Origin of the sequence: Micromonospora sp. NPDC050200 (genome assembly GCF_040656135.1) — a bacterium.
Taxonomy (GTDB): Bacteria; Actinomycetota; Actinomycetes; order Mycobacteriales; family Micromonosporaceae; genus Micromonospora.
Map to the genome: position 1 here is coordinate 56,055 of NZ_JBFALG010000019.1, position 57,671 is coordinate 113,725.

Genomic DNA, 57,671 nt, shown 5'->3' on the forward strand with positions numbered 1-57,671 from the left:
TCGCGGTCCCAGCGGTTACCCGTCCTCACCGGGTTCACGCACGCGCCGCCCGGATCTGCCGGAGCAGCCGTGGGACAGCCCGCACGGTTACCCGCCGCGCTCCCGGGTAGGCATGGGCTCATGGCGGAACTGGCAGCCCTGCGGATCGTCCGGCACGGCGAGAGCACGGCGAACGTCGCGGCCTCGGCTGCGGAGGCGTCCGGCGCCGACCTGATCGACGTGACCCACCGGGACGCGGACGTACCGCTGTCGTCCACCGGCGAGGAGCAGGCCCGGGCGACCGCGCGCTGGCTCGCCGGCCTGCCGGCCGAATGCCGGCCCGACGTGGCGGTGGTCTCGCCCTACCTGCGGGCGGTACGGACGGCGGAGCTGGCGCTGGCCGGCACCGGCATCCCGGCCAGCCGGGACGAGCGGCTGCGCGACCGGGAGCTGGGCATTCTCGACGGCCTGACCGGGCACGGCGTGCAGCGCCGCTTCCCGGAGGAGGCGGACCGCCGCCGCCGGCTGGGCAGGTTCTACTACCGCCCGCCCGGCGGCGAGTCCTGGACGGACGTGGCGCTGCGGCTGCGGGCGCTCCTGGGCGACCTGCGCCGCGACCACGAGGGCCGGCGGGTGCTGCTCTTCGGCCACGACGCCCTGGTCTTCATGCTCCGCTACCTGGTGGACGGCCTGACCGAGGAGGAGCTGATGGCGCTCACCCGGGAGCACGTGATCGCCAACTGCTCGGTGACCGGCTGGTCGGCCGACCCCGACGGGCACCTCGTCCTGGACATCTTCAACGACGTGACCCATCTGCACCGGCAGGGCGCCCGACCGACCAGGGAGGACGAGGTCCATGCCGAACCGGTCTGAGACGCCTGTCATCACGCCGGCGCTGCTGCGCGGCTGGGCGCTGCCGGTGCCCGTTTCCTCGCCCGGGAGTTGCTGGACGAGATCCCGCACACCGTCGCCGTATGACGGATACTGATCAACCGAACGGATGTGTGTAACGCCACACAATCCCCCTACGCTGTTGGTTCGGAAGCGGGCACCCCGCCCTCTTCCCGCCGGCCGCTCCCCGCCAGGGGGCGACCCGGCTGGACAACCCCTGGGAGTCTGTGTGAAGAACCTCCGTCGCAAGACACTGGCTGCCGCGTCCGCCGTGACCCTCGGTGTCGGCCTCGCCGTCGCCGGCGGGCTGGCCCCGGCGGCGGCGGCCGCCGGGCCGGACACCACGTTCCTGGTCCTGGCCCCGCAGGGTGCCACGACCGGCAAGGCAGCGGCCCGCGTGGCCGCGGCCAAGGGCACCGTGGTGGCCACGTACAACCAGATCGGCGTGCTCGTCGTCCGCTCGACCAACCCCAACTTCGTCACCGACGTGGCGGGCGCGGGCGTCGAGTCGGTCGCCGCCACCACCGGTCTGGGCTCCGCCCTCGGGGATGACGAGACCGTCGAGGTCTCCACGGCCGACGTCGCCAACGCCACCGGCGACCCGACCAAGGAACCCATGTACGGCCAGCAGTGGGACATGGACATGATCCACCTCCCGCAGGCCCACGCGGTCACCGCCGGCAGCTCGAACGTGGTCGTCGGCGTGCTGGACAGCGGCATCTCCAGCAGCCACCCCGACCTGGCCACCCAGATCGCCAAGGACAAGAGCGTGTCCTGCATCGGCGGTGTCCCGGACACTACCGAGGCGGCCTGGAACCCGACCACCTCCGACCACGGCACCCACGTGGCCGGCACCATCGCCGCCGCCATCAACGGCATCGGCGTGACCGGCATCGCGCCGGGTGTCAAGGTGGCGGCGGTCAAGGTCGTGAACGACGCGCAGTACATCTACCCGGAGGCTGCGGTCTGCGGGTTCATGTGGGCCGCCGAGCACGGCATGCAGGTCACGAACAACAGCTACTACATCGACCCGTGGGAGCTGAACTGCCGCAACGACGCACGCCAGCGTCCGGTGTGGCAGGCGGTCCAGCGGGCCATCCGTTACTCGCAGTCCAAGGGCGTGCTCAACGTGGCGTCCGCGGGTAACTCGAACTACGACCTCGCGCACAAGAACACCGACACCGGCAGCCCGAACAACCTGCCCGAGGGGCAGGAGCCGGAGATCCGCGAGAACCTCACCAACGCCTGCCTCGACCTGCCGGCCGAGGTGCCGGGCGTGGTGACGGTCGGGGCGGTCGGCCCGACCGGGGAGAAGAGCTACTACTCCTCGTACGGCCAGGGTGTCATCGACGTGACGGCGCCGGGTGGCGACACCCGCTTCCGCACGCAGGGCGTCCGCTCCACCTCCACCGACGGGATTCTGTCGACCACCTTCAACACGGCGACGAAGACCAACGGGTACGGCTACAAGCAGGGCACCTCGATGTCCGGCCCGCACGCCACCGGCGTCCTGGCGCTGGCCGCCTCGGCGCATCCGGGCATGAGCGCGGGCCAGCTGGCGGCGTTCCTGGAGCGTACGTCGGTGGCGCAGTCCTGCCCGGAGGGCGTCTACAACCCGGTACCGCTGATCAGCGCAACCAACCCGCACCTGTACGACGCGACCTGCTCCGGCGGCGAGCGTAACGGCTTCTACGGCGCGGGCATGGTCAACGCGTACAACGTGGTGAAGTAGCAGCACGGCACGACCAGTGGTGGGGCCCGGCGGAACATCGCCGGGCCTCACCCGTTTTCGCAGCTCGTGACCGACTGAGCGGTCACCGCGCGACCCGGGGCCCGGCCGTCGGCGGGGCCACGCCGCGGGTCACCAGGCGGTCGCGGGCACGCCGTCCGGCGCCGGCAGGATCCGGCGCACCCGCCCCGGGGGTACGCCCCGCCGCCGCCACTCCCGCGGGTAGCCCACCGAGACCTCCTCGAAGCGGACCCCGTCGTGCCAGGTGGTGCGGGGGATGTGCAGGTGCCCGTAGACCACGGCGGCGGCGTCGAAGCGGCGGTGCCAGTCGGCGGTGGCTTCGGTGCCGCACCACTGGGCGAAGATCGGGTAGCGCAGCACCCGGGTCGGCTCCCGCACCAGCGGCCAGTGGTTGACCAGCACGGTCGGCAGGGCCGGATCCCGCTCGGCGAGACGCCGGGCGGTCTCGGCGACCCGCGCCGCGCACCAGTCCTGCCGGGTCGGGTACGGGTCGGGGTGCAGCAGGAACTCGTCGGTGCAGACGATCCCCGTCCGGTACGCCTCGGCCAGGGCCGCCTCGCGGGTGTCGAAGCCCTCCGGTCGCCAGCTGTGGTCGTAGAGCAGGAACAGCGGCGCCACCAGCACCGGGCCGCCCGGGCCGCGCCATACCGGGTACGGGTCCTCCGGGGTGAGCACGCCCAGCGCCCGGCACCGTCGCACCAGGTGCTGGTAGCGGGCCACGCCCCGCAGGGTGACCGGGTCGCCCTGCGGGGTCCACAGCTCGTGGTTGCCGGGCGCCCACACCACCGTGTCGAACCGCTCGGCCAGCAGGCCCAGCGCCCACTCGACGTCGGCGGCCGTGTCGCCCACGTCCCCGGCGACGATCAGCCAGTCCCGGGGCGAGGACGGGCGCAGCGCCTCGACCAGCGCGCGGTTCTCCGCGTACCCGACGTGCAGGTCGCTGATGGCGACCAGGCTGCCGTCGGCGTCCTCCCCCAGCATCCGCCGATCGTACGCAGACCGCGCCGCGCCGTGGTGTCCGGCGAGGTCGGGCGGGTCCCGGGACGACGACCCGGTAGGATCTCCCCGGGCCGTGACTGGCGCGTGGGGATGGAGCACCATCGGGAAGCGGTCCCGTCATGAGGACGCACGCCGAGCGCCTGGGCCTTCCGCACGTATCTGGAGGTCGCATGTCGCTGAACGCCGAATCCACCGCATTCCGTAGCGCGCTCGAGGTGATCCGCGCCGTCGAGCCCCGGGTGGCCGACGCCATCGGCGCCGAGCTGGCCGATCAGCGCGAGTCGCTCAAGCTCATCGCCAGCGAGAACTACGCCTCCCCGGCCACCCTGCTGGCCATGGGCAACTGGTTCAGCGACAAGTACGCCGAGGGCACCATCGGCCGCCGCTTCTACGCCGGCTGCCAGAATGTGGACACCGTCGAGGCGCTCGCCGCCGAGCACGCCCGGGAGCTGTTCGGCGCGACGCACGCGTACGTGCAGCCGCACTCCGGCATCGACGCCAACCTGGTCGCCTTCTGGGCGATCCTGGCCGACCGGGTGGAGTCGCCGGCCCTGAAGAAGGCCCAGGTACGCCAGGTCAACGACCTCACCGAGGCGGACTGGTTCGCGCTGCGCCGGGAGCTGGGCAACCAGCGGATGCTCGGCATGTCGCTGGACGCCGGCGGCCATCTCACCCACGGCTTCCGGCCGAACATCTCCGGCAAGATGTTCGACCAGCGCAGCTACGGCACCGACCCGGCCACTGGCCTGATCGACTACGACCAGGTCGCCGAGGCGGCCCGGGAGTTCAAGCCGCTGATCCTGGTCGCCGGCTACTCGGCGTACCCGCGGAAGGTCAACTTCCGGATCATGCGGGAGATCGCCGACTCGGTCGGCGCCACCTTCATGGTCGACATGGCGCACTTCGCCGGCCTGGTCGCGGGCAAGGTCTTCACCGGCGACTTCGACCCGGTGCCGCACGCGCACATCGTCACCACCACCACCCACAAGTCGCTGCGCGGGCCGCGCGGCGGCATGGTGCTCTGCGGCCCGGAGCTGGCCGACCAGGTGGACCGGGGCTGCCCGATGGTGCTCGGCGGTCCGCTGCCGCACGTGATGGCCGCCAAGGCCGTCGCCCTGGCCGAGGCCCGCCGCCCCGACTTCGCCGACTACGCCCAGCGGATCGTCGACAACGCCCAGGCGCTCGCCGAGGGCCTGCTGCGCCGGGGTACGAAGCTGGTCACCGGCGGCACCGACAACCACCTGGTGCTGCTCGACGTCTCCGGCTACGGGCTGACCGGCCGGCAGGCCGAGCAGGCGCTGCTCGACTCGGGCATCGTCACCAACCGCAACTCGGTCCCGCAGGACCCGAACGGCGCCTGGTACACCTCGGGCATCCGGATCGGCACCCCCGCGCTGACCACCCGGGGCCTCGGCACGGCGGAGATGGACCAGACCGCCGAGCTGATCCACACCGTGCTCGCCCAGACGAAGCCGGGCGCCAACGCCGACGGCACCCCGTCGAAGGCCAAGTACGTCCTCGACCCGGCGCTGGCCGACAAGATCGGCAAGCAGGCCAGCGAGCTGCTGACCGGCTTCCCCCTCTACCCCGCCGTCGACCTGGGCTGACCTGGCGTACGTGGGCCGGCGCGGCGCGCGCCGGCCCACCGCCGCTCCGCCCGGCACCCCCGCGTCCGCCGGTGATCGGGACCCTCTCGTCCGGAACTCTCGGCGAGCCGGTCGGATCGGGTGTCGTCCGAGGTCATCCGGCCTGCTGAGGCTCGTCTCGGCCCGGTATGGCTGGCACGGTTGCTGTACTTCGCCGCTGGACTGCTGGCATCGACCGGTCGGTCACCCTGGTCCAGCCGAGGAATCGGCGGTGCAGCACGCCGGCCGGCGTCCAGGGCATGTCTTCGGCGGCCTGGACGAGGTAGGAGCCGAGGTAGAGGGCCAGCGACACTGGTGCGTCGGCATACTCGGCCCGCAGCTCCCGCTTCCGCGTCGGGCAGGGCCAGGGCAGGTCGCAGCCTCCGCAGCTCCAGATCGGCATGACCGGGCCGTGGGTGGTCACCGCACACCGCCAAGGAACCGGGCGGTGATCGTCCGGGCCTGCCGGCTGGTCGCCCAATCCACCTGCCAGCACGGGTACGGAGTCAGCCGCGACCACCATGCGCGGCAGCCGGCGCACATGCCATCGAGCCCCCGGACATGAACCGCGATGATGGTGCGCTCCCGTCCGTCATTCACTGCTCTCCCTCGCTCGGCCAGTGGCCACGATTGATCGGAATCCGGTGCCGGGCACGGCAGGGCAGATCGCTTCCACAGCGGCAGATACGCCGCCAGTGCCGCCAAGACCAAACCGGCCGGTGCCGCCGGGCGAGGGTCAGTGCGGTAGCGGAGAGGTATTCGTCGTACGAAACGCGCCGCATGTGCCCTCCCTCGTCCATCACGAGGGCGGCCTCTGCGCCCCCGAAGCTGAGAGGGACGCGGCGACCAGGCGATACCCGCACCGCCCGCCGCATCCCCTGAGGGTGACGCTACGTACGGCCAGGGTGCGCAACGGGTAAGGTCCGTACCCCTAGATCACGAGACGAGGCCGACTTTCACCGCGAGGTCGCGGGCGTCGTCGCGGGTGGAACGCGGACCGTCGAGCAGGTCCAAAGTGATCTGGCGGGCGTAGCCGTTGAAGCGGATCGTCTCCGGAGCCGACTCGTACGCCCGCCGAAGGGTCACCATGGTCGCCTCCTTGTCGTCCTTGCCGTAGTGCGCCCGAGCGACCTCGATAAGGTGACGTGCCCGGCGCGGCCTCGATGGGATCGCGGCCGCGTCATGACGGCGTGCCTGTCGCACCGCCTCGCCGGACTTCTGCAACTCCACGGCCACGGTCACCGCGTGTGCGCCCATGATGACCTGGGAAAACGACGTCTGCGGCTGGTAGAAGCCGTGCGGTAGGCGCTGCGCCACCCGGTCCGCACGGTCCCAGTACCGCCAGGCACGTCCCTCCTCGCCCGCACGAGCGGCGGTGTAGGCGGCCTCGAAGTTCAGCGCACCCCACAGCGCGAGCAGGTTCGTGCTCCCGTCGGCCGTATGCGATTCCAGAGCCGACAGAACGTCGAGCGTCACCGCCATCGCGGTGTCCCAGTCCCCGGCGTCCCGATGCACCTGACACAGGAACCACCCCGCGCAGGCCACCGCCTCCGGATCTCCGGACTCCTGCGCCGCCACCATCGCGCGGTCGGCGACCCGCCACAGCAGTTCGGCAGCGGGTTGGTAGGCAACGAACATCTGCGCGAGCCCCAGCGCCTCGGCCAACAGGGCATGCGCCTGCCGACGCTCCACACCCTCGTACGCCAACGCGGCACGCTGCACGTCCCGCAGCAGATCCGGCAACAGACCGCCCAGCACCGTACGGTGGTCCGACGCCTGATGGCGCGCCCGCCACGCCGCCGCAAGTCGCTCCCTGAGGCTGGGCAACGACTCGGCGGGGATGTCGCTGGAGAGCGTGAAGCGGTTCACGGCGTCACGGACCGAGGCCAGTGCCGGATGCTCCGGCCCGTTGACCACGGCAGACCGATCGCTCAGCTCCCCGACCAGGGCGGACACGTCAACCTTGAGGGCACGCGCGATCCGATCCAGCATGTGCACGCGCGGCGGCAGGATCCGATCGGTCTCCACCGCCTTGACCCACTCGGCGCTCCGACCCACCAGCCCACCGAGCACCGCACGAGTCTTACCCGACCGCTCGCGGTAGACCTTCAAACGCTGCCCGAAAGTCAACTCCGGCAGGGAATCCATCCCGAACCTCCTCGTAGCGCGGGATGCAACACCGGCCCATCGGCCGCCGTCACGCCCAACGCTACCGACCAATCCGCCGCCTGATAACCCTCACACGCCACCCACCGAGTCCCGTGCCGGCCTCGGCGTCATTGGCCTTGGCTCCCACCGTCAGCCTGCCTCGTCCCGCCACCAACGCGAACGGCGCGCAACGCTGCTCGCACGGCGTCTCAGGCTGCCATCGTTCAGGGCTACTTGACGTCGTTTCACGCTGTCTTGTGCCCCACGTGTGCCCCAGAGCGTGGTCAGCCGGGCGGAGGGCTGGGAGCATCCTCGTCGTGAAATCTCTACCTCAGCCCGACGACCTCACGTCGCTGGTTCTCCGTACGGACTTCACCGACGACGCTGCGTGGGAAGCCCTGAAGACGGCCTTGCACACCTGGGAGGGCCACGACAGCGCAACCTTCGTCAGCGACCCGAACTACGCGGGCCTGAGCCTCCGAGAGCTGGTCGACGCGGACAGCGCCGCGAGCCACGAAAATAAGCTGATCTACCTCTTCCTCGCCGATGCAACCACGATGACCGACGTCGAACGCCCGCTGCTCGCCGTCGATCTGGCCCACGAGCCCGGCCGCACCTTCCGGGTACCGCCCCGCTGGTTCGCGGACGTCTCGGCCAACCTCACCATCGCGAATCTGGACTTTGACGAATTCGCTGACGCTGCCGACAGCCCCGGCACGTACCGGGGCCTCGACGGGGACTAACGCCCTGGTCCGGGCCTTCGCGTGAAGCTGGTAACCGGAATCGAACCTGCACTGCCAGCTTGGGAATCCCATCTCGGAGCCCGAGCGCCCCGCCGGAGGCGCAGTAACCGCAACCCCGCGACCGCCGCCAGCTCGCCGACGCGGCCGGCGTGGCCTCCCCTACGCCGCGCGGGTCCGGGCCGCGAGGCCCGGCCGGCTGCCGGCCCACCACCCCACCCGTCAACGGCCTGTCGTTCGGCGGCGGCCCACCGGGCTTCCGGCTCTCCGCGCCAGCTGCCGGGCATCAGGCGTGACGGCCGCAGAGCGACGGCGGCAGCGGCCGGCGCGCGCCCAGACGGCGGCGCGTGCGGCCCGTTGCGGGCCGCCTTGAAGACGCACAGGAACTTGTATCGACACCGCCGGGCAACTCCTCGTCACCGCCGGCGACAACCCCCACCGGCTGCACTCCGGAGCGGCCTTGCCCGCCTCTGCGGCGTCGCTCCCATCCCCGCCAGCTCAGGACGCACCGACCGCCACCGCCTGCACCGCGGTGGCGACCGCGACGCTAACAGCGCCCTCTGGCGCATCACCCAGATTTCCGGCGCCCCCGCCCCGCTGGCAATCTTCGCGTCGAACCTCGAATCAATGGCAGCTGACGAGCATGGCGGCCACCTACACATCGAGTACTACCCAGATCACCCCTACCTAGCGCCAGCATCAGCCGATTTGATCGTCAACAGCCCGCACGGCGGCATGCCAACGCGGTAGCCCAACAGCCTTGACGAAAACAGGAGCGTCCACATCGCCGGCGGCCGGCTGTCCGGTCTCGGGACCTGCGTGACAGATCGGTGTCAGGACCTGGGTGACAATCTGACAATGAAAGACATCAGGATCCGCGACCGAACGTCGGCTGACCTGCCACACTGCGTCGCGGTCCTCACAGAGGTCCATCGCCTCGACCGCTACCCGCTGAACTGGCCGGCCGATCCGGAACAATGGTTATCGCCATCCAACGCCCTACACGCATGGGTCGCCGAGACGGAACGGGGCCCGATCCTCGGCCATGTCGCCGTTCACCGCGTCTGCTCCGCAACTGACCCTGCCTCGGCACCCGCAGCCGAGGTCAGCCGCCTGTTCGTCGCACCCGCCGCCCGCGGGTACAACATCGGGACCCAACTCCTCACCCACGCCCGCCAATGGGCCATCAAGCACCGGCTCCAGCTCGTCCTGGAGATCGTCGAGGACCAGCGGTCAGGCCCCGCCATCAGCCTCTACGAGCACACCGGCTGGCAGCACACCCACACGACCACCGCCACCTGGACCAGCCCAGAAGGTCGGCCCGTCCGTCTGCGCCGATACACCGTCACCGAAGACCCGCCCGACATGTGATCATGCCCGGGTGCCGTCCTCGGCGAAGGCAGCGCCGAGGCCGGCACCGATCGCGACGCCGGTCATGATGGCGCAGCCGACCCCAGCGGTTCCCACACACCGTTCCCCTCAATGCGAAGCGGGGCGGGCGAGGTCGGGCGGGTCAGCCGCGCAGGGCGCGGTTACGGAGGGCGCGGAGGCGGTGCAGGACGTCGGTGCCGCCCCGGCCGAAGTGGTCGTGCAGGGCCCGGTACTCGGCGTACAACTCGTCGTAGGCGGCAGCGCGCGCCGGGTCCGGGTGGAACGTCTCGCGGTGCGGGGCCCCCATCGCCTCCGACGCGGTCGGCACGTCCGGGTACGCCCCGCCGGCCACCGCCGCGTGGATGGCCGCGCCGAGCGCCGCCGGGTGCGCCGCGTCCAGCACGTGCAGCGGCCGGCCGAGCACGCCGGCGTAGATCCGCAGCAGGAGCCGGTTGGCGGTGAGGCCGCCCGCGGCGGTCAGCTCGCGCACCGGCACGCCGGCGGCGGTGAACGTCTCGACCACGGTGCGCGCGCCGTACGCGGTCGCCTCCAGCAGCGCCCGCCAGATCTCCTCCGGCCGGGTGGCCAGGGTGAGCCCGACCAGTATCCCGCTCAGCTCGTGGTCCATCAGCACCGAGCGGTTGCCGCTGTGCCAGTCCAGGGCGAGCAGCCCGTGCCCGCCGACCGGCTGGTCGGCGGCGAGCGAGTCCAGCAGCTCGTACGGGGTGATCCCGCGCCGCCACGCCTCGTCGGCGTACCGGCCGGGCAGCGCCTGCTCGACGTACCAGGCGAAGATGTCGCCCACCCCGCTCTGCCCGGCCTCGTACCCCCAGCTGCCGGCGCTCACTCCGCCGTCGACCACCCCGCACACGCCGGGCACCTCGTGGCAGGCGTCCGCGTTCATGATCAGGCAGGTGGAGGTGCCGAGCACGGCGAGCATCCGCCCCGGCGCGACGCAGCGGGCCGCCGCCGCGGTGACGTGCGCGTCGATCGCGCCCACCGCCACCGGCGTCCCCGCCGGCAGGCCGGTCCACCCGGCCGCCTCGGCGGTGAGCGTCCCCGCCCGGGCGCCCAGCGGGGCGAGCGGCCCGTCGACCTTGGCCAGCAGCGCGGGCAGGGCCGGATGCAGCGCGGCGAGGAACTCCGGGGACGGGTCGCGGCCGTCCTGGCGCAGCCCCTTGAAGCCGGCGGCGGAGACGTTGCGGGTCTCCCGGCCGCAGAGCCGCCAGACGATCCAGTCCGCCGCCTCGATCCACCGTTGCGCGGTGTCGAAGACCTCCGGGTCGGCCTCCAGCAGCTCCAACGCCTTGGCGAGCTGCCACTCGGCGGAGACCCGGCCGCCGTAGCGGGCCAGCCAGGGCTCGCCGCGCTCCCGGGCGAGGGCGTTGATCCGGTCGGCCTGGGGCTGGGCGGCGTGGTGTTTCCACAGCTTGGGCCAGGCGTGCGGCAGGTCCCGCAGGGCGGGCAGCGCGCAGAGCGGGGTGCCGTCGGCGAGCGTCGGCAGCACGGTGCAGGAGGTGGCGTCCACGCCGATGCCGACCACGTCGCGCGGGTCGACCCCGGCGGCGGCCAGCGCGGCGGGCACCGCGACCCGCAGCACGTCCAGGTGGTCGACCGGGTCCTGCAGGGCCCAGTCCGGCGGCAGCGGCGGACCGTCCGGCAGCCGGTCGGTGAGCACCCCGTGCCGGTACGCGTGCACCGCGCTGCCGAGCTCGGCGCCGTCGTCGACGGCGACCACCACCGCCCGGCCGGACAGCGTGCCGAAGTCCGCGCCGACGGCGTACCGGCGTCGGTTCCGCTGCACGACCGCTCCCCCTCCCGTCGCCCCGGCGGGGACGACCGGGGCGGGAGGTCACGCTAACAACAACGGGGGATGGACCGCCGGTGGCGGGTCAGGGAAGCGGGCGCTTGAGGTGGTAGCGGTGCACCTCGGTGCTGCCCTGCACGTTGTTCACGTCCTCGGCGGCGGAGACCAGTTCCCAGCCATCCCGGCCGGCCCGGTTGAGGTGGGCGATCGCGGTGTCGCCGTACGCCGTGATGTCGGTGCGCGACCCGTCCGGGCCGTACCAGACGAACGAGACGTGGAAATTGCGTCCCTGTCCCTGGTAGCGGCGGACCAGCAGGGCGTACTCCCAAGCGATCATGGCGTCCATTATGGCTGTCCGATGGGGAGCCGGGCGGCACGGGGGGTGGCGGATCGACGACGGTGCGGCGTCATCCGGTGGGCAGCGGCGCGCGGTCGAGCTCGTCGGCGACCAGCGCGGCGAGCCGGTCCAGACCGAGGTCGATCTGGTCCGGGGTGATCGCGCTGACCGACAGGCGCAGCGCGTTGACGGGTGCGCCGTCGTCGTAGAAGTGCGCCATCGGGGTCCACAGCACGCCGTACCGCTCGGCCGAGCGGCGCAGCAGCGCGTCGTCGACCGGGAACGGCACGGTGACCACCACGAAGAATCCGCCGGCCGGTGCGTTCCAGCCGACCGGCGAGGGAGCCGGGAACCGCCGGGCCAGGCCGGCGAGCAGGTGGCGCAGGTTACGGCCGTACGCGGCGCGTTGGCGGACGGTGGCGGTGACCAGCGAGCAGTCGTGTTCCAGCAGCGCCCCGCCGATGATCGCCTGGGCCAGCGGCGAGGTGTTCACCGTGACCATGCTCTTGATCTTGGCAAGCTGGTCGGCGAGGAGCCCGACGGCGCCGTCCGGGCCGGCGACCCGCTGGTCGGCGACGACGTAGCCGACCCGCGCGCCGGGCAGCACCGTCTTGGCGAACGAGCCGAGGTAGACCACCCGACGCCGGGTGTCCAGCGCCTTGAGGGTCGGCAGCCGGCCCCGGTCGCCGGCCGGGAAGAGGCCGTACGGGTTGTCCTCGAGCAGCAGCAGTTCCTCCTCGGCCGCCAGGTCGAGCAGCCGCCGCCGGTCGTCGAGGGTGATGCCGGCCCCGGAGGGGTTGGCGAAGTCGGGCATCACGTAGCAGGCCCGGGGTCTCAGCCCCTCGGCGCGGGCCCGGCGCACCTGGTCGCGCAGGTCGGCCAGGTCGACGCCGGCCGGCCCGCCGGTCACCGGGCGGACCGGCAGGTCCAGCAGGCGGGCCGCACCGGTCAGCCCGACGTACGTCGGGGCCACCGCGAGCAGCACGTCCCCCGGCCCGGCGCGCAGCGCGCGCAGCACCAGGAACATCGCCTCCTGGCAGCCGGCGGTCACCACGACGGACTCCGGGTCGACGTGGACGCCCTCGTCGACCGCGAGGTTGCGGGCGACGAGGTGGTGGACGACGCCCTTGGTGCGGCCGTACTGGAACAGCGTGCGCCGCGCCTGCTCGGGACTCTGGCCCAGGTCCTCGGCGAGGTGCCGGCGGAACCGCGCCAGCCACCGGGACGGCGCGTCGTCGTCGAAGAACTCCTCGTAGGGCCGCCCGGCGGCCAGCGAGACCGCCTCGGGCCAGCGCTGGGCGACCTCGTTGAGGAAGTTCATCGAGTTCAGGGCCGGGTCGTCGACCGCCGGATGCAGCTCGGCCAGGTCCAGGTCCACCGGCTCGTCCACCGTTCAGCCTCCCGTCGTGGTTCGCAGCTGCCGGGCCTGCCCGGGGTCGGCGCAGCCGCTGAGGGTGAGCGCGTCGCGCAGCTCGGTGGCAAGCAGCGCCAGCGCCGCCTCCGCGCCGGCCCGGCCACCCGCCGCCAGGGCCCAGAGCATCGGCCGGCCCACCAGCACGCCGGTGGCGCCGAGGGCGAGCGCCCGCAGCACGTCCGTGCCGCTGCGCACGCCGCTGTCGAGCAGCACCTCGGCCCGGCCGTCGACCGCCGCGACCACCTCGGGGAGCACGGTGGCGGTGGCGGGCGCACCGTCGAGCTGCCGGCCGCCGTGGTTGGAGACCACCACGGCGTCGGCGCCGACCTCCGCCGCGCGCACCGCGTCGCGCGGGTCGAGGATCCCCTTGACCAGCAGGGGCAGCGGGGTACGCTGCCGCAGCCAGTCGAGGTCCGCCCAGTTCAGCGCGGGGGCGAAGACCGCGCCGGTGTGCGCGGCGATCGCCGACACCCCGGGCGTGCCGGTGTGGGCCAGGTCGTCCCGGCCGCCAGGCAGGTTGGCGGCGACGACGTGCGGGGGCAGCGCGAAGGCGTTGCGGACGTCGCGCAGCCGCCGGCCGAGCACCGGCACGTCGACGGTCACCATCAGCGCGGCGCAGCCCGCGGTGTGCGCCCGGTCCAGCAGGTCGGCGACCAGCGCCCGGTCGCGCAGCCAGTAGAGCTGGAACCAGATCGGCCCGCCCGAACCGGCGGTGACCTCCTCCACCGGCGTGCTGCTCAACGTGCTGAGCGCGTACGGCACGCCGGCCGCCGCGGCCGCCGCGGCCAGCGCCGGCTCGCCGTCGGGGTGCAGCAGCCGCTGGTACGCCATCGGCGCCACCGCCACCGGCATCGCGTGCTCCCGGCCGAGCAGGGCGCCCCTGGTGCGCGGGCTCTCCACACCGGTGAGCACCCGGGGCAGCACCGCCACCCGGTCCAGGGCGGCCCGGTTGGCGGCGAGGGTGGTCTCGGCGCCGCTGCCCCCGTCGACGAAATCCCACACCTCGGGCGGCAGGACCGCCCGGGCCAGCTCGGCGAAGTCGGCCAGGCCGGCCGGCGGCGGCGGACCGGCCTCCGCGAGCGGATCGGTCAGCGGCCCGTCGGGCAGCGCCGGGTCAGCCATCAGCGGCTCTGCCCGTCGGCACGGCGTCGGTTGCCGGTGGTGCGGCGGATGGCGGCCCGACGCCGGCGGATGGCGGCCCGACGTCGGCCGTCGGCGGCCCGGCGTAGGCCGGTGCCGGATAGACGCCACCGACCGCCGGGGTGCCGGGCGACCGCGCCTCCGCCGCGAAGCGTTCACGCAGGAAGGTGGCCGCCTGGTCGAGCGCCCGCCCGCCGGCGTCGAACACGCCGGGCATGGCGAAGAAGCCGTGGATCATGCCGGCGTAGCGGGTCGACTCCACCGGCACGCCCGCCTCGCGCAGCCGCTCGGCGTACCGCTCCCCCTCCGCGCGCAGCGGGTCGTACTCGGCGGTGATGACCAGCGCCGGCGGGAGGCCGGCAAGGTCGTCGGCGAGCAGCGGCGAGGCGAGCGGGTCCACCGCGTCGGCCGGGTCGGCCAGGTAGTGCCCGCGGTACCAGTCGACGGAGTGCCGGTTGAACAGCAGCGGGTCCTCGTCGCCGGCCGGGGCGCGGTCGGCCCGCTGGTCGGTGTTCGGATAGACCAGCAGCTGCCCGGCGAGCCGGGGGCCCACCGAGCGGGCCAGCAGGGTCACCGCCGCGGCCAAATTGCCGCCGGCGCTGTCGCCGCCGACGACGAGACGCTCCGGGTCCGCCCCGAACTCCTCGGCGTGCGCGGCGATCCACACGGCGGCGGCGTGGCAGTCGTGCACGGCGGCCGGGAACGGGTGTTCCGGGGCGAGCCGGTAGCCGACCGTAATCACCTGGCCTCCGGTGGCGTTGGCCAGCCGGCGGCAGATGCCGTCGGCGGTGTCCACGCTGCCCAGCGTCCAGCCGCCGCCGAAGAAATACAGCAGGGTGGGCAGCGGGGCGTCGCCGGCTGGCCGGTGGATCCGTACCGGAAGGTCGCCGGCGGGACCGGGGACGTGGCTGTCGCGTACCTCGTGGACCGGCTCGACGTCGCCGCCGCCGGCGCGGATCGCGGCGAGGTCGGCGGCGCGGGCCTCGGCGAGGGTCTGGGTGTAGAGCGGCGGGATGCCGGCCGCCGCTCGTGCGGCCCGGTACGCCACCACCTGGGGGTCGAGGGGCATGTCATCTCCCTATCCGCCGGTCGAGACGAAGAGTTTGTCGATGCCGCGCAGGAAGAGACTCCCGCTGTAGGCCGGTGTCCGGGTGACCGTCAGCCGGGGGAAGCGGGCGAAGAGCCGGGGCAGGGCGAGCCGGCCCTCCAGCCGGGACACCGCGGAGCCGAGACAGAAGTGCAGACCGACGCCGAAGGCGAGCGACGGCGGCCCGTTCCGCTGCGGGTCGAAGCGGTCCGGCTCGGGGAACCGGGCCGGGTCGCGGTTGGCCGCCGCGATGATCAGCAGGACGTTCTCGCCCTGCCGGACCGACACGCCACCGAGCACGGTGTCCCGGGGCGCGGACCGGGCCAGGAAGTGCACGGGGCTCTCCATCCGCAGCACCTCGTCGACGCAACCGCGGGCCAGGTCGTCCTCACCGGGCAGCGCCGCGACGACGTCCGGGTGCGCCAGCAGCAGCGGTAGGCCGTTGCTGAACATGTAGACGGTGGTCACGAAGCTGGCGTTGAACAGCACGATCAGATTGCTGATCAGCTCCTCCTCGGTCAACTGCACGTCGCCGGAGTCCAGTGCCTCGACCAGCCCGCTGATCAGGTCCTGACCCGGCTGCCGGCGCCGGTGTGCGATCAGCTCCCGGTAGTAGCCGCGCAGTTCCTCGGCCGCCTGGTTGGCCCGGGCGAGGCGGTCCGGGGTCTTGCCGGCCACGTCCATGTACTCGTCGATCCAGTCGACCCGCTGCCGGTACCAGGGCAGGTCGGCCTCCGGCAGACCGATGAACTCGGCCATCACCAGCGCCGGCACCGGGTAGGCGAAGTCGGCCACGAAGTCGACCTCGCTCCCGCCGGCGCCGGCCTCGGCGATCCGGTCGAGCATGGTGTCGACCACCCGGAGGATCACCGGTTCCAGTGCGCCGAGCCGGCGCGGGGTGAAGGTCTTCGCGAACACCGCCCGCATCCGGGTGTGATCCGGAGGGTCGGTGAACATCATCGAGGACAGGAACGTCCGCAGGATCTCCTGGTCCTGCCAGCCGGGCGGAGCGCCCTTGTACCACTCCGGGTCGCGCAGCACCTGGTCGACCAGGTCGTACCCGGCGGCGACCGCGGTGATCGTGCTGTGCTCGGCACGGGTCGGAACGGAGCTGATCGGTCCGTGCTCGTGCAGGGCCGCGTACCACGGATAGGGGTGCTGCCGGCCCTGCTCGCTGTAGAGGCCGGTCAGGATCTCGTCGACGTCCACGGTGGTGTCCTCCCCAGGATGGACGGTGGGGCGGCGGGTCACCCCGCCGCCCCACCGGTGTCACAGTCCGAGCAGTCGTAGTGGTACGGCGTCCGCCATCGCCTGGTTGCCGGCGTCGTTCGGGTGGATGTGGTCACCCGAGTCGTACGCCGGCAGCAGCCGGCTCGGCTGCGCCGGGTCGCGGAGCACCGCGTCGAAGTCGAGCACCCCGTCGAACTCGTGGGCGCCCGGGCCGCGCAGCCAGCTGTTGACCGCCTGCCGGGTGGCGTCCTTCTCCGGCGTCCACACCCCCGGGTTGCCGTGCCCCTCGTAGGGGGTCAGGGTGGCCGCCAGGCTGCCCAGGCCGCGCGCCTTGACCTGCTGGTTGACCTGCCGCAGCGCGGCGATGATCTGCTCGGCGGAGTCGTTGGACATCCAGATGTCGTTGATGCCCAGGTGGGTGACAACGGTCTTCACGCCGGTCTGCGGGAAGACGTCCTCGTTGAGCCGGGCGAGGGCGTTCGGGCCCAGCTCGTGGTAGCCGGGGAAGCCACCGGCGCCCGGCTCCGGGCCCTCGTGGTTGAGCCGGTTGCCGGCGAGGCTGAGGTTGAGCACGCCGGGGGTGCGCACCTCGGGCCGGGCGTCGACCAGCCGGTCGGCGAGCAGGTCCGGCCAGCGCTTGTTGGCGTTGACGGTGCTGCCGTTGCCGTCGCCGATCGAGTCGCCGAGGACCACGATCGAGCCGGGGGTCTGCCGCCGCTGGACGTCGAGGCCGGAGAGGAACATCCAGCAGCAGTTGGGCCGGATGGTGAAGCCGCCGCCGTCGGCCGCGGTGGTCAGGTCGGTGGCGCCGATGAAGTTGGTGACCTTGGACTGGCCGTGGAAGGTGACCGGCCCGGTGAGCACCGGGAAGTGCAGGGTGACGACGAGGTCCTCCTGCTCCTCGACGGCGAGGTCGAGCGGGTCGCTGAGCAGCTCGGCGCCCTTGTTGATGGTGGCCGAGGTCGCCCCGGCGAAGGTCAGCTCCCGCAGGGTGCCCGCGTCGATGTCGGACAGGTCGTCGGGGGTCGCGGTGTTCGGCCGGGCGACGGTCGCGTGGCCGACCTGGACGGCCTGGTCGCCGTAGAGGTTGGTCAGTCGTACGCGCAGCCGGTCGCCGCCGACGCTGGTGTGCACGATCATCCGGATGCTCTGGTTGTTGAGACCGGTGTTGGTCAGGCCGACGGTGTTGCCGCGGGTGACCGCCGCGGCCCAGCTGCCCGCCCACTCGGCCCGCTCGTGCCGGGCGGTGTCGGTGTCGGACGGGCCGGCGCTGGCCACCACCGCCGGGGTGGCCACGACCAGCAGGGTGGCCGCGGAAGCTATGACGTGCCATCTCTTCGGGGTCGACATGGAACCTCCATCGTTGGCAGCCCGGGGTCGGCGTCCATGATCGGCACCGCCCGGACGATGGTCCAGAAACCTAGCCGCCGGCGCTGACGGGCGTCAATCAACCCGATCGACATGATCAAATGTCCGAGGGGAGCGCCCGGACGCCGTTCGGCTCTGTCCCCTCAGGACGCGACGCGCCTAGGCTCGGAACCGGCGGCGGTGCGGTCGCCAGCTGCGCACCCCGTCGCGTCCCGGGCCCTGACCTGCCCGGATGTCATTGTCGGCCGGTCGCCGCGGCGCGTCCCACCGGGCCGTCGCGCCGGCCGCCACGCATCGACTGGGGGCTGTGCGATGACCGATCGACCGACGAGCTACGTGCACCAGGCGCTGGAGTTGTTCGCCCGGTTCGGCGACCGCGAGGCGCTGGTCGGCGACGGCCGCCGGCTCAGCTACACGGAGGTGGCCGACGAGGTACGCGGGCTGGCCGGGGCGCTCGCCGGACACGGCGTACGGCCCGGTGCCGCGGTGCTGGTGATGCTCGGCAACGCGGTCGAGGGGCCGCTGCTCCAGCTCGCCCTGCACCTGCTGGGCTGCCGGACGATGTGGATCGCCCCGGTGACCTCGCGCCGGGAGATCGACGAGTTCGTCCGGCTGGCCCGCCCCGACGTCTTCGTGCACGACGCCCGGGCCACCGACGGCCTCGGCGCGGAGATCGCCGCCGCGCTGCCCGGGGTGCCGGTGCTGCGCCTCGGCGCGGAGCTCACCCCCGGCGCCCCGGTCGACCTGCCCGCCGGCGTGCCCGCGCCGGAGTCGTTCCTGCAGACCAGCGGCACCACCGGCACCCCGAAGCTGGTGCATCACCGGGAGAGCTTCTACCGGCAGATCCTCGCCCTGGCCGCCGACTTCCGGGCCGCCGGGTTCCCCCTGCTGCGGCACCTGTCGCACTCGCCGATGTGGCTCGCCAGCGGGCAGATCACCACGTTGTTCAACCTCTTCACCGGCGGCGTGCTCTTCCTGCGCCAGCAGTGGGACCCGGCGGCCTTCATCGGCACCGTGGAGCAGGAGGGGATCAACTCCACCTTCGTCACCCCGCCGATGCTCTACGAGGTGCTCGACCACCCCGCCCTGGACGGCGCGGACTTCTCCGCCATGTTCATGTTCAACGTGGGCGCCGGGCCCGCCGCGCCGGCCCGGCTGCGGCAGGCGATCGCGCGCTTCGGCCCGGTCCTGCGCATCGTGTACGGCCTCAGCGAGGCCGTCGTGATCACCGCCCTGCCCGGCCTGACGGACGACCCGGCCCACCCGGAGCGGCTGCGCTCCTGCGGGAAGCCGTACGGGGACGTCGCGATCGAGATCCGCGACGCCGACGGACGGGCGCTGCCCGCAGGCGCGGACGGCGAGGTGTGGGTGCGCACCGACCTCAGCTTCGCGGGCTACCACGGCCAGCCCGAACTGACCGCCGAGACCCTGGTCGACGGCTGGGTCCGCACCCGCGACGTCGGCCACCTCGACACCGACGGCTTCCTCCACCTGGTCGACCGGCTCTCCGACCGGATCCTCACCCGGCAGCGCAGCTGGCCGATCTACTCCCGGCCGATCGAGGACGTCCTCGCCGGCCACCCCGAGGTACGCGCCGCCGCGGTAATCGGCGTGCCCGACCCGGTCGCCGGTGAGCTGCCGTACGCGTACGTGGTGCGCGCGCCGGAGGCCACGGTGACCGGCGACGAGCTGGTCGCCCTGGTGACCGCCGAGCTGAGCGGGACCTGGGCGCCCGGCGGGGTGGAGTTCCTCGATCGGCTTCCGCTCAACCGCTCGGCCAAGGTGGACAAGATCGCCCTGCGGGCCCGCCACGCCGCCGCGCACCCACCGGCGGAGGATGTCAGCGGGGCGGGGATCGGCAGCCGGGCGTGAAGCCGCGCCGGGAGCTGGGGGTCCTGGTCGCCGCCGACCTGATCTCCAACCTGGGCAGCCGGATCTCGGTGGTGGCGATCCCCTGGCTGGTACTGGAGACCACCGGCAGCCCGACCAGGATGGGGCTGGTGGCGGCGGCGGAGACCCTGCCGTACATGCTCTCCAGCGCACTGGCCACGCCCTGGGCCGACCGGTTCGGGGTCCGCCGTACCTCCATCGTGGCGGACGCGGCGAGCGCAGTGGCTATGGCGGTGGTGGCGCTCGCGCCGTGGCTGGGGTTCGGGGCGCTGGTCGCGCTGGTCGCGGTCGCCGGCGGGCTGCGCGGCATCGGCGACCGGGTCAAGCACGTCATGTTCCGCCCGGCCGCGCAGCGCGCCGGGGTGCCGTTGATCCGCCTCACCTCCGCCTACGACGGGATGGTGCGCGGGGTGACCCTGTTCGGGGCGGTGCTCGGCGGGCTGCTGATCGACTGGGTCGGGGTGACCCGGGCGATCTGGATCGACGCGGCGACCTTCGGCGTCTGCGCGCTGCTGATCGGCGTCCTCGTGCGCCCGCCGGCGCCGGCGGAGCCGGCGCCCCGGGAGAGCTACCTGCGCGCGCTGCGCGGCGGCTTCGGCTACCTGCGCACCGACCGGGTGCTGCTGACCATGCTGGTGGTGGTCTCCGCGCTGAACATGTTCGCCAACGCCAGCGTGGCGGTCTACATCCCGCTGTGGGTGGCCGAGGTGTTCGGCGACCCGGCCGGATTCGGCCTGGTGCTGGGCGTCTTCTCCGGCGGCGCGCTGCTGGGCAACGTGCTCTTCACCGTCGCCGGGCCACGGCTGCCACGGCAGCTGACCTTCGCGCTGGGCGCGGCGGCCAGCGGCACGCCCCGGCTGCTGGCGCTCGCGCTCAGCGACGAGCTGGTGGTGGTGCTCACCGTGACGTTCCTGTCCGGGGTGGCGATCGCGGTGGTGAACCCGCTGCTCGGCGCGGCGCTGTACGAGCGGGTGCCGGAGGCGTTGCAGACCCGGGTGATCGGCATCTCCGGCTCGCTGGCCTTCATCGGGCTGCCGGTCGGCGCGCTGCTGGGCGGTTGGTCGGCGGCGGCGTTCGGGTTGGCCCCGGCGCTGTGGATCATGTCGGCGGCCTGTCTGGTGCTGACCGTGGCGCCGTTGCTCGTCGGTGGGCTGCGCTCGGGTGCCCGGGAACCCGGGCCGGCGGTGCCGGCGCGGGGCTGATCCCCGGGACAACCGGGCGGGTGGGCAGCCGCAGCGCCTTACGCAGAGTAATTGCCATATCTACTATCCGACAATTTAAATATTGGCATGGCTGATGCCGCCCGGCGTCCGGAGCTACCGATACTGCTTGAGCCCTCGTCCCACGTGTGCCGCCGTAAGGGGTCTCGACCATGTGGCATCCTCCCCTCCCCGGGTTCCGCCTCCACGCTTTGACGAGCCGATGGACCAGGCTGCTGGCCGTCCTCGGGGTGCTCGTCCTCGTCTCCTCCGGACTGTCCGCCTCGGTGGCGCGACCCCGGCCGGACCGGACCAGCACCCAGTCGACGACCACGCCCGGGCCCGCCTGCGGCGAGACCGCCGGCACCGCGGCGATGACCAACATGGCGGCGACCCTGCCGGACTACCAGCAGGTGGTCGCGCCCGGAATCGCCGCCACCGTCTCGTACGGCGGGGCGAAGGTCGCCATCGGGCCGAAGGCGGTCCGGCTGCCCACCGGGATCGGCGTCAGCGTGCTGCCACCGGGGCTGACCCCGAAGCTGGACAGCGGCATGACCAACGTGACCGGCAAGACGAAGGGCGGCGGGTACCGCTTCACCCCACACCCCCAGCAGTTCGCCGCCGCGATCCAGGTCACGCTGCCGTACGACCCCGCGTTGCTCACCGACGAGTTCACCGCCCAGGACATCTACACGTACTTCTTCGACGACGTGCAGACCTGCTGGCAGGTCCTGGAGCGGGTGTCGGTGGACGAGGTCAACCACACCGTCACCTCGCTGACCGACCACTTCACCGACATGATCAACGCCACGGTGACCGTGCCGGAGCACCCGGAGGGCGTGCAGTTCAACCCCAACCAGATCAAGGGCATCCAGGCCGCCGACCCAGGCTCCGGGATCAACCTGATCGCCCCGCCGTCGGCGAACAACCAGGGTGAGAACCACCTGGCGTACCCGATCCAGGTGCCGCCCGGCCGGCAGGGCCTGACTCCGCAGCTCGGACTGTCGTACAGCTCCTCCTCCGGCAACGGCTGGACCGGCGTCGGCTGGGACCTCTCCGTGCCCAGCATCTCGGTGGAGACCCGGTGGGGCGTGCCCCGGTACGCCGGCGCGACCGAGACCGAGACGTACCTGCTCAACGGCGAGCAGCTCACCCCCGTGGCACACCGGGGCGCGCCGGTGGCCCGCAGCGCCGAGAAGGTCTTCCACACCCGGGTCGAGGGCAGCTTCGCGCGGATCGTGCGGCACGGCACGAACCCGAAGAACTACACCTGGGAGGTCACCGACAAGAACGGCATCCACTGGCACTACGGCGCGCTGGCCGGGGCCACCGGTCCGGCCGACGACGCCAGCCTGGCCGACGACGCCGGCAACGTCTTCCTCTGGTCGGTCCGGGAGGTCCGCGACCCGCGCGGCAACTTCATGCGCTACCACTACGCGAAGGTCGACGACACCGGTCTGGCCGGCGGCAGCGTGCCCGGCCGCAACCTCTACGTCGAGAAGATCACCTACACCGGCCAGGGCAGCGCCGAGGGCCGGTACGCGGTCAGCTTCGACCGGGACCGCGAGCGGGGCGAGGCGCTGCGCGCCGACACGTCCATCGACGCCCGGGGCGGCTTCAAGCGGGTCACCGCGGACCTGCTCCGCGAGGTGCGGGTCACCCTCGACGACAGCCTGATCCGCCGCTACGAGTTCACCTACAAGCGGGGCGCGTTCGTCAAGACGCTGCTCGACGCGGTCATCCAGTACGACGCCGACGGCCACGAGTTCAACCGGCACCGGTTCAGCTACCACGACGACATCCGGGACTCCTCCGGGCAGTACCAGGCCTTCCGGTCGCTGCCGTGGACCTCGCCGGGCGACGGGCTGAGCAGCGCGGCGTTGAACCTCACCCCGGAGCAGGCCGGCAACGCCAGCGCGCTGAACGCCAACACCAACACCAGCGGCGGCGGCCACCTGTACGTCGGCGTGGGCAGCTCGCCGAGCAAGTCCGGCTCGGTCGGTGTGAAGGTCGGCTTCAGCCACGGCAGCGACAAGGGCCTGCTGGCGCTGGTGGACGTCGACGGCGACTCGCTGCCCGACAAGGTCTTCCGCGACGGCGGGTCGGTGAAGTACCGCAAGAACCTCTCCGGCCCGACCGGCGAGGCGACGTTCGCCGCCCAGGCGCAGCCGCTGAACCTGCCGGGGATCATGGGCGAGTCCAGCAACACCCTCACCCTGGGCGTCGAGGGCTACCTGGGCGCGGTCGCCGCCCAGCTCGACTACGTCAACTCGTTCGCCACCACGGAACAGTACTTCAGCGACGTCAACGGCGACGGCATCCAGGATCTGGTGAACGGCGCCAGCGTGCTGTTCGGCCGGGTGGGCGCCAACGGTGTCCCGGTCTACGGGGTCAGCGGCGACACCCCCGCCCCGATCGGCCAGGGCGAGGTCGACACGAGCGGCCTGTTCGACGCGTTCACCGCCGACCGGGACCGGATGACCGACTCGTTCCCGCTGCTGGACAGCGTCCGCCGGTGGGTGGCGCCGTACGACGGCACGGTGAAGGTCGAGGGCGCGGTGCAGCTCTCTCCCGGCACCGCCGCCGCGCGTGCCGAGTCGCGTACCGCCGACGGGGTCCGGGCGGCGATCCAGAAGGAGGGCACCGAACTCTGGTCGGCGCGGATCGAGGCGGACGACGACGACGCGCACCCGCCGACCGGCGTGGACGCGGTCACCGTGTCGCGCGGCGACCGGCTCTATTTCCGGGTCGGCTCGGCCGTCGACGGCGGGCTGGACGAGGTCACCTGGGACCCGAAGGTGAGCTACGTCGGCGTGGGCGACCCGCTGGACGTCAACGGCCTGCCGTCGTACCGCTTCCAGGCCTCCCGCGACTTCACCCTGGGCGGCCGGGCCGCCACGGTGAAGGTGCCGCTGACCGGCACCATGCACCTCTCCGGTGACCTGGTGAAGGCCGGCGCCACCTCCGACGACGTGACCGTGCTGATCACCCGCAACGGCACGCCGGTGCTGGAGGAGACGCTGCCCGCGGCCACCACCGGCAGCGTGCCGGTGGACCTGGACGTGGACGTCCAGCAGGGGCAGACGCTGCAGTGGCGGATCCGGGTCGACTCCCCGGTCGACGTGGACCAGCTGACCTGGACCCCGCGCGCCTACTACACCGCCGCGCCGGGCGTCGACCGGCTCACCGACGCCGACGGCAAGCCCTTCATCGACGTGCACCCGCCGTACGCCCTCGACCTGTACCCGGTCGACGGGCTGACCGCGCCGCAGGCGGCGTACACCGTCACCGGCGGCGGGACGCTGAGCGTCGAGCCGGCGCTGAGCTTCGCCTTCGGCGCCGAGCACCCCACCGCCCGGGTGGCGTTCACCGTCAAGCGCCGCGGCGAGCTGGTCGCCAAGCGGTACTTCCAGGTCAACAACGGGGTGCTGACCTCGCCGGGGGCCTTCGACGTCAGCGCCGACACCGGCGACGAGCTGTGGTTCGACTTCAGCACCACCGACCCGAAGCTGCGCGCGTTCCTCACCGGCCAGTCCGTCACCGTGGGCGGGTCGAGCGCGCCGAGCGCCTTCCACAGCGCCGCCGAGGAGGGCGCCTTCCCGCAGCCGTACCGGGGCTGGGGCGCGGTCGGCTACAACGGCAACAAGGACCGGGCCACCCAGCCCATCGCCCAGGACGACCTGGTGGTCGACGAGCACTACGGCGACCAGTTGCCGGACAGCGTCGACCCGCAGGCGCAGCAGGACGACTTCGCCGCCGACCCCCGGGTCGACCCGCCGAAGGTCACCCCGTTCACCCCGTCCCCGCAGGACGGGCGCTGGGGTGCCGGCGAGCACTCGTGGATCGCCCCGAGCAGCGTCAGCAGCTCCCGGCTGGGCGTGGACTCGATCAACCTGCCCCGGCCGCAGGACTTCGCCGGGGCGACCGCGGTGCCCCGGCTGTCCCGGTCGCAGCAGGTGTCGCTGACCGGCAGCGTCGGCGGCGGCATCGGGTCGATCGGTGGCAGCCTGGCCACCGGCGACAGCACCGGGCAGGTCGACTTCCTCGACCTCAACGGCGATCAGTTCCCCGACGTCGTCGGGGCCGGCGCGGTGCAGTACACCGACCCGGACGGCGCGCTGGGCGACACCCGGGGCACGCTGCCCGACGGGGCGGTACGGCGCAGCACCAACGTCTCCGGCAACGCCAGCGCCGGCAGCGCGGCCCGGACCATCTCCACCGGCCGCGGCTACGACAGCCCGCCCGGCACCTCCGCCGCCACCAGCGCCCAGTCCGGCAACGACATGCCGCCGCTGGGCGTGGGCGGCAGCTTCGGCGGCACCCGCTCGGACGGCGCGTTCGACCTGCTCGACGTCAACGGCGACAGCCTGCCCGACCGGGTGTACGAGAACGGCAGGGTCGCGCTCAACCTCGGGTACGCGTTCGCCGCCGCCGAGCAGTGGCGCAACCCGGTCGGCCTGAACAAGGGCACCGGCACCAACGCCGGGCTGAACATCGGCTTCAACACCGACTTCTACGGCTTCGCCGGCGGCGCCTCGTTCAGCCAGGGCCGGTCCTCCTCGGCCGGCACCCTCGCCGACATGAACGGCGACGGCCTGCTGGACCAGGTCCTCTCCGGCAATCCGATCCGGGTCGGCTTCAACACCGGCAACGGGTTCGAGCCGCCGGTGCTGTTCCACGGCAGCCTCACCGACGTCAACGGCGACCGCAACGCCAAGCTGGGCGGCGGTGTCTACTTCACCTTCGGCATCTGCTTCACCGTGGTCTGCGTCGTGATCAACCCGGGGGCGGACATCGCCACCGGCGCCAGCCGTACCGAGCAGGCGCTGCGGGACATCAACGGCGACGGCTACGCCGACCACCTCTCCTCCACCCGTGACAACCAGCTCGTGGTGGCCGAGAACCGGACCGGCCGGACCAACCTGCTCGCCGCCGTGGACCGGCCGTTGGGCGGCCGGATGGAGTTCGACTACACCCGCGACGGCAACACGTACGGCCAGCCGCAGTCGCGCTGGGTGCTGTCGAAGGTCTCCGTGGACGACGGCCGGCCCGGCGACGGCCAGGACGTGCAGCTGGTCACCTACGACTACGACGGCGGCGTCCACGACCGGCGGGAGCGGGAGTTCCGCGGCTACGGCACCGTGGTGGAGAAGCACCGCGACCACGGCAACGGTGACGCCGTGGGCCGCAGCGTCACCCGCACCTACCGCACCGACAGCTTCTACACCAAGGGGCTGTTGCAGAAGGAGCTGACCGCCGACGGCGCCGGCAAGCCGTACCAGGAGACGGTGCAGAGCTACACCGCCCGCAACGTGTCGTCACCGGGCGCGCCGGCCGACCTGGCCAGCACCACGGCGACGCTGTTCCCGCAGCACACCCGCACCGACGTGAAGTACCACGAGGGGGCCGCCAGTCCGGGCAAGACCACCTACATCACCCGCGAGTACGACGAGGTCGGCAACCTCACCCGGCAGGTCGACGCCGCCGACACGGGCGCCGCCGACGACCTCGACGCGAGGATCGTCTACACCTCGCAGGACCCGGCCTGCCAGGCCGCGTACCTGGTCGGCATGCCGAACCTGATCGACGTACGCGGCGACGGCACGCTGATGCGGCACCGCGAGTCGACGATCAACTGCGCCACCGGCGACCTCACCCAGGTGCGGGCCGCTCTCGCCGACGGCACCACCGCCACCACCGACCTGGAGTACTTCGGCGACGGCAACCTGAAGTCGGTGACCGGCCCGGCCAACAAGACCGACCAGCGGTACCGGTTGGACTACACCTACGACGACGTGGTCGACACGCACGTCGAGTCGATCACCGACAGCTTTGGCTACCGGTCGACGGCCACGCACAACCTCAAGTTCGGCCTGGTGGAGACCACCACCGACTTCAACAAGCAGCAGATCCGCAACACCTACGACGCGGTCGGGCGGATCGACTCGGTCTCCGGGCCGTACGAGATCCCGGAGAACCGGTTCACCATCGACTTCGAGTACCACCCGGAGGCGGCGTACCCGTACGCGGTCACCCGGCACGTGGACCGGCAGGCCGACGGCAGCGTCCGCGACGACACCATCGACACGATCACCTTCGTCGACGGCCTGAACCGCACCACCCAGACCAAGAAGGACGCCGCCGTGCCGGCCACCCCGGACGGCGCGCCCCAGGACGTGATGGTGGTCTCCGGGCGGGTGGCGTACGACTTCCTCGGCCGGGCGGTGCGGAGCTGGTACCCGGTCACCGAGCCCAAGGGCTCCGGCAACCTCACCTTCACCCCGGCGTACGACCCGGTCACCCCGACCGAGGTGCGCTACGACGTGCTGGACCGGACCACCCGCACCACCTTCCCGGACGGCACCGCCACCACCATGGAGTACGGCTTCGGCCCGGACCGGAACGGGGTGACCCAGTTCGAGACGGTGGTCACCGACGCCAACGGCAAGTCCAAGCGCACCTACACCGACGTCCGGCAGATCACCACGGCGGTCAAGGAGTTCAACCCGGCCGGCGGCCAGCCGGTCATCTGGACCAGCTACCGCTACAACCCGATCGGCGAGTTGATCGCCGCGACCGACGACAAGGGCAACGTCACCCGGTCGACGTACGACAACTTCGGCCGGCGGACGTCGCTGACCAGCCCCGACTCGGGCACCGTCTCCTCCACCTTCGACCTGGCCGGCAACCTGGTCGGCAAGGTCACGTCCAAGCTGGCGGCGGCGTCGAAGGCGATCGAGTACGACTACGACCACACCCGGCTCAAGGCGATCCGGTACCCGGTCTTCCCGGCCAACAACGTCAGCTACACCTACGGGGCGCCCGACGCGCCGGAGAACGCGGCCAACCGGATCACCGACGTGGTCGACGGCGCCGGCAAGGTCAACCGCCGGTACGGCCCGCTCGGCGAGCTGGTCAAGGAGACCCGCACCACCCCGGCCCAGGGCAGCCACATCCAGACCTTCACCACCGAGTACCGGTACGACTCGTTCAACCGGATGCTCTCGATGACCTGGCCGGACGGGGAGAAGCTCTCCTACCACTACAACAGTGGCGGCCAGGTCGACTCGGCCCGCGGCGTCAAGGGCGAGTTCAGCTACGACTACCTCAAGCGGCTGGACTACGACAAGTTCGAGCAGCGGATCCTGCTGGACACCGGCAACGGCACCCGCACCCGCTACTCGTACAACACCGAGGACCGGCGGCTGAGCAACATCCAGGCGAACCTGTCCAACGGCTACGTCTTCCACAACCTGGACTACAGCTACGACAACGTCGGCAACATCATGTCCGTCGTCAACGACACGGTGGCCCCGAGCGGCCCCGAGGTCGGCATGCAGGTCGGCGGCCCGAGCACGCAGAGCTACACCTACGACGACCTCTACCAGCTCACCCACGCGGAGGGCAGCTACCAGCCGCGCACCCCGCAGACCGACCGCTACCGGGTCGACCTGGAGTACGACAGCCTGCACAACCTGACCAGCAAGAACCAGACCCACGAGCTGGTCAGCAACGGCAACACGATCGTCGAGGGCAAGCTCAGCTACAACTACGGGTACGCCTACGGCAGCGCGAAGCCGCACGCGCCGACCACCATCGGCATCTACACCCTGGCGTACGACGAGAACGGCAACCAGATCAGCCGGGAGCAGCAGCCCCGGCCGCGCCGGCAGATGATCTGGGACGAGGAGAACCGCCTCGCCTGCAGCCACGAGAACGTGCAGAGCAAGACCCTGCCGCAGACCCCGGCGTCCTGCGACAACGCCGGCGGCACCCCGAACAGCGCCCGCTACTACTACGACGACCAGGGCAGCCGGGTGGTCAAGGACGGGGCGCAGTTCCACATCTACCCGAACCAGAACTACTCCACCCGGGGCAACCAGGAGTTCAAGCACGTCTACATCGGCCAGGACAAGCTGATCACCAAGCTGGTCGAGCCGGATTTCCGCCGGGAGGACCGGCAGTACTACTCACACAGCGACCATCTCGGGTCGACCGGGTTCGTCACCGACGACCAGGGCGGCATGACCGAGCACCTGCAGTACTTCCCCGGCGGCGAGACCTGGGTCAGCGAGCACTCGTCGCAGCCGGTGCCGCACCGGTTCACCGGCAAGGAGTACGACCAGGAGACCAACCTCTACTACTTCGGGGCCCGCTACTACGACCCGCGTACCCAGGTCTGGCAGACGCCCGACCCGGTGCTGGCGAACTACCTGGAGGGCAGCCCCAACGGCGGCGTGTACGCGTCGATGAACCTGGCGCTCTACACGTACGCCTACAACAACCCGATACGCCTGGGTGATCCCGACGGCAGATTCCCCTGGAACAGGGTGCTCGGCGGGGTGAAACTCGTCGGCGGCGTCGCCGAGGCCGCCGCGGGCGTGGCGCTCGGGGCCGCCACGAGCTGGACGGGGGTCGGCGCGGTCGCCGGTGGTGCGGTCGCGGTGCACGGGGTCGACGTCGCCATCAGCGGCGCCCGGCAGTTGTTCAGCGGTGAGGAGACCAGCTCCTTCACCAGTTCGGGCCTGCAGGCGGCCGGGGTCAGCAAGTCGAACGCCGAACTGATCGACGCGGGCATCTCGATCGTCGGCAGCGCCGGCGCGAGCGTGGCCACCTCGGCGATCAAGGGCGCGGCCACCGCGGCGCCCAAGGTCGCGGCCCGCGCGGCGCCCAGCGCCACCGAGAAGGTGGTCGAGACGGCCGCCAAGATCCCCTGTGTCGGCAACAGCTTCGCCGTGGGCACCCGGGTGGTGATGGCCGACGGCAGCACCAAGCCGATCGAGGACGTCCGCACCGGCGACCTGGTCCTCGCCGAGGACCCGGAGACCGGTGAGCGCGGGCCCCGGGAGGTCACCCACCTGATCATCGGCCAGGGCGTGAAACACCTGGTCGACGTCGAGGTCAACGACGAGGTCATCACCGCCACCGACAAGCACCCGTTCTGGGTGGTGGGTGCCGGGGCCTGGGTCGACGCCCGGGACCTGACGGCCGGGGACACCGTCCGGCTGGCCGACGGGCGCACCGCCACGATCGACGCGGTCCGGCATTACACGCAGGTGGACCGGGTGCACAACCTGACCGTCGACGGCATCCACACGTACTACGTGGTGACCGGCGACGGCGGGGCCGGCGACGCCGTCCTGGTGCACAACGCCAACTGCTCCACCAACGCGAAGGTGCTGGCGCAGAACCTGTCGGCGGCGAACGTGGTCCGGCCGGCGGAGACCGCCGCGCACCACATCGTGGCCAGCGGCGCCAAGGCGGCGGCGCCGGCCCGCGCCCACCTGGCCAGCCTCGGGGTGGGCATCAACGAGGCGGCCAACGGGGCCTACCTGCCCCGGTTCGTCAGCTCGGCCAACCCGCTCGGCGCGGCGGTGCACTCCACCACCCACAGCCCGGCCTACTACGCCGAGGTGAACCGGTTGATCCTGCAGACGAAGACCGCGGCCGAGGCGCGCAACGTGCTGGCGTACATCGGTAGGCAGTTGGCGGCGGGGCCGTGGCCGTAGGCCGACCCGCCGGCGCCCGGGCCCGCGCCGTCGGGTCCGGGCGGGCAGGATGACGGCATGACCCGACGACTGCCGATCGAAGCCGCCGAGGCCGCGTTCCGCGACCTCGGCGGCTTCGCCGCGGAAGACCCCACCGTCCCGCCGCCGGCCCGGCTGCTGGACGCCGTGCGGCGGTTCGCCGCCGTCGAGTTCGAGGTGTCCACCGAGCTACCGGAGCAGGACGGCCTGCTGTTCCAGTACGCGGCGGTCGGCGCGGTCGGCGACGCCGCGTTCGTGCTGAGCGTCGTCCGCCAGTTCGAGGTGGTCGACGCCGACGGCGACCACGAGGATTACGTCCAGCTGCACGCGGAATACCGGTTCGCGCCGGACCCGGAGTGGACCGGGCACCACGAGGACTGGTGGTTCCGGGACGGACCGGAGCCGTTCGACGCCTGGTTCGCCCGGGTCTCGGCCCACCCGGTCTGGGGCCGCTTCCCCCGGTCGGCGCCGACCGGCTTCGAGATCTGGCAGGAGCGCGTCTGATCCGCGTCCCCAGGCGGCCGAGGCCACCCGGGGACGCGGCGGGACGATCAGTCCAGGTCCTCGCAGACGTTGTGCGTCGTGCCGTGGACCATGGTGAGGGTCTTGTAGAACGTCGGGCTGAACTCCATCATGTACTGCCCGTCGATGAGCCAGTACCCGCGCGGCAGCGTCCCGCCGTCCTGCCGGAAGCCGAAGAGCGCCGGGCCGTTGGCGTACCAGGTCTGCGACCCGTCCGGGTAGTACTCGATCATGGCGGTGCCGCTGGCGTCCACCTGGGTGCTCGCCCCGCTGTCGGTGTTGGTCACCTTGACGATCAGGTCCCCCGCGTACAGCTCGCGGCGGGGCGAGCCGTCCGGGTTGGTGTCCAGCACCAGCTTGCGGACCTCGTCGCGCACGGGCTCGCTGCGGATGGCGAAGTCGCACCGGGCCCCGGCCGGCTGTTCGAAGGATCCCTGCGGAGCGGGCACCCAGCCGCGCGTACCCACGGTGGTCTCCGCGGACGCCGGGGTCGCCCCGGCCGCGACGACCGCGACCATGGCCGCCACGGCGGCGACGCTCGTTCTCCTACGCATCTCTGCTCCTCCATCGGTGTCAGAACGCCCCCACCCTCACCCCCTCCCCTCACCACCCCCTGACCACCACCGCTCCCCCGGTGGGTGACAACCGAGGCGGGGGCCAGGGGGTCAACACGGGTATGGAGTTCCTACTGCTCGGAGCGATCGAGGCGCGGCGGGACGGGGAGCCGGTCGAGTTGGGCAGTCGGCGGCAGGAGCGGTGCATCCTCGCGGTGCTGCTGCTCGACGTCGGCCACCTGGTCAGCACGGACCGGCTCATCGACCTGCTGTGGAACGGCGACCCACCGGCCTCGGCCCGGGGTGCCGTGCACACCTACATCGGGCGGTTGCGGGCGTCGCTGGCCCCGTACCAGGTCCGGATCACCACCCGGGGCGACGGCTACCTGGTGGAGCCCGACGGGCACCGGGTGGACGCGGTGGAGTTCGTCCGGCTGGTGGACCGGGCTGCCGCCACCACCGACCCGGCCGCGCGGGTCCGGCTGCTGGACCGGGCGCTGGTGCTGTGGCGGGGCCCCCTGCTCGCCGGCACGGCCGACGACGTGCTGCGGGAGCGGCTGCACGGCCCGCTGGAGGAGCGCCGGCTCACCGGCGTCGAGCTGCGCGCCGAGGCGCGGCTCGCGCTGGGCCAGCACACCCGCGTGGTGACCGAGCTGACCCCGCTGGTGGGCCGGCACCCGACCCGGGAACACCTGGTCGCCACCCTGATGACCGCGCTGTACCGGGGCGACCGTCAGGCCGACGCGCTGCGGCTGTACCGGAGCACCCGCCGGACGCTGGTGGACGACCTGGGGGTGGAGCCGGGCGACCGGCTGCGGGAGGTGCACCGGCGGATCGTGCGCGCCGACCACCGCCTGGAACGGACCGGCCGACCGGTGTACGAGGTGCGGGTCCACGGCGAGGCCCTGCCGTGGAGCGTCGGTGGGCACCCGGCGCTTGAGTTCTGCAACACCTTCGCCGGCTGGGGCCACCAACCGCCGATGCCGGGTGCGGAGTGGCTGCGTGGCTACCGCACCCTGGCGGTCTGGACCGGCCACGTGGGGCTGGCCGACGAGGTGGCCGTGGGCCGCCTGCTGGACCTGGCCCGCCGGGACCCGGCCGGGGCGAACGCCGCACTCGACGAGGCCCGCGCGCTGCGCGCCCGGCTGTACGCCTGCCTGACCGACCCTGAGGACCGGCGGGCCTTCGACGCCGTCGCCCGGTACGCCGAGGACGCCGCGAAGACGCTGGTCTTCCGGCGGGACGCCGACGGTCGCGGCCGGTGGTGGCCGGACCTGACGGCCGGGCTGCGGCTGCCCGTGCACGCGGTCGCCTGGAGCGCCGCCGAGCTGCTGGCGGACCCGCGCCGGCTCACCGTGCGGGCGTGCCCCGCCGAGCGGTGCGGGTGGTTGTTCCTCGACGAGAGCGGCCTGCGGCGCTGGTGCAGCCTCGCCACCTGCGGCCGGTCCGCCGGGGAGGCACCCTGCCAGGGCGCGTCGGCACCGGCTGGCAGGCTGGCCGGGTGGACGCAGACGAGGTGACCGCGCCGGACGGCCGACGGGTCGACCTACACCCGGTGGCGTTCCGGCCGGACGGCAGCGGGAGTCAGCCCAGCGTCCCCTGGCGCTCGTCGCCGGTGTCGAAGAAGCGGGTCAGGTACTCGTCGGGCGGCAGGTCGCTGTCCCGCATAAGCGAGTAGACCGCCGCGCCGTGGCCCGGCTCGTCGAACAGGCGGTACGCCTGGGCGAGCCCCGAGTAGGTGAAGGAGATGCCGTCGGTGTACTCGACTGCCTCCGCCTCGGCCAGGGCGATCGCCTCGTCCAGGCTGCCCGCCCGCCAGATCGTGATGCGCTCCTCGTAGACGATGGGCTCGCCGGCGCCGTTGTGGAACACACAGCGGACCGCGTACCACTGCCCGTCAGCGTTCTCGTCCACCGGGCCAGTCTGCCACCGCGCCGCGACGTCCCCGGGCCGGGAGTCAGAGATACGCCCCGCCCTGGTCGGTGATGCGGGCGACCAGCAGGCCGATCCGGGCGGGGCCGGGGAGCCACGGGTCGACGCCGCCCACCTCGGCGCGCAGGTGCTCGTCCTCGACCCGCGCGCCGCCGTTCCAGGCCGCCGGCCAGCTGGTGAACCGCCGCACCTCCACCAGACCGTCGGCCACCAGGTCCACCAGCGCCTCGGCGAGCGCCGGCACGGCCTCCCCGACGGTCGGCGACGGGTCTGCGCCGTCCCGCCAGGCGTCGAGGAGCTCCGGCAGCGGCGCGTCGCCGTCGGACTCGCGCAGCACGAAGTGCTCCACGTGGGTCAGGCCGGTCCGCTCCCTCATTCGCCCATTTTCTCCTGTTCGCCGGGCCTGCCCGACACCACCCCACCCCTGGCAGCTCGCGAAAGCCTGCGTCGCGTGCGGCGCTCAGCCTCGGCTCCGTCATGCCCGGCGCCGCGTGGACGGCCCCGCCAGTGCCGGCGGGCGTGTTCCTCGTCGCGGGAGGTACGGGACCTCCCCCCGATATCCCTTATCTGCCGATACTAGTGTTTTGTGAGATTTCTATCGCTAGCATGGCTCTAGTCAGTTTTGCGCCGTCCCGAGGATGCCCCTGCCGGGCAGAACTGGCACCACTGAGCGCCATCGCATGGCCAATCATCGATCTGGAGACCGCAAGTGCACGTGCAGACTTCGGGGAATCGACGAGCCGGCGGGCGTCGTCGGGCGGACGCACCCGGTACGGAACACTCCAGTCGGCACCACCGCCTCGGCGAGGACGTCCGGCGATCGGAAAGACCGCCGGAGATCTGGGCCGGGCAGCGGGCACGGACCGCGGCATGAGCGCGCCGGCTCCGCCAGCAATCGAGGCGATCGAAACCGAGATCCGGAATCTCTCGGGCGGCAACGTCCTACGCGCGGGGCCCGGTGGACCGACCCTCACGCCCTTCCGGCACCTGCGCGCCACCCGGGCATCCACCTTCGTATCGACCCTGCGCCGGCGCGACCGGGTGGCCGTCGCCGGGCTGACCGCCGGCTGGGCGACCTCCTTCCTGGCCTTCTGGTTCTGGTGGTGGCAACCCGCGCACCGCGTCGGCTGGGCGGGGCTGGCCCTGAACAGTCTGCTTCTGCTGTATCTGACCGGCCTGCCCGCCTACTACCTCCTCGCCGTCTCGCGATTGCGGCAGGTCAATCCCGCGCTCGGGGTGCCGCGGCTGCGGGTGGCCTTTGTGGTGACCCGCGCACCGTCAGAACCCTGGTCGCTCGCCCACCGCACCCTCACCGCGATGCTGGCCCAGCAGTTTCCCTACCCGTACGACGTCTGGCTCTGCGACGAGGACCCGTCCGAGCGGGCCCTACGATGGTGCGCCGCGAACGGGGTCCGGGTGTCCAGTCGAAGTGGCGTCGCCGCCTACCACCGGGCCACCTGGCCTCGCCGTACCCGCTGCAAAGAAGGCAACCTCGCCTACTTCTACGACCACTGGGGTTACCGGGACTACGACATGGTCGCCCAGCTCGACTGCGACCACGTGCCCCAACCAACCTATCTTGCCGCGATCACGCGACCGTTCGCCGATCCCGCCATCGGCTACGTCGCCGCACCGAGCGTCTGTGACGCCAACAGCGCGAACTCGTGGTCGGCGCGGGGACGGCTGCACCGTGAGGCGACCTATCACGGCCCGGTTCAGCTCGGCCACAACAGCGGTCTCGCTCCCCTGTGCATCGGCTCGCACTACGCCGTACGGACGGAGGCGCTGCGCGACATCGGCGGCCTCGGCCCCGAACTGGCCGAGGACTTCTCCACGACGTTCCTGCTCACCTCCGCCGGCTGGCAGGGTGCCTTCGCCATCGACGCCGAGGCGCACGGCGACGGCCCGCTCACCGTCGGCGATATGCTGATCCAGGAGTTCCAGTGGTCGCGCAGCCTCACCACGCTGCGCTACGACCTCGCGCCGGATCACCTGCGGCGGATGGGCGCCGCGTTGCGGCTGCGCTTCGCGTTTCAGCTGTCCTACTACCCGCTACTGGCGATCGCGACCGTCGTCGGCCTCACCCTGCCCCCGTTCGCCGCGGTCACCGGGCTGCCGTGGGTCAACGTCAACTATGTGGAATTCCTGGCCCGCCTGGCTGCGGTATCGCTGTGGCTACCCCTACTGACCTTGCTGCTCCGCCGACGCGGGCTGTTACGCCCCCGATCTGTGCCCGTCCTGAGCTGGGAAGGTGTCCTGTTCGCCCTGACCCGCTGGCCGTACGTCGTCTGGGGCGTCCTGGCCGCGACGCGGCTGAACGTGCGGCCCAGGCAGGTCTCGTTCAAGGTCACCCCCAAGGCGCGCACCGGCCTGGAGCCACTCCCCACCCGACTCGTCCTGCCCTATGCGGTGATCACCGTGGTGCTGTCCGCGGCCGCCCTGCTCGGCGAGCGGTCAACCCACACGCCGGGGTACGTCTTCCTCTGCATTCTCGGCGCACTCTGCTACGCGGCGGCGGGCCTCGCGGTACCCGCCCTGCATGTGGTGGAGGCAGCCCGGGCCGCCGGGCTGCGCGTGCGGTCAGCCGCCCCGACCGCCGCCGGACCCCTGCTCGTCGGCGTGCTGGCGCTCCTCCCGCTCGCGGCGGCCATCGCCAACTACTCCGGCCCCACGGTGTCGCTCTCTTCCCGATAAACGCCCCGATGCGCGGACGCACCGAGGAAGGAGATTCTCATGTCTGGTCCGAAGGCCGTCCTGGTGACCGGCGGCGCCGGCTTCATCGGGAGCCACACCTGCGTCGAGTTGCTCGAGCATGGCTACGAGGTGTGCATTGTCGACAACTACTCCAACAGCTCACCAGCGGCGCCGACCCGGGTCGAGAAGGTGGCGGGCCGCCCCCTGCTCGGGGTCTACGAGGCCGACGTACGTGATCGTCAGGCGCTCTCGGCGATCCTTGCGGAGAACACCATCGATGCGGTCATCCACTTCGCCGGGAGGAAGGCTGTCGGCGAATCGGTGTGGATCCCCGTCGACTACTACGACACGAACGTCGGTGGCACGACGAGCCTGCTGCGGAGCATGCGGGAGAACGGCGTGCACCACCTGGTCTTCTCCTCGTCGTGTTCCATCTACGGGGAGGCCGCCCGGGTCCCGATCGACGAGCAGGCCCCGCCACGGCCGACGAACCCGTACGCCAGATCGAAATGGATGTGCGAACAGATCATCGCCGACGCCTGCCGGCAGCACCCGGAGCTGGCGGCCTATTCGCTGCGATACTTCAACCCGATTGGCGCACATCCCGGCGGGTTGCTGGGCGAGGACCCCCGCGGCGTCCCGCAGAACGTGATGCCCTACCTGATGCAGGTCGCAGTCGGCAGGCTCGAACGGCTGAGCATCTTCGGCCGCGACTACGCCACCGCGGACGGTACGGCGGTGCGCGACTACATCCATGTCATGGACGTCGCCCAGGCGCACCGCATCGCACTGGAGCGGCTCGACGAGGTGACAGGACTGGACATCCTCAATCTCGGCACTGGCGTGGGGACGTCAGTCCTGGAGCTCGTACGGACGGTCAGCGCGACCTGTGGGAAGTCGCTACCGTACGACATCGTCGAACGGCGGCAGGGTGATGTGGCCGAACTGGTTGCCGACCCTGGCGCGGCGGCCCGGAAGTGGGGCTGGCGCACGACCCGGAGCCTCGCCACGATGTGCCGGGACGCGTGGCGCTTCCAGCTGCTGAATCCCGCCGGATTCGACGACGACCTGCCGGAGCCGGCCGCCGTCCCCACGGCGCGATCGTTCGGTACGCCGGACCTGACGACAAGGACTCCGGCCAACTAGCTAGAGCGGTGACCATGAACGGTCACCGGCTTGATGGATCACGCGGCTTCCGGTGATTGGGCGGGCCCCAGCTTTGTAGGCGTTCGCCACGGATGCGGACGCGTTCGCGGCGTTGCAGGTCCTGGACGTCCTCGGGTCATGACGGCCGCCCGCCGAACTGCCAGTTGTGCACCTCGATGTCGGCGTAGCAGTCTGCGGTCAGGATGGCGCGTGCGGTGTCCGGGTCCGGCGCCCGGACCAGTACCGCGGTACCCAGCCAGGCGGCGCCGCTGTCGGACAGCAGCGGCCCGTACGCGATCAGCTCATGTGAGTCGGACGGCACGGCGAGATCGGCGGCCTGCCCCGTGCCGAGGCCCAGCACCAGGTACCGGTTGCCCCCGGTCCGGCCGCCGGGAAAATCCCACATGGCGCGTCCCAGCGTGTTGCGCCACCGGCGCAGCAGCACGTCGCGGTACACGCCGGCCTGGTAGTTGGGCTCGTCAAAGGCGAACGCGCGAGCGGCGGCGGGATCGGGCACGTCGACGATGTGCAGGCTGCCAGTGGGGGCATCGCCGTCGCCGGCCAGGGTCGGTCCGCGGGCGATCATTTTCGTCGCGTACCGGTCCATGTAGGACCAGTGCTCTTCGAGCAACTCGTCGCGCAGCGCCATCGAGCCGGGCCGATCGCGGTGGTAGCACAAGAACTCCATGCCCCACAGTCTTGACCTATCGCGGACACCGATGCAGACCCGGGTACCACCCGGCCCCACTAGGCGGCGGGCTGGATGGCTCCGACGGTGCCGGCCCCGACGAGCGGCCGGCCCAGGAAATCCACCGGTCCCGGATCGACGTGGAAAAGCGACCGGAGGTTGAGGGCGCGGCCGGCCAGCGGCGAATCGCTGCGCGGCGTGAGAGCTTGCGCCCGTTGGGCCGGCGAGCCGGAGCGGTTGGCCCTCACGAAACGGGGGTCTGCCTTCGATCCGCCGACCTTCGCCCCGAGGCGTTCCTGCCCGGTCGCCGCACGCCAATCTTCCAGATTGGCATAGGACGCGCCGGCCCACGAAACGGCCCAGGCTCCCGATTCGGCGAAGAAGTTGTTGCCCTGCAACAGGACATCGGCCGTCGAGAACTCATCGGCGATCACCTGGTGGGTCCCGCCCGAGACGATCAGGTTGTTGCGCAGGACGACGTTGGACAAGCCACGAAAGAACTTCTGCAAGCGAACGGCCGCAGGGGCTCGGCCCTTCGCCTCCATCACCACGGTGTTGTGGTAGACCTCGGCGTTGTTGACCGACCCGGCCAGGTGGATACCGGCGTACTCCGGCAGCTTGCGGGCGTCGTTGACGCTTATGTTGAAACGGACGATGTTGCCGGTGTGTGCGGCATTGGATTGGCCGCTGTAGAGCAGGTACCCGGTACCGTCGTTGTCGTAGGACAGGTTGTACTGCAGGACCGACGAGGACACGTTCTGGTCCATGTCGAAGCCACCGCCGTCCTTCTCACCGGCGGTATGGTTGCGGAATGAGACGTTGCGCTCCATGACCACGGCGGTCGAATCCCAGGTCCAAATTCCGACCGGCCCTTCCGGCGCCGCGGCCAACCACCCGTTGTCGTGCGCGCTGGACCGCTCGATGCGCCCGCCTCGCACGCTTCCGAGCGCGATTCCGCTGCCCGTATTGCTGAAGTGATTGGTCGGGTCTCCCGTGTTGTGGTGCGCCTCGACCTCCGACACGACGACGTCCTCGTGCGCATAGCGCGGCGCTGCGGCGTCGAAGCGAGGTCCGAAGCTGGTCAGCCCATTCTCCGTGTTGCCGTGCAGGTCGGCAGCACGGATCCGTACGCCACGAAAGCCGGTAGAATTCGGGCCAGCGCCGATCTGGATTCCGTTCTTGAATCCGCTCACCTCGACCTCGGAGATATCCACGTGGTCGAGTTTCCGGCCGTCGGTCAGGTCGGAGTAGAGTTCGATGCCGCCGGTGCTCCTGCTGTCCGCCTCGCCGCCGACGATCACCAAGTCGCGAATCTCGACACCGGCCGTGTTGTGCACCCTGATCCCCGCGCCGCCGGCGGCCTCGATCGTGGCACGGCCGGCACCGTATGTGCCGACGACGACCGGATCAGCCGCATCACCGGCATCGCTGGGCCCGAAGGTCAAGCTCCCACGGAAGTGCGCACCCCCTTCGAGTAGGAGTTTGTCTCCGGGCTTGAAGGCGAAGGCGGCGGCCTTGTCCAGCGATCGCCATGCCGTGGCGGGCGACGAGCCGTCGAGGGCATCGTCGCCGGTCGGGCTGAGATGGTACGTGTGGATTATGGACGGAGCGGCCACCCGATTCGACCTGAGCTCGAAAACATGCGCAAGCATGGGGAGGGACACGCCCAGCACCAGCACCAGCACCGCGACGATTCGCCGACGTGGACGCCGGGTGGCTGGCGGGCCGGACAGCTCCGCCAGCAGGTCAACCTCACTCTGTTGCCCATTCCTACCGGCTGTCAAGGACTCCCACCGCCCTTCGGTAACCCCTACCCAGCGCCCTAATCGTCCGTTATAAGCATTTTAGGCTATTTTGGTGCTTATTAGTCGCCATCCGCCCGGACTCGGCCTGATGCACGTACGGGTTCCTGACACACATCCGCTCCTCGCGCGAGCACGGCATACGCGCGTACCCGGACCGACGAGCCGGTCACCATCAGCTGATGACTAGGCGCGACGCGCCGGGCCGGAGTCGCCGTCGCCCGACAGCGCCGCGCTGACCGCCTCCTCCGGCGTGTCGACGTGGTGCGGGCCGGCCACCGACGCGCCGGTGGCGTCCACCACCCGCCAGCCGCCGAGCGCCACCACCGGCACCCCGCCCCGGCGCATCGCCAGCGCCACCTCGCTGAGAGTGCCCCAGGAGCCGCCCACCGCGATCACCGCGTCGCCGCTCCACACCAGAACCGCGTTGCGGGCCTGCCCCAGGTTCGTCAGCACCGTCGCCGACGCGTCCGCGACCGGGCCGGGGGCGGTGCCGTCGTCGGGGCGTACCGCGATCACCAGGCCGTGGTGGGCCCGGGCGCCGGCGGCGACCGCGGCCATCACCCCGCCGCCACCTCCGCAGAGGACGGTCGCGCCGCGCGCGGCGAGCAACTCCCCCACCCGGCGGGCGTGGGCCAGCTCGGCCGGCGTCGCCGACGCCGGGCCACAGACCGCCACCTGCACCACCGCGGCCTCACCTCCCCGGCCGAGGTTAGCGCCGGGCGCGTCCACCCCGGCGGTACGCCACGGGTCCGCGAAGCGTGGGCGGGCAGCTGACGCCGCAAGCGGCGCCAAGCCTTCCCTCTGCCACACCGGCGGCATTGACGTCCGCGCCGCGCCCGTCCGGCTCCCGACGCGCGGTCGACGCCCGCTGCCCGGGTCGGCTAGCCTGCCCGCCATGTCATCGACGCTGACCGAGGCGACCGATCCGTACTGCCTGCGCGAGGGGGAGAGCGCCGAGCTGCTCGCCGGCCATCCGTGGCACCGGTTCGTGGTGCTGGGCGACAGCGTCGCCGAGGGGATGTGCGAGCCGGTCGACGGGTACCCGCGGGTGCAGTGGGCGGACCGGATCGCCGCCGAACTGCGCGCGGCCCGCCCCGGGCTGGCGTACCTCAACCTGGGCCGGCGCGGGCTGCGGGCGCACGAGGTGCGCGCGGCGCAACTGGACGCCGCGCTGGCCTTCGACCCGGACCTGGCGCTGGTGGTCTGCGGCGGCAACGACGCCTTCCGCCCGGCCTACGACGCGGACGCGGTCGACGCGGAGCTGACCGCGATCATCGGCGCGCTGCGAGCGGCCGGGGCGGACGTGGTCACGGTGGGCATGTTCGACGTCTCGCACAGCCCGGCCGTGCCCGAACCGCTGCGGCCCGGACTGGGTGAGCGGATGCGACGTCTCTCCTCCCGCACCGGCCGGCTGGCCGACCGGCTCGGGACGGTGCACGTGCACCTCACCGACCACCCGGCCGGCGCGGACCCGTCGCTGTACAGCAGCGACGGCCGGCACGGCAGCGCCCGCAGCGACGCCATCGCGGCGGCGGAGACGGTACGCCGGCTCGGCGCCCACCTCGCCGCCCGCCCCTGAGCGGCCGGCACCCGGGCGCGGACGCTGGCCGGCTCCCGCCGGTCCAGCTGCCGTGCCAGGCGGATCACCTCGCGGCGGCCTTCCCGGCGTGTCGCGCCGGGTCGACACATCCCTGGTGAGCGATATGCCGGTCAGTCATACTTATTTATGACTGACCGGCATATCGCTCACGGCACCGACCACGTCCAGAACCGCTACGGAGCGTGGTCCTGGGGCAGTCGGCGCCGGTCGCGGTCGGTGGCGTGGTCGGGCGCATCCGGGGCCCGCGTCAGTCGGTGAGCAGGATGCCGGTCAGGAGGACGCCACGGGCGAGGTTGAGGACCTCCTCGCAGCCGGGGTAGCCGACCCGGGCCAGGGCGCCGGAGCCGGTGCGGCCGAAGAGGTACGGGGCGATGCTGTACGGCACCTCGGCGGTGACGACCTCCCCCGTCTCGATCTGCACGAAGTCCATCGCCACCCGGTCGGCCGGCATGTACCGCTGGAGGATGTTGCCGCCCCGCGCCACGGCCGCGCGCACCCCGTCCGCCCAGGCCGCCGCGCTCAGCTCCGGACCGATCAGCACGTCGTGGCCGGCGGAGCCGTCGGCGGGCTTGGCCACCAGGTCCGCCTGCTCGGCCAGGGCCCGGTCCAGCTCGGCCTCGGTGAGCAGCACGGTGTGCGGCACGTACCGGCGGACCAGGGCCTGGTCGTCGGCGGGGAGCTGGTCCAGGTCCTCGTAGAGCCAGGCGAAGTTGACCTTGTTGCCGAGCAGCCACGCGGCGGCGCTGACGAACATCGGCAGGGTGTCCGCGGCCAGCGCGCCCGCCACCGCCTCCAGGCCGGCGCTCGGCGTGACCCGGTTGGGCACGAAGAGCCGGAACAGCGCGTCCACCGGCGCGCCGCCCACCACCAGCCGCCGGCGAGCGTCCAGGGTGGCGGTGGCGACCGGGGCGATGACCAGGTCGATGCCGAAGTGCCGGGCCCGGTCGGCGAGCGGGGAGAGGATCCGGATGAACGTCTCCGGGTCGTCGAGGCCCGGGTACTCGGCCTCGAAGTCCATCAGCAGCGCCACCCGGGCCCCCTCGGCCAGACCCAGCTCCTCGCGGATCGCCACGAACCGCTGGTCGAGCAGGGACGGGGCCGGCCGGGCCGGCAGGCCGTCGAGGAGACCACGCTCCCGGTAGAGCTGGGCGAACCGCTGGATCACCGTGTCCGCGTCGAAGCCGCCGCCGAGACTGCTGTCGATGTTGTACTCGACGATCCGCGGCTCCCCGCCGGAGAGCAGCACGTCCGGCCGGTACGCGGCCAGCAACGCCTCGGACAGCGGCTCGTCCTCGTCGAGCAGCCGGGTCTCCCCCGCCGGCACGCCGAGCAGCCGGCGCAACTCCCCCGCCGTGCCGGCGCGCCGCCGGCAGGCGTCCAGGATCAGCTGGGCGATCCGGTCGCAGACCTCGTTGAGTTCGCGGAACGAGTCGGCGGTCAGCACCGGCGGCCGGGCCAGCCGCCACTGCTTGTTGTACGTCGCCCGGCCGTGGAAGATCCACTCCCACTCCTGCGCCCCGGCGGCGACCATCGCCCGGCGGGTCGGCTCCGGCAGGTCGGTCCACGCCCGGCCGGCCTCCGGCCACGGGTAGTTCACGTCGATCATGATCCGTCCTTGGTCACGTGGTGGATGGCGGCGGTGAGGGCCTCCCGGCCGGGCTGCACGGCCCGGTCCAGCGCGGGCGCGAAGGGCAGCACCGCGCCGTCCGGGCGGGTCACCCGGCGGGGCGGGGCAGCCAGCGACACCCGCTCCACGACGCTGGCGATGATCTCCCCGGCGATGCCGCAGGAGCGGTTGGAATCGTCGAGCACCACCAGCCGGCCGGTCCGGGCCACCGAGTCGACCAGCCCGTCGAGGTCGAACGGGTAGACCGTGCGCGGGTCGAAGACCTCCACCGACACCTGGTCGGCCAGCTCCCCGGCGACCGCGAGCGCGTCGTGCACCAGGTGCCCGACGGCGACCACGGTCACGTCGTCGCCGGCCCGGCGTACCACGCCCCGGCCCAGCGGCACCGGGGCGAGGGTGGCGAAGTCGACGTCCTCGCGGACATCGAGCGCGCCGGCCGGGGCGAAGACCACCACCGGGTCGTCGTGCCGGATCGCCGACACCAGCAGCCCGTACGCGTCGGTCGGGGTGGCCGGCACCGCGGTGACGATCCCGACGTGGACGAAGAGCGAGTACGGGTGGTCGGAGTGCTGCCCCGCCCAGCCCGTCCGGGAGCCGGACCCGGGCACCAGGTAGGTGACCGGGGCCGCGCACTGCCCGCCGGTCATCAGCGGGAACTTGTGCGCGTGGTTGACGATCTGCTCGAAGACCAGGAACAGCAGCGACGGGATCTGGAACTCCACCACCGGGCGCATCCCGGCCAGCGCCGCGCCGGTGGCGAAGCTGGTGAACGCCTGCTCGGACAGGGGCGTGTCCAGGACCCGCTCCGGCCCGAACCGCTTGAGCAGACCGGCGGTGATGGTCGAGGCGCCCACCCGGATGTCCTCCCCGAGCAGGAACACCGCCTCGTCGCGGGCGAGTTCGTCGGCGAGCGCCCTGGTCAGGGCCTTGCGGTAGGACAGCCGTGGCATCAGGCACCTCCCGTCCGGGCGGTCAGCCCGCTGGCGTACAGGTGGTCCAGCGCGCCGGCCGGGTCCGGCTCGGGGCTGGCCAGGGCGAACGCGACGGCCCCGTCGAGCGTCGACTCGACCTCCGCGTCGACGGCCGCCCGGGCCGCCGGGACGAGCCGGGCGCCCTGAATGTGCACCGGGTCGCGGGAGCGGCCCTCGGCCACCTCCTCCGGCGGGCGGTAGTCGAGGCGTACCGCGTGTTCGAAGGTGTGGTGGGCGTCGAAGCGGTAGGTGCGGGCCTCGACCAGCTCCGGGCCGCCACCGGCGCGCATCCGCGTGACGGCGGCGGCCGCGGCGTCGCGTACCGCCTCCGGGTCCTGGCCGTCGACGACGGCGGCCGGCATGCCGAACGCCGCGGCGCGGCCGGCGATGGTGCCGGCGACCGCGCCGGCCACCGGCATGGTGGTGGCGTAGCCGTTGTTCTCGCAGACGAAGAGCACCGGCACCCGCCAGAGCGCGGCCAGGTTGAACGCCTCCAGCAGCATCCCCTCGTTGACCGCGCCGTCGCCGAAGAAGGTCGCCCCCACCACGTCGTCGCCGCGCCGCCGGCGGGCCCAGACCGCGCCGGTGAGGATCGCCCCGGACGCGCCGACGATGGCGTTGGCGCCGAGCACCCCGACGGAGAAGTCGGCGGCGTGCATCGAGCCGCCCCGGCCCCGGTTCAGGCCGGTCTCCCGGCCCAGCAGCTCGGCCATCATCCGGGCCGGGTCGGCACCCTTCGCGAGCACGTGCCCGTGCCCGCGATGGGTGCCGGTGACCAGGTCCTCGTCGCGCAGCGCGGCGCACACCCCGGCGGCGATCCCCTCCTGACCGAGGTACGGGTGGATGCCGCCGACGATCGCCCCGGAGCGGACCAGTTCGACGGCCCGCTCCTCGAACCGGCGGATCAGCCGTACCGTGCGGTAGAGCCGGACCGGGTCGGCGTCGGTCACGTGTCGCGCCCCTCCTTCACCGCGGCGAGGATGTCGTCCCACAGCGCGGCCCGGGCAGCCAGCGCCAGGTTGACCGTGTCGGCACACTCCTGCCACTTGACGTCGTCGTCGCCGCACAGGTCGGCCAGCATCTGCATCGCCATCGGGGTGTGCTGCTCCCCGTCCACCTCGATGTGCCGCTCCAGGTAGTCGACGAAACTGTGCAGCCGGCGGCTGCGCTCGTTGACGGCGACGACCTGGGCGAACATGTCGGGGATCAGGTCCTCCCGGCCGAAGGCGAAGGCGGCGGCCTGGCAGTGCACCGGCGTCGACTCGATGATCTTCCAGGTGGTGGCGGCGAACCGCGCGCTGGGGGCGGGCACGCCCGCCTCGGCCAGCGCGTCGGTCACCGGACGGCCCGCCCGCAGCAGGTCGATCAGCGCGTCCACGGCGGTGGTGTCCGCGCCGGCCTCCCGCATGCCCTGCACGTAGAGCTCGAAGTGGCTGATGTGGCCGTCGCCGAGCTCGTCGCTCTCCTCCACCATCACGATGTCGTTGATCAGGCGGCGGCTGCCGGACGGGCCGGTGGGGATCCACGGCACGGTGACGCAGGTCAGCTGCCGTTGCAACGACTTCAGCAGGGACATGAAGTCCCAGACCGCGAAGACGTGGTGCTCCATGAAGGTGACCAGCGCCTCGTGGGTGTCCAGGTTGGCGTAGAGCGGGTGCTTGACCACCACGTCGCGGCGGTCGGTCACCGCCTTCTCCAACCGCTCGATGCCCGGGTGGGTCCTACCCCAGTCGTACCGTGACATGTCAGCCTCCCTGCTGGGCGCGGTCGCGCCAGATGACCGGGCAGTATTCGGGGTCCGCGTAGTCCGGCCGCCCGTCGCGGGTGCGGCGGACCAGCACGTCGTGGTTGTACGCGGCGAGTGTGCCGTCCGACAGCGGATACTCCCGCCAGGCGTTGTCGCCGTCCTGCAGGTGCAGCGAGACCGCCTGGCGCGGGCGGCCGCTGACGTTGGCGCCGCTGCCGTGGTAGGTGCGGCAGTGGTGGAAACTCAGGTGCCCCTTGGGGATCACCATCGGGATCTTGCGGATCTCCGCGCCGTTGTACGCGGCGTTCTCGGCCAGCATCTCGTCCAACCGGCCGCGGTCGCGCTCGGCGAAGTGCCGCACGACGGTGTCGTCCGCCCCGATCTCGGACCACCGGTGCGAGCCGTCGACCATGGTGATGGTGCCCATCTCCTCCCCGCAGTCGTGGAACGGGATGAAGGCGGTCAGCATCTTCTCCGACGACGAGGACGCCCAGTAGTGCTTGTCGAAGTGCCAGGGCACGATGTTGGACGGCTCGCCGGAGATCGGCGGCTTGTAGATCAGCGTGGACTGGAAGACGCGGATCTCGGCGGCCCGGGCCAGCCGGGCGGCGACCGCGCCGATCAGCGGCTTGCGCAGGATCGCCGCCAGCCCGTCGTGCTCATGGTGGACGTAGTCGTTGTGCCGCTGCACCGGGCCGTCGGCCGGCTCCCAGTAGGCGAGCTTCGGCGGGCGCACCGGCAGCCGGCGGTCCCGCTCACCGGCGTGGTACCGGTCGGCGGCGGCGGCGAGCGCGTCCACCTCCTCGTCGGTGAGCAGCTTCTTCGACAGGTACCAGCCGTGTTCGGCGTAGTGGAGCAGGTCGGAGTCGGACGGCAGCAGCGCCTCCTCCTCGGCGGTCAACGTCGGATGGAACTCCGTGGTGGTCATGCCCCAACCCCTCGTGCCGTGCCGGCCACGCCGGCGGTCCTCGCCCCCGCCGCGGCCAGCTCCCGTTCCTTGGCCTCGTAGAGCGCCTTGATGTTGCCGCTGCCGAAGGTGCGCGCCCCGCGCCGCTCGATCAGTTCGAGGAAGAGGGTGCGGCGCACGTGCATCGACTCGGTGAAGATCTGCAGCAGCTGCCCGCCGTGGTCGGAGTCGACCAGGATGCTCAGGTCGCGCAGCCGGTCCAGCGGGGCGTCGACCGGGCCGACCCGCCGCTCCAGGTCGTCGTAGTAGGCCGCGGGGGTGCCGGCGAAGCGGACCCCCCGGCCGGCGAGGGCACCGACGGCGGTGACGATGTCGTCGGTGCGCAGCCCGAGGTGCTGCACCCCGGCGCCGTGGTGCTCGGTGAGGAACGCGTCGATCTGGCCGGGCCGCCGGCCGGCGTCCGGTTCCAGCAGCACCAGCGTGACCCGCCCGGACGGGCTCTGCACCACCGTGGAGTTCATCGCCTGCCCGGCGACCTCGATGTGCTCCTCGAAGATCTGCGCGAAGCCGAAGACCCGTTCGTAGTGCCCGACCGTCTCGTCGAGCTGCCCCGGCGGCACGCAGACCGCCAGGTGGTCGATCTCGGCGAGCAGCTTGTCGTCGTCCCCGACCGGCGGGTTCATCTCCACCGCCCCGGGCAGGAACTCCGTCCGGTCGCCACGCCGCTCGACCAGGCGGTGCAGCACGTCGCCGAAGCCGCCGACCTCGGCGGTCACCACCTCGGCGTCCGCGCCGGTCCAGGTCCGCGGCGCGTGCACCGCGGTCGCACCCCGGGCCACCAGCTCCGCGTACGCCCCGGCGGCGTCGCCGACCTCCAGCGCCACCACCGCGATCCCGTCGCCGTGCCGTTGCACGTACGCCGAGGCGGGATGCGCGGCGGTCAGCCCGGAGGTGAGCACCATCCGGATGTCGCCCTGGCTGAGCAGCAGCGAGCGCTGCCCGGCCAGCCCGGTCTCCGGTCCCCCCTGGCCGCGCAGCCGGAAGCCGACGGCGGTGCCGAAGTAGAAGGCGGCCTGCCGCGCGTCGCCCACGTACAGTTCGACGTGGTCTATTCCATGGATGTCCATCTCCAGCCCTTCCCATGTGCCCCCGTGACCGCTGTCCGGGCGCGTACCGCCCGGGTTGGAGCGCCGCTCACCTGTCCGGCCCGGCAGCCCGCGCCCCGGCGGTGCGCCGCAGCAGCAGGCTGACGTTCTGACCGCCGAAGCCGAACGAGTTGGTCAGCGCGAAGTCCGTCCCGGTGGACCGGGGCTCGACGCGGATGTGGTCCGCCGGGCAGTCCGGGTCCGGGTCGTCGAGGTGGTACGTCGGCGGCAGCAGCCCGGCGCCGAGGGCCAGCGCGCAGGCCGCCGCCTCCACCACCCCGGACGCGCCGAGCAGGTGCCCGGTGAGCGCCTTGGTGGAGCTGACCGGCACCCCGCCGACGCCGAAGACCCGGGCCAGCGCGGTGGTCTCGGCGATGTCGCCGAGCTTGGTGCCGGTGCCGTGCGCGTTGACGTAGCCGACGTCCGCGGCGGTCACCCCGGCGCCGGCCAGCGCCCGCCGCATGCACTCGGCTGCCCCCGCGCCGTCGGGCCGGGGCGCGGTCGGGTGGTACGCGTCGGTGGTGGCGCCGTAGCCGGCCACCTCGGCGTACGCGGTGGCGCCGCGCGCCGCGGCGTGCTCGGCGCGTTCCAGCACCACCAGCGCCGCCCCCTCGGCGAGGACGAAGCCGTTGCGCCGGGTGTCGAACGGCCGGCTCGCCTCGGTCGGGTCCGCCCAGCCACGGGCCAGCGCCCGGGCGTTGCCGAAGGTGTCGGCGAAGGTCGGGAACAGCGGCGCCTCGCTGGCCCCGCAGAGCACCACGTCGGCCTCGCCGGCCCGGATCAGCCGGACCGCGTCGGCGACCGACTGGGCGCCGGAGGCGCACGCCGTTCCCACCGCCGAGCTGTAGCCGCGAATGCCGTGGGCGATGGCGATCCGCGCCGACGGCATGTTCGGCAGGATCCCGGTCAGCAGGTACGGGCTGACCGCCGCCCGCCCCCGGGCGGCGCGCGCCACCACCTGCGTCTCCAGCGTGGACATGCCGCCCACCCCGCCGACGATCACGCCGATCCGCTCCGGGTCGACGTCCCGACCGACCTCGATGCCGGCGTCGGCGAGCGCGTCGGCGGCGGTGAGCAGCGCCAGCACCACGATCCGGTCGAGCACCCTGGTCTCCGGGCCGGAGACGACCGTACGCGGGTCGACCGGCGGCAGCAGCCCGGCGACCTCCAGCGACTCCCGGGCGGGGTGCCCCTCGGGCGGCCGGGCCAGCCCGGACTTCCCGGTGGTCAGCGCGTCGAAGGTGGCCGCCACGCCCCGCCCGACGGGGCTGAACAGCCCCATCCCGGTGATGACGGCGGTCATGACGGCGTCTCGGTGAGGTAGCGCTCGCGCAGCGCCACCTTGCGTACCTTGCCGGTGACGGTGACCGGGAGGTCGGCGGAGGCGACCGGCACCACCCGGCGCAGGGTCGCGCCGACGTCCTCCCCGAGCGCGGCGCGGACCGCGTCCGTGCGGTCGACGCCCGGGTCTGCGCCGGCGGCCAGTTCGAGCAGCACCTCGGTGACCACCGCGTCCCCCTCCTTGACCATCACCACCGTGCAGTCGGTGACGTCGGGGCAGGCGGCCAGGATCCGCTCCTCCGACAGTGCGGTGAAGAAGCGCCGCCCGTCACCCACCTCGACCGAGTCGACGGCCCGGTCCAGGTGGTGGTAGCGGCCTTCGGCGTCGGCGCGGACCAGGTCGCCGGTGAGGTACCAGCCGCGCAGCCGGAACCGGTACGTGGTGACCGAGTCGTTCCAGTAGCCGCGGAACAGCGAGGGCGAGTCGATGCCCAGCCAGCCCACCTGGCCGGCGGGCAGCTCGTTGCCCTCGGCGTCGAGCACCGCCACGTTCGCGAACCGGTACGGGCGGCCGACGCAGCGGCCGTACCGGTCGGTGTGGGCGGTGTGGGTGATATGGAACATCGAGTGCCCCATCTCGCTGGAGCCGAGCCCGTCGATGAACACGGAGCCGGGCACCCGGGTGATCCCGTCGCGGGTCATCACGTCCCGGGAGCCGACCGCGACGAGGCGTCGTATGTGCGGCTCGTGCGAGCAGTCGCCGGTGTTGAACCACAGCCGCACCGAGTCCAGGTCGTACCCGGACAGGTCGAAGCGGGCCAGCTCCGCCCAGGTGACGGAGAAGCCGAACACCCCGTCCGGGCGCCAGCGCTGGATCGCGTCGAGCACCCGCTCGCCGCCCTGCTCGGACAGGAGCAGCATCTCCGCCCGGTTGCCCAGCGCCTGGTTGACCATCAGCACGGTGGCGGTGTGCGGGGCGGGCAGCGCGTTGAGGATCCGGCTGGTGCCCTGCGCCTGCGGCATGGACAGCAGGTGCCGGGTGGCGGCGAAGAGGCTGGCGTGCGAGTGCAGCACCGCCTTCGGCACCCCGGTGGTGCCGGAGGTGTGGGTGATGACGATCGGGTCGTCGTCGTGGTGGCGGTAATGCGGGGGCGCGGCGGCCGGGTCGCCCGTGCCGGCCTCGGCGGGCTGGCCGAGCAGCGGCGCGCCCAGGTCGTGCCCCGCGAGGGCCTCGGTGTGCGCGGCGTCGGCGAGCACCCCGGCGGCGCGCAGCCGGCGGATGTACTCGGCGGCGATCTCCGGGCGCAGCTTGCCGTTCATCAGCGCGGGGATCGCGCCGAGCCGGGTCAGCGCCAGGAAGCTGAGCACCATGTCGGCGGCGCCGGTGGCCCACACCGCGATCGGGTCGCGGGGTTTGACGCCGCGCTGGTGCAGCCAGGCCGCCCGGGCGGCGACCCGCTCGTCGAGCCGGCCCAGGGTGAGCGGCTGCTCGGCGGGGTGCCCGTCGACCGGGGTGTCGAAGGTCAACCCCGGTCCCTCCGGGTCGGCACCGTGCGCCAGCACCCGGGCGAGCACGTTGCCGGCGCCCAGTTCGGTGTCGGCGGCGAGCGCGCCCCGCAGTCCCTTCGTCCTCATTGCCTCGTTCCTCCCCCCAGCAGCACCGCGACCGCCCCGGTGGGCGTGCCGTCGGGTGCCTCTTCGATCAGGACCAGCAACGCCTCGTCGGCGTCGCCGTCGTACCGCAGCAGGTCCGCCTCGGCCGCGCCGTCGGCGCGCGGGTCACCGGTGGGGCTCAGGCACACCACCGGGCCGTCCAGTCTCCAGCGCGCCGCGACGTGCCCGGCGACGCTGTTCGGCACCGACTGGAAGAAGAACAGCGGCCCGACCCGGCCACCGGCGGCGACCGTGGCCCGCACGTGCGCGGCGCTCGGCCGGTCACCGGCGGCGCTGACCAGCACCACCGCGCAGCGGGTGCCCGCCGGCGCCGGGCGCGTGCCGTACCGGCGGGTCAGGCACCGGTCGGCGACCGCCGCCACCAGCGGATGGAACGGCGAGTGCACGAACCCGGGCAGCGCCGGCGGCGGTCCGTCGCCGGGCTCGGGCCAGCGCGCCTCGGCCAGCACCGCGCTCACGGCGCCGCCTCGCGCGATCTTGCAGTTTCAGCCCGCGAATTAACCGCCTTGCCCGGTTTGCCGGGGCGCAAACTGCAAGATCGCGAGGCGTCAGGGGCACCGACCAGGAGGGCGGTGTTGGCGCCGCCGAAGGCGGCGTTGAGGGTGAGCGCGTACGGGGTGCCGACGGGTCGGGGCGCGTCGAGGACCACGTCCAGCGGGCAGGCCTCGTCGGGGCCGAGCCAGCCGGCGTTGACCGGCAGTTTCCCGTGCCGCAGCGCCTGCACGGTGACCACCAGTTCGAGCAGGCCGGAAGCCTCCAGGGCGTGCCCGTGCACCGACTTGGTCGAGCTGACCGGCACCCGGTCGGCGAGGTCGCCGAGAGCCAGCCGCAACGCGGCCGCCTCGGAGGCGTCGCTGAACCCGGTGCCGGTGGCGTTGGCGTTGACGTAGCCCACCGCCGCCGCGTCCAGCCCCGCCTTCCGCAGGGCGGACCGCACCGCCCGGGCCAGTCCCCGCCCGCCCGGGTCCGGCTGGCACGGGTGGTACGCGTCGCCGGCCCGGCCCCAACCGCAGACCGTGGCGACCGGCACGGCACCCCGGCTCCGGGCCGCCCCGGCGGATTCCAGCACCACCGCGGCCACCCCGTCACCGAGCAGCAGTCCCCGCCGTCCGGCGCTGAACGGGCGTACCGCCCCGTCGGCGGCGAGCGCCCGGCCGGCGTCGAAGAGCGCGAACTGGTCCGGTTCGACCAGGTAGCCGGCGGCGACCACCACCCGTACGACGTCGCCCCGGCGGATCATCGTGGCGGCGTCGGCCACCGCCGTGCTCGCCGAGACGCAGGCGCTGGTGTAGATCCGGGTCGGCCCGCCCAGGCCGCACCGCCGCGCCAACCGCCCGGCCAGCGCCGGAACCTCGACCTCGGCGCCGTGCCCGGCCGGTCCGCGCTCCGTCGGCCCGCAGCCGATCGCCCCGGACTCGGCCGGCCGGCCGCCGGGGCTGGTCCCGTAGCGATCGGGTCCGGGTGCCGGACGATCGTCGACGAAGGCGCCGGGTTGCGACCGCGGCCCGCCGTGGGTGGCCAGCAGCAGCGCGGACTCCGCCCGCGCCGCCACGTCCAGGCCGGCGACCCGGCAGGCCGCGTCGATCGCGTCGGCCAGTTCCTCCGGCAGCGTCCCGACGTCGGGCAGGGTGGCCGCGACGGTCACCCGGCGGCCGGTGGTGTCGAAGCGGCGTACCGGCCGGAACGCCGGCGCGCCGGCGAGCACCCCGGCGAGCTGCGCGTCGGCGCCCCTGCCGAGGGCGCTGACCGCGTACCCGCCGGCGATCGGTACGGGCTCCCGCTCAACCATCTGCGGGGCTGGTCAGTGCGGTGTGGAACACCGCCAGGGCGTCGTCGACGGTGCGGATCCCGGCGAGCTGGTCGTCGGTGAGGTCCAGCCGCCGGTCGTAGCGCTGCTCGACGAGGTGCACGAGCCAGGCGAGTTCCATCGAGCCGACCCGGTGCGGCACCTGGTCGACGGGTTTCGCGGTCAGTTCGGCGAGCATGCTCACCAGGTCAGCTCGCCCCAGGCCGGGCTGACCGGACATCAGCGGTTGTCGCTGGTCGACCCGGCGACCCGGTCGGCGACCATGCTGGTGAACTCCCCGACCGTCATCAGGGCCAGCTGCTCCGACTCGTCGTCGGCGAACTTCAGGCCGTACCGGTCCTCGACGCGCACCGACAGGTCGGCCAGCGCGAGGGACTCCAGGTCGACCCCGGACGGGCCGAGGGTGGTCTCGTCGTCGAGCCCCTCGACGTCGTAGTTCATGTCCTCGAGCTGCTCGATGACGAAGGTGCGGACCTCGTCTCGCATGGCTTTAACCTTTCTTCGTGGGCGAGCTACCGGTGTCCGGTCGGGACACCGTGCACGTGTGGGTGAGCGCTGCCCCCGGCGATCGACCGGAGGTGGCGCGGCGGCTGCTGCGGCGGGCGGGGTGCGCGCTGCTCGGCCGGGCGGAGCGGGAGGTCGGGGTGGGCCACCGGCCCGACGGGCGACCCTGGGTGCGGGCCGGCGCCGGGTCGCTGCCGGTCAGCGTCAGCCACGCCGAGGGGGTGGTGGTGGTCGCCGCCCGACGGGCCGGGCCGGTCGGCGTGGACGTCGAGCGCCCTCGCCCGTTGCCCGCCCTGGCGCTGGCCCACCGCTGGTACGCCCCGCCGGAGGCGGCCTGGCTGGGCGACCTGCCGGACGCCGCCCGGGTCGAGGCGTTCCTGCTGCTCTGGACGGCCAAGGAGGCGGTCGGCAAGGCGTTGGGCCGGGGCCTGCGCGCCGGCGGCCTGCGCCGCCGGATGCCGGTGCCCGACCATCCGCGCGAGCTGCTGCGCCCCCTGCCCGATCGGGCGGGCGTCCGGGTCGGACACCCGTCGTGCGACGCCGGGCTGGTGCTGGCCGTCGCGGTCGGCGGCGGCCGCCGCGCCGTCGCGCGGCCGGGCTCCGGAGCGGATCCGGTACGCCGGGCCGCCCTCACCCGGATCGAGGTGTCGGTGCGGTTCGAGTAGCGGGCCGGTCCCCGGGTGCTCGCCGAGTGGGCCGGTCACGGCGCCGCCGCCCGCAGCGCGGTGACGGAGCGGACCAGCTTGCCGGTGGTGGTGCGGGGCAACTGGTCGACCAGGTGCAGGGTGCGGGGGCGCTTGTAGCCGGCGAGCCGCTCGGCGAGCAGCTTGTCCAGCATCTCCTCCGACAGCGGGCCGTCGGGTTGCACGTACGCGGTGATGCCCTCGTCGTGGACGACCACGGCGGCGGCCACCCCGGGCAGCCCGGTGAGGGTGGCCTCGACCTCGGTGAGGTCCACCTTCATCCCGCCGACGGAGACCTGCGAGTCGAGCCGGCCCTTGACGGTGACCAGGCCCGTCGCGGGGTCGACGGTGCCGGCGTCGCGGGTGTGCAGCCAGCCGTCGGCCCAGCGGGTCGGGTCGCTGAGCCCCACGTACGGCGACGCCGGGCAGCTCACCCAGAGCTCGCCGCCGGACTCGCGGACCTCGATGCCGGGGGCGGGCGCGATCGACGGGCGGTGCCACCCGTACAGGTCGGTGCCGATCACCCCGACCTCGGTCATCCCGTACATGTTGCCCAGCGGGACGCCGAAGCGGTCGGCGAACGCCTGCCCGGTCGCGGCCGGGACCAGTTCCCCGCCGGTGGTCATCCGCTTGAACTGCGGCAGCGGGCCGTCCGGCCGGGTGGAGGCGAGCAGTCCGATGTGGAAGGGCACGCCGAGCACGGTGGCCGGGGTGTCCTGGGCAGCGATGGCGGCCAGGATGGCGTCGCCGCCGAGCCGCTCCGGCGGGACCAGTTCCACCCCGGCGTGCAGGCCGTAGAGCAGGCCGCCGACCAGGCCGAGCACGTGCACCATGGACGGCAGCAGGATGATCCGCTCCCCGGGCAGCGCCACCCCGTCGATCCGCGTGTAGCGGCGCACCTCGGCGACCAGGTCCTCGGCCGTGCGGCCGATCACCTTGGACGGCCCGGTCGAGCCGGAGCTGAGCTGGATCACCGCGTGCCCGCTGGTGGCCGGGGCGTCCGAGTACGCCGTGACGCCCTCGGTGACGTCGACGAAGACCCGCAGCGCGCCGCCGCCGGTGCGGACCGGGGCGACGACCACCTGCGGGGTGAGCCGTTCCAGCGCCCGGTCCACCTCGTGGTCGGTGAGCCGGTGGTCGAGCAGCACCGCCTGGGCGCCGGTGCGCCAGGTGGCCAGCAGGTTCACCACGTACGCCAGCGACGGCGGCAGCCGCAGCGCGGTGGCCCCGCCGGGGCGCAGTCCGGCCTCGGCGAGACGGGCCTGCGCCTCGCCCACCAGGCGGCGCAGGGTGCCCCGGTCGACCGGCTCCGGCAGACGGAGACAAACCTCGGTCGGACGGCCCGCCAACAACACGTCGTCAACCCAACCCGGGTCCGGCGCCGGAGGATTTTCCGTCGGACGATCCATGGTCACTGCCGCCCACCGCCCAGCGTCAAATAGGGAGGAATTCGCACATCAGGTGCGTCTCTCGGGGTGCTGCGGGAACCCTACGACAGCCCGGAAAGCCATTGCTAGATGCAAATGGTTAGATCAGAAAAGGCGGCTGGCCGGATTGCCGACGCTCGATCGGACAGGCAGGATCGGGCGCGTACGCCGGCCCGGTACACCGCCGGCCGGGACACCCTGCGCGGCGGCGTCGGGCTTTGCCCCGGTCTGGCCGACCTCGCCACTCCTGACAGGACAATCCCCGGTTCGGACGGTGTGCCTCAGTGTGGAACCCCACCGCGCACAACGGCATTTCGGCGACGCCCCCTCCCCTCAAAGAACGGCGCGGTGGCGCATGCTCGGCTCGATCTTGGACAGCAACGGGCAGGAAGGGACACCCGACGGGGTCCTAGTGCGCGCCGCCGAGGTTGAGCACCACCACGCCGGCGATGACCAGGCCGACGCCGACCACCTTGGTCACGCTCAGCGGCTCACCGAGGAAGACCGCGCCGATGGCCACGATCGCCGCGGTGCCGAGCCCGGACCACACGGCGTACGCCACCCCGACCGGGATGTCCCGCACCGCCAGGGCGAGCAGCAGGAACGCCGCCAGGTACGACCCGGACAGACCGAGGGTCGGCCAGAGCCGGGTGAATCCGTCGGTGGCCTTGAGCAGGCTGGTGCCGAACACCTCGGCGGAGATCGCGAGCAGCAGGAACAGGTACGCCATGCCCGCGATCCTCCGCCACACCGCTCGGCGGTGGGCCGCCTCGGGGGTCCGGGCGTGGCTGGCGGAGCGCAGCGACCGGGCGTCAGTTCCGCCCCGCTCAGTCCCCTGTTCCGCCCGGCGCCGGTGGCGCGCCGCGCAGCACCAGCGCGCTGTTGAACCCGTCGAAGCCGCGCGCGGCCACCAGGGCGACCCGGCTGCGCGGCTGCCGGGGCGTACGCAGGAAGTCCAGCTCGCAGCCGGGCGCCGGCTCCCGGGGCCCGGCCGACGCGGGCAGCGTGTCGTGCCGGAAGGCGAGCAGCGCGGTGGCCACGTCCAGCGCGGATCCGCCCTGGTGGGCCCGGCCGGTCAGCGGCTTCTGGGTGCTCACCGGCGGCGGCCGGTCGCCGAAGACGGCGCGCAGCGCGTCGGCCTCGCTGCGGTCGTAGCGGGGCACGCCCAGCGCGTCGGGCAGCACCACGTCCACCTCGTCGGCGACGACGCCGGCCCGGTCCAGGGCCAGCCGCATCGCCCGGGCGTACTGGTCGGGGTCGCCGGCGCCGTCCGGGCCGGTGTGCGCGGCGTCGTGGGTGGCCCCCCAGCCGCTGACCTCGCCGTAGATCCGGGCACCCCGGGCCAGCGCGTGGCCCAGCTCCTCCACCACGAAGACCGCCCCGCCCTCGGCCGGCACGTAGCCGCTCGCGGAGCGGTCGAACGGCCGGTACGCCGCCTCCGGGTCGGAGACGTCGCTGAGCAGCCCGGAGCGGAGCTGGCAGGCCAGCGCGTACGGGCTCAGCGGGCACTCGGTCGCCCCGGCGATCACCACGGGGGTGCCCCGGCGCACGGTGCGCACCGCGTGGGCGAGGCTGTCCAGACCGCCGGCGGACTCGGCGACCAGCACCCCGCACGGCCCCTTGAACTGGTGGTGGATGGAGAGCTGCCCGACGCTGGCCGCGTAGAACCAGGCGATCGACTGGTACGCCCCGACGGTGCGGGTCGGTCCACCCCAGAGCCGTTGCAGCTCCCGCTGCCCGAACAGGTTGCCCCCCGACGAGCTGGCCAGGGTGACCGCCCAGCCGTACGGGTCGGGGGCCCGCTCGGGCAGGCCGGCGTCGGCCAGCGCCAGCCGGGTGGCGGCGAAGCCGAGGTGGGTCCACCGGTCGGTCTGCACGAGCTGCCGGTTGTCGGCGTACCCGGCCGCGTCGAAGTCGGTGACCTCGCCGGCGACCCGGGTCGGGTAGCCGGCCGGGTCGAACAGGGTGATCGGGCCGGTGCGGCGGGTGCCGTCGCGCACCGTGCGCCAGTGCGCGTCGACGCCGATGCCGCTGGGCGCCACCACCCCGATGCCGGTGACCACCGCCCGCGCGCTCACCCGGTCACCGCCATCGGTCGGGTGCGCGGCCCGGTCACGCCGCCACCGCCAGTCGGCGGAAGAGCATCGCGGACTGGAAGCCGCCGAAGCCGCTGCCCACCGACAGCGCCACGTCCACCGGCGTGTCCCGGGCCACGTTGGGCACGTAGTCCAGGTCGCACTCCGGGTCCCGGGTGGCCCAGTTGGCGGTGGGGGGCACCACGCCGTACTCGATCGCGAGGGCGCAGGCGGCCATCTCGATCGAGCCGATCGCGCCGAGCGAGTGCCCGACCATCGACTTGATCGAGCTGACCGGCACCCCGTACGCGGCCTCGCCGAGCGCCCGCTTGAACGCCGCCGTCTCGTGCCGGTCGTTCTGCCGGGTGCCGGAGCCGTGC

At 72.7% G+C, this 57,671-nt stretch carries 45 protein-coding genes, 3 pseudogenes and 1 riboswitch (1 of these 49 only partly in view); of the genes and pseudogenes, 15 read left to right on the plus strand and 33 right to left on the minus strand.

What is annotated here, in order from left to right; all coding sequences use genetic code 11:
- Positions 1-120 precede the first annotated feature (120 nt).
- Both AB0I41_RS15335 and AB0I41_RS15340 read left to right on the plus strand, forming a co-directional pair.
- On the plus strand, positions 121-852 hold the full coding sequence (locus tag AB0I41_RS15335; RefSeq protein WP_357106996.1) for a histidine phosphatase family protein: 732 nt from the start codon (positions 121-123) through the stop codon (positions 850-852).
- Between the two features lie 247 nt (positions 853-1,099).
- A complete protein-coding gene (locus tag AB0I41_RS15340; RefSeq protein WP_357107000.1) occupies positions 1,100-2,602 on the plus strand; it encodes a S8 family serine peptidase in 1,503 nt (500 codons plus the stop codon).
- A gap of 129 nt (positions 2,603-2,731) precedes the next feature.
- Here the strand turns inward: AB0I41_RS15340 and AB0I41_RS15345 are convergent, their stop codons facing one another.
- Positions 2,732-3,601 (minus strand): metallophosphoesterase, encoded by an 870-nt coding sequence (locus AB0I41_RS15345; RefSeq protein ID WP_357107003.1) that lies wholly within the window; start codon positions 3,599-3,601, stop codon positions 2,732-2,734.
- An 81-nt stretch (positions 3,602-3,682) separates the two neighbouring features.
- Positions 3,683-3,772, plus strand: a riboswitch (ZMP/ZTP riboswitch).
- Between the two features lie 17 nt (positions 3,773-3,789).
- On the opposite strand from AB0I41_RS15345, the gene AB0I41_RS15350 reads away from it, so the two are divergent.
- Positions 3,790-5,226, plus strand: a complete 1,437-nt coding sequence (locus tag AB0I41_RS15350; protein WP_357107006.1) for a glycine hydroxymethyltransferase — start codon at positions 3,790-3,792, stop codon at positions 5,224-5,226.
- Between the two features lie 133 nt (positions 5,227-5,359).
- Here the strand turns inward: AB0I41_RS15350 and AB0I41_RS15355 are convergent, their stop codons facing one another.
- The 3 genes from AB0I41_RS15355 to AB0I41_RS15365 form a co-directional block, all read right to left on the minus strand.
- On the minus strand, positions 5,360-5,668 hold the full coding sequence (locus AB0I41_RS15355; RefSeq protein ID WP_357107009.1) for a hypothetical protein: 309 nt from the start codon (positions 5,666-5,668) through the stop codon (positions 5,360-5,362).
- Positions 5,665-6,003, minus strand: coding sequence for a hypothetical protein (locus tag AB0I41_RS15360; protein WP_357107132.1), 339 nt, complete (start codon positions 6,001-6,003; stop codon positions 5,665-5,667). Before AB0I41_RS15360 ends, AB0I41_RS15355 begins: the two co-directional genes overlap by 4 nt.
- A gap of 177 nt (positions 6,004-6,180) precedes the next feature.
- Complete coding sequence (locus tag AB0I41_RS15365; protein ID WP_357107012.1) at positions 6,181-7,392, minus strand: transcriptional regulator; 1,212 nt, start codon at positions 7,390-7,392, stop codon at positions 6,181-6,183.
- Positions 7,393-7,709: 317 nt separating this feature from the next.
- Between AB0I41_RS15365 and AB0I41_RS15370 the strand changes: the two genes are divergently transcribed.
- From AB0I41_RS15370 to AB0I41_RS15380, 3 genes and pseudogenes are all read left to right on the plus strand, one after another.
- Positions 7,710-8,135 carry a hypothetical protein gene (locus AB0I41_RS15370; RefSeq protein WP_357107015.1) on the plus strand — a complete coding sequence of 142 codons (426 nt, stop codon included), beginning with the start codon at positions 7,710-7,712 and terminating at the stop codon, positions 8,133-8,135.
- A gap of 436 nt (positions 8,136-8,571) precedes the next feature.
- Positions 8,572-8,693 (plus strand): annotated as a pseudogene (locus tag AB0I41_RS15375) (transposase); the annotation flags it as partial.
- Between the two features lie 297 nt (positions 8,694-8,990).
- Entirely contained in the window at positions 8,991-9,503 is a 513-nt protein-coding gene (locus AB0I41_RS15380) for a GNAT family N-acetyltransferase (protein ID WP_357107018.1), read from the plus strand.
- A 142-nt stretch (positions 9,504-9,645) separates the two neighbouring features.
- Here the strand turns inward: AB0I41_RS15380 and araB are convergent, their stop codons facing one another.
- The 7 genes and pseudogenes from araB to AB0I41_RS15415 all read right to left on the minus strand — a co-directional run bounded on the left by araB (position 9,646) and on the right by AB0I41_RS15415 (position 17,841).
- Entirely contained in the window at positions 9,646-11,307 is a 1,662-nt protein-coding gene (gene araB / locus AB0I41_RS15385; RefSeq protein ID WP_357107021.1) for a ribulokinase, read from the minus strand.
- A gap of 88 nt (positions 11,308-11,395) precedes the next feature.
- Positions 11,396-11,656 (minus strand): hypothetical protein, encoded by a 261-nt coding sequence (locus AB0I41_RS15390; RefSeq protein ID WP_357107023.1) that lies wholly within the window; start codon positions 11,654-11,656, stop codon positions 11,396-11,398.
- Positions 11,657-11,717: 61 nt separating this feature from the next.
- Positions 11,718-13,037, minus strand: a complete 1,320-nt coding sequence (locus AB0I41_RS15395; RefSeq protein WP_357107025.1) for a PLP-dependent aminotransferase family protein — start codon at positions 13,035-13,037, stop codon at positions 11,718-11,720.
- 3 nt (positions 13,038-13,040) lie between these two features.
- The gene (locus AB0I41_RS15400; protein ID WP_357107028.1) at positions 13,041-14,183 is read right to left on the minus strand and encodes an alpha-hydroxy acid oxidase; all 1,143 of its coding nucleotides are present in this window, start codon (positions 14,181-14,183) and stop codon (positions 13,041-13,043) included.
- A gap of 166 nt (positions 14,184-14,349) precedes the next feature.
- Positions 14,350-15,270 (minus strand): annotated as a pseudogene (locus tag AB0I41_RS15405) (alpha/beta hydrolase); the annotation flags it as partial.
- A 9-nt stretch (positions 15,271-15,279) separates the two neighbouring features.
- Positions 15,280-16,497, minus strand: a complete 1,218-nt coding sequence (locus tag AB0I41_RS15410) for a cytochrome P450 (RefSeq protein WP_357107031.1) — start codon at positions 16,495-16,497, stop codon at positions 15,280-15,282.
- 60 nt (positions 16,498-16,557) lie between these two features.
- Complete coding sequence (locus AB0I41_RS15415; protein WP_357107135.1) at positions 16,558-17,841, minus strand: SGNH/GDSL hydrolase family protein; 1,284 nt, start codon at positions 17,839-17,841, stop codon at positions 16,558-16,560.
- A gap of 357 nt (positions 17,842-18,198) precedes the next feature.
- Between AB0I41_RS15415 and AB0I41_RS15420 the strand changes: the two genes are divergently transcribed.
- The 4 genes from AB0I41_RS15420 to AB0I41_RS15435 all read left to right on the plus strand — a co-directional run bounded on the left by AB0I41_RS15420 (position 18,199) and on the right by AB0I41_RS15435 (position 31,006).
- On the plus strand, positions 18,199-19,758 hold the full coding sequence (locus AB0I41_RS15420; RefSeq protein WP_357107035.1) for an AMP-binding protein: 1,560 nt from the start codon (positions 18,199-18,201) through the stop codon (positions 19,756-19,758).
- On the plus strand, positions 19,755-20,978 hold the full coding sequence (locus AB0I41_RS15425; RefSeq protein WP_357107038.1) for an MFS transporter: 1,224 nt from the start codon (positions 19,755-19,757) through the stop codon (positions 20,976-20,978). The genes AB0I41_RS15420 and AB0I41_RS15425 overlap by 4 nt, the downstream gene beginning before the upstream one ends.
- A gap of 209 nt (positions 20,979-21,187) precedes the next feature.
- Positions 21,188-30,484 carry a SpvB/TcaC N-terminal domain-containing protein gene (locus tag AB0I41_RS15430; protein ID WP_357107041.1) on the plus strand — a complete coding sequence of 3,099 codons (9,297 nt, stop codon included), beginning with the start codon at positions 21,188-21,190 and terminating at the stop codon, positions 30,482-30,484.
- Positions 30,485-30,541: 57 nt separating this feature from the next.
- On the plus strand, positions 30,542-31,006 hold the full coding sequence (locus AB0I41_RS15435; protein WP_357107044.1) for a hypothetical protein: 465 nt from the start codon (positions 30,542-30,544) through the stop codon (positions 31,004-31,006).
- Positions 31,007-31,053: 47 nt separating this feature from the next.
- Here the strand turns inward: AB0I41_RS15435 and AB0I41_RS15440 are convergent, their stop codons facing one another.
- Positions 31,054-31,578 carry a hypothetical protein gene (locus tag AB0I41_RS15440; RefSeq protein WP_357107047.1) on the minus strand — a complete coding sequence of 175 codons (525 nt, stop codon included), beginning with the start codon at positions 31,576-31,578 and terminating at the stop codon, positions 31,054-31,056.
- Positions 31,579-31,658: 80 nt separating this feature from the next.
- Between AB0I41_RS15440 and AB0I41_RS15445 the strand changes: the two genes are divergently transcribed.
- Entirely contained in the window at positions 31,659-33,098 is a 1,440-nt protein-coding gene (locus AB0I41_RS15445) for a BTAD domain-containing putative transcriptional regulator (protein ID WP_357107050.1), read from the plus strand.
- Between the two features lie 64 nt (positions 33,099-33,162).
- On the opposite strand, the gene AB0I41_RS15450 is transcribed toward AB0I41_RS15445, so the two are convergent.
- Together AB0I41_RS15450 and AB0I41_RS15455 are read right to left on the minus strand one after the other, a co-directional pair.
- Positions 33,163-33,492 (minus strand): hypothetical protein, encoded by a 330-nt coding sequence (locus AB0I41_RS15450; protein WP_357107053.1) that lies wholly within the window; start codon positions 33,490-33,492, stop codon positions 33,163-33,165.
- A 43-nt stretch (positions 33,493-33,535) separates the two neighbouring features.
- Positions 33,536-33,886, minus strand: coding sequence for a hypothetical protein (locus tag AB0I41_RS15455; protein WP_357107056.1), 351 nt, complete (start codon positions 33,884-33,886; stop codon positions 33,536-33,538).
- A 494-nt stretch (positions 33,887-34,380) separates the two neighbouring features.
- Here AB0I41_RS15455 and AB0I41_RS15460 point away from each other — a divergent pair, with 494 nt between their 5' ends.
- On the plus strand, positions 34,381-36,204 hold the full coding sequence (locus AB0I41_RS15460) for a glycosyltransferase (protein WP_357107058.1): 1,824 nt from the start codon (positions 34,381-34,383) through the stop codon (positions 36,202-36,204).
- A 39-nt stretch (positions 36,205-36,243) separates the two neighbouring features.
- A complete protein-coding gene (gene galE / locus AB0I41_RS15465) occupies positions 36,244-37,350 on the plus strand; it encodes a UDP-glucose 4-epimerase GalE (protein WP_357107061.1) in 1,107 nt (368 codons plus the stop codon).
- A gap of 136 nt (positions 37,351-37,486) precedes the next feature.
- Here the strand turns inward: galE and AB0I41_RS15470 are convergent, their stop codons facing one another.
- The 3 genes from AB0I41_RS15470 to AB0I41_RS15480 all read right to left on the minus strand — a co-directional run bounded on the left by AB0I41_RS15470 (position 37,487) and on the right by AB0I41_RS15480 (position 40,527).
- On the minus strand, positions 37,487-38,038 hold the full coding sequence (locus tag AB0I41_RS15470) for a YciI family protein (RefSeq protein ID WP_357107064.1): 552 nt from the start codon (positions 38,036-38,038) through the stop codon (positions 37,487-37,489).
- A gap of 59 nt (positions 38,039-38,097) precedes the next feature.
- A complete protein-coding gene (locus tag AB0I41_RS15475) occupies positions 38,098-39,723 on the minus strand; it encodes a right-handed parallel beta-helix repeat-containing protein (RefSeq protein ID WP_357107067.1) in 1,626 nt (541 codons plus the stop codon).
- Positions 39,724-40,026: 303 nt separating this feature from the next.
- Positions 40,027-40,527, minus strand: coding sequence for a dethiobiotin synthetase (locus tag AB0I41_RS15480; protein WP_357107070.1), 501 nt, complete (start codon positions 40,525-40,527; stop codon positions 40,027-40,029).
- A 211-nt stretch (positions 40,528-40,738) separates the two neighbouring features.
- Between AB0I41_RS15480 and AB0I41_RS15485 the strand changes: the two genes are divergently transcribed.
- Positions 40,739-41,422 carry an SGNH/GDSL hydrolase family protein gene (locus AB0I41_RS15485; RefSeq protein WP_357107073.1) on the plus strand — a complete coding sequence of 228 codons (684 nt, stop codon included), beginning with the start codon at positions 40,739-40,741 and terminating at the stop codon, positions 41,420-41,422.
- A 268-nt stretch (positions 41,423-41,690) separates the two neighbouring features.
- Here the strand turns inward: AB0I41_RS15485 and AB0I41_RS15490 are convergent, their stop codons facing one another.
- The 12 genes and pseudogenes from AB0I41_RS15490 to AB0I41_RS15545 all read right to left on the minus strand — a co-directional run bounded on the left by AB0I41_RS15490 (position 41,691) and on the right by AB0I41_RS15545 (position 53,088).
- A complete protein-coding gene (locus AB0I41_RS15490; protein ID WP_357107076.1) occupies positions 41,691-43,049 on the minus strand; it encodes a hypothetical protein in 1,359 nt (452 codons plus the stop codon).
- Positions 43,046-44,020, minus strand: a complete 975-nt coding sequence (locus AB0I41_RS15495) for a transketolase C-terminal domain-containing protein (RefSeq protein WP_357107077.1) — start codon at positions 44,018-44,020, stop codon at positions 43,046-43,048. Before AB0I41_RS15495 ends, AB0I41_RS15490 begins: the two co-directional genes overlap by 4 nt.
- On the minus strand, positions 44,020-44,991 hold the full coding sequence (locus AB0I41_RS15500; RefSeq protein ID WP_357107080.1) for a thiamine pyrophosphate-dependent dehydrogenase E1 component subunit alpha: 972 nt from the start codon (positions 44,989-44,991) through the stop codon (positions 44,020-44,022). The genes AB0I41_RS15495 and AB0I41_RS15500 overlap by 1 nt, the downstream gene beginning before the upstream one ends.
- Positions 44,988-45,785, minus strand: a complete 798-nt coding sequence (locus AB0I41_RS15505) for a DUF3050 domain-containing protein (RefSeq protein ID WP_357107083.1) — start codon at positions 45,783-45,785, stop codon at positions 44,988-44,990. Before AB0I41_RS15505 ends, AB0I41_RS15500 begins: the two co-directional genes overlap by 4 nt.
- A 1-nt stretch (position 45,786) precedes the next feature.
- Positions 45,787-46,716 (minus strand): phytanoyl-CoA dioxygenase family protein, encoded by a 930-nt coding sequence (locus AB0I41_RS15510; RefSeq protein ID WP_357107085.1) that lies wholly within the window; start codon positions 46,714-46,716, stop codon positions 45,787-45,789.
- Positions 46,713-47,822 (minus strand): 4-hydroxyphenylpyruvate dioxygenase, encoded by a 1,110-nt coding sequence (hppD, locus tag AB0I41_RS15515; RefSeq protein WP_357107087.1) that lies wholly within the window; start codon positions 47,820-47,822, stop codon positions 46,713-46,715. Before hppD ends, AB0I41_RS15510 begins: the two co-directional genes overlap by 4 nt.
- Positions 47,823-47,889: 67 nt before the next feature.
- The gene (locus tag AB0I41_RS15520) at positions 47,890-49,143 is read right to left on the minus strand and encodes a beta-ketoacyl-[acyl-carrier-protein] synthase family protein (protein ID WP_357107089.1); all 1,254 of its coding nucleotides are present in this window, start codon (positions 49,141-49,143) and stop codon (positions 47,890-47,892) included.
- Positions 49,140-50,756, minus strand: coding sequence for a class I adenylate-forming enzyme family protein (locus AB0I41_RS15525; RefSeq protein ID WP_357107092.1), 1,617 nt, complete (start codon positions 50,754-50,756; stop codon positions 49,140-49,142). Before AB0I41_RS15525 ends, AB0I41_RS15520 begins: the two co-directional genes overlap by 4 nt.
- Positions 50,753-51,253: a beta-ketoacyl synthase chain length factor gene (locus AB0I41_RS15530; RefSeq protein ID WP_357107095.1), complete on the minus strand. Its 501-nt coding sequence runs from the start codon at positions 51,251-51,253 to the stop codon at positions 50,753-50,755. The genes AB0I41_RS15525 and AB0I41_RS15530 overlap by 4 nt, the downstream gene beginning before the upstream one ends.
- Positions 51,254-51,348: 95 nt before the next feature.
- Positions 51,349-52,584: pseudogene (locus AB0I41_RS15535) on the minus strand (beta-ketoacyl synthase N-terminal-like domain-containing protein); the annotation flags it as partial.
- Positions 52,577-52,822 (minus strand): acyl carrier protein, encoded by a 246-nt coding sequence (locus tag AB0I41_RS15540; protein WP_357107098.1) that lies wholly within the window; start codon positions 52,820-52,822, stop codon positions 52,577-52,579. The gene AB0I41_RS15540 and the pseudogene AB0I41_RS15535, both read right to left, overlap by 8 nt.
- The gene (locus tag AB0I41_RS15545; RefSeq protein WP_357107100.1) at positions 52,822-53,088 is read right to left on the minus strand and encodes an acyl carrier protein; all 267 of its coding nucleotides are present in this window, start codon (positions 53,086-53,088) and stop codon (positions 52,822-52,824) included. Before AB0I41_RS15545 ends, AB0I41_RS15540 begins: the two co-directional genes overlap by 1 nt.
- Before the next feature lie 17 nt (positions 53,089-53,105).
- Here AB0I41_RS15545 and AB0I41_RS15550 point away from each other — a divergent pair, with 17 nt between their 5' ends.
- Positions 53,106-53,771, plus strand: coding sequence for a 4'-phosphopantetheinyl transferase superfamily protein (locus AB0I41_RS15550; RefSeq protein ID WP_357107102.1), 666 nt, complete (start codon positions 53,106-53,108; stop codon positions 53,769-53,771).
- A gap of 35 nt (positions 53,772-53,806) precedes the next feature.
- Here the strand turns inward: AB0I41_RS15550 and AB0I41_RS15555 are convergent, their stop codons facing one another.
- From AB0I41_RS15555 to AB0I41_RS15570, 4 genes are all read right to left on the minus strand, one after another.
- Positions 53,807-55,198 carry a class I adenylate-forming enzyme family protein gene (locus tag AB0I41_RS15555; RefSeq protein ID WP_357107104.1) on the minus strand — a complete coding sequence of 464 codons (1,392 nt, stop codon included), beginning with the start codon at positions 55,196-55,198 and terminating at the stop codon, positions 53,807-53,809.
- Positions 55,199-55,625: 427 nt separating this feature from the next.
- Positions 55,626-55,946, minus strand: a complete 321-nt coding sequence (locus AB0I41_RS15560; RefSeq protein ID WP_357107106.1) for a multidrug efflux SMR transporter — start codon at positions 55,944-55,946, stop codon at positions 55,626-55,628.
- A gap of 97 nt (positions 55,947-56,043) precedes the next feature.
- The gene (locus AB0I41_RS15565; protein ID WP_357107109.1) at positions 56,044-57,294 is read right to left on the minus strand and encodes a beta-ketoacyl synthase N-terminal-like domain-containing protein; all 1,251 of its coding nucleotides are present in this window, start codon (positions 57,292-57,294) and stop codon (positions 56,044-56,046) included.
- Positions 57,295-57,328: 34 nt separating this feature from the next.
- A protein-coding gene (locus AB0I41_RS15570) for a beta-ketoacyl-[acyl-carrier-protein] synthase family protein (protein WP_357107111.1) crosses the window boundary here: on the minus strand, positions 57,329-57,671 show its final stretch. The gene runs 926 nt beyond the window's last position; only the last 343 of its 1,269 coding nucleotides appear in the window; its start codon lies off the right edge, out of view; its stop codon occupies positions 57,329-57,331.

Bases quoted from the DNA above. Each gene is read 5' to 3' on its own strand.
- AB0I41_RS15490 (WP_357107076.1), bottom strand. From the start codon at position 43,049: ATGATCGACGTGAACTACCCGTGGCCGGAGGCCGGCCGGGCGTGGACC.
- AB0I41_RS15460 (WP_357107058.1), top strand. From the start codon at position 34,381: ATGAGCGCGCCGGCTCCGCCAGCAATCGAGGCGATCGAAACCGAGATC.
- AB0I41_RS15335 (WP_357106996.1), top strand. From the start codon at position 121: ATGGCGGAACTGGCAGCCCTGCGGATCGTCCGGCACGGCGAGAGCACG.
- AB0I41_RS15390 (WP_357107023.1), bottom strand. From the start codon at position 11,656: ATGGACGCCATGATCGCTTGGGAGTACGCCCTGCTGGTCCGCCGCTAC.
- AB0I41_RS15545 (WP_357107100.1), bottom strand. From the start codon at position 53,088: ATGCGAGACGAGGTCCGCACCTTCGTCATCGAGCAGCTCGAGGACATG.
- AB0I41_RS15525 (WP_357107092.1), bottom strand. From the start codon at position 50,756: ATGAGGACGAAGGGACTGCGGGGCGCGCTCGCCGCCGACACCGAACTG.
- AB0I41_RS15470 (WP_357107064.1), bottom strand. From the start codon at position 38,038: ATGGAGTTCTTGTGCTACCACCGCGATCGGCCCGGCTCGATGGCGCTG.
- AB0I41_RS15520 (WP_357107089.1), bottom strand. From the start codon at position 49,143: ATGACCGCCGTCATCACCGGGATGGGGCTGTTCAGCCCCGTCGGGCGG.
- galE (WP_357107061.1), top strand. From the start codon at position 36,244: ATGTCTGGTCCGAAGGCCGTCCTGGTGACCGGCGGCGCCGGCTTCATC.
- AB0I41_RS15455 (WP_357107056.1), bottom strand. From the start codon at position 33,886: ATGAGGGAGCGGACCGGCCTGACCCACGTGGAGCACTTCGTGCTGCGC.
- AB0I41_RS15345 (WP_357107003.1), bottom strand. From the start codon at position 3,601: ATGCTGGGGGAGGACGCCGACGGCAGCCTGGTCGCCATCAGCGACCTG.
- AB0I41_RS15400 (WP_357107028.1), bottom strand. From the start codon at position 14,183: ATGGCTGACCCGGCGCTGCCCGACGGGCCGCTGACCGATCCGCTCGCG.
- AB0I41_RS15485 (WP_357107073.1), top strand. From the start codon at position 40,739: ATGTCATCGACGCTGACCGAGGCGACCGATCCGTACTGCCTGCGCGAG.
- AB0I41_RS15505 (WP_357107083.1), bottom strand. From the start codon at position 45,785: ATGTCACGGTACGACTGGGGTAGGACCCACCCGGGCATCGAGCGGTTG.
- AB0I41_RS15495 (WP_357107077.1), bottom strand. From the start codon at position 44,020: ATGCCACGGCTGTCCTACCGCAAGGCCCTGACCAGGGCGCTCGCCGAC.
- AB0I41_RS15510 (WP_357107085.1), bottom strand. From the start codon at position 46,716: ATGACCACCACGGAGTTCCATCCGACGTTGACCGCCGAGGAGGAGGCG.
- AB0I41_RS15555 (WP_357107104.1), bottom strand. From the start codon at position 55,198: ATGGATCGTCCGACGGAAAATCCTCCGGCGCCGGACCCGGGTTGGGTT.
- AB0I41_RS15560 (WP_357107106.1), bottom strand. From the start codon at position 55,946: ATGGCGTACCTGTTCCTGCTGCTCGCGATCTCCGCCGAGGTGTTCGGC.
- AB0I41_RS15380 (WP_357107018.1), top strand. From the start codon at position 8,991: ATGAAAGACATCAGGATCCGCGACCGAACGTCGGCTGACCTGCCACAC.
- AB0I41_RS15420 (WP_357107035.1), top strand. From the start codon at position 18,199: ATGACCGATCGACCGACGAGCTACGTGCACCAGGCGCTGGAGTTGTTC.
- AB0I41_RS15365 (WP_357107012.1), bottom strand. From the start codon at position 7,392: ATGGATTCCCTGCCGGAGTTGACTTTCGGGCAGCGTTTGAAGGTCTAC.
- hppD (WP_357107087.1), bottom strand. From the start codon at position 47,822: ATGGACATCCATGGAATAGACCACGTCGAACTGTACGTGGGCGACGCG.
- AB0I41_RS15350 (WP_357107006.1), top strand. From the start codon at position 3,790: ATGTCGCTGAACGCCGAATCCACCGCATTCCGTAGCGCGCTCGAGGTG.
- AB0I41_RS15540 (WP_357107098.1), bottom strand. From the start codon at position 52,822: ATGTCCGGTCAGCCCGGCCTGGGGCGAGCTGACCTGGTGAGCATGCTC.
- AB0I41_RS15435 (WP_357107044.1), top strand. From the start codon at position 30,542: ATGACCCGACGACTGCCGATCGAAGCCGCCGAGGCCGCGTTCCGCGAC.
- AB0I41_RS15440 (WP_357107047.1), bottom strand. From the start codon at position 31,578: ATGCGTAGGAGAACGAGCGTCGCCGCCGTGGCGGCCATGGTCGCGGTC.